Genomic DNA, 53,940 nt, shown 5'->3' with positions numbered 1-53,940 from the left:
TCGCTGCGCCGCGTTTGAGGGCCGAGTTCGCGCGGCTCTCGGCCGATGCCGGCGCGGTTGGTGCTTAGGCATTCTTCCCCTTTCTGCAAAGCTCCTCGTCGCACGTCGACGCTTCTCGCGGCGAGGCCCGGCGCCCAGAATTTCCGGACGGTCCCCACGGGCCGCCGGCGGCAATCACGCCAGCCGGAAGACACCTTCGAGGACATCATGGGCATCGAACAGAAAGTCGCCATCATCACGGGCGCATCCCAAGGCATCGGCGCGGCGCTGGTGAAGGCTTACCGCGACCGCAACTACCGCGTGGTCGCCACCTCGCGCTCGATCCGGCAGGGCGCGGACAGCGACGTGGTCGCGGTGGCCGGCGACATCGGCGAGGCGGCGACCGCCGAGCGCGTCGTGCGCGAAGCCATCGCGCGCTTCGGCCGCATCGACACGCTGGTCAACAACGCCGGCATCTTCACTGCCAAGCCTTTTGTCGAGTTCACGGCCGAGGATTTCCAGGCCAACATCGCGACCAACGTGGCCGGCTTCTTCCACATCACGCAGCGCGCCGCGGCCGAGATGCTCAAGCAGGGCTCGGGCCACATCGTGAGCATCACGACCAGCCTGGTCGACCACGCGGTCGCGGGCGTGCCGACGGTGCTGGCCAACCTCACCAAGGGCGGCATCAACTCGGCCACCAAGGCACTCGCGATCGAGTACGCGGCCCGGGGCATCCGCGTGAACGCGGTCTCGCCCGGCATCATCAAGACGCCGATGCATGCGCCGGCCACGCACGACTTCCTGGCCGGCCTGCATCCGGTCAAGCGCATGGGCGAGATCCAGGACATCGTGGACGGCGTGCTGTTCCTCGAGTCGGCCGGTTTCGCGACCGGCGAGATCCTGCACGTGGACGGCGGCCAGAGCGCCGGGCACTGAGCTCGCGCCATGCCATTCGTCACCATCCAGGTCACGCGCGAGGGCAGCACGCCCGATCGCGACCGCGTCACGGCCGAAGAGAAGGCCCGGCTCATCGCGGGCGTGAGCCAGCTGCTGCTGGACGTGCTGCACAAGCCGCTCGACGCGACCTTCGTCGTGGTCGAGGAAGTCGAACTCGACAACTGGGGCGTGGGCGGGCTGCCCGTGGCCGAGTACCGGCGGCGGCAGGCCAGGCCGCCCGGTTGAGGCCTACGGCGCCTGCTCGCAATGCGCCACGAAGCGCTGCAGGTTGGCCGAGAAGCGCTTCTGCTGGTGATGCACCCGGTAGAAGCGCCGCGTGAGCCGCGGCAGCGTGGTGTGCAGCACCACCAGCCGGCCCAGCGTCACCAGGTCCCGCACCGCGCACAGCGAGAGGCAGGCCAGGCCCAGCCCTTCGGCCGCGGCCTGCTTGATGGCCTCGGTGCTGCCGGGCTGCAGGTCGACCTGCAGGTGGTGCAGGTGCGGCAGCAGCGCCTGCTCGACCGCCTCGCGCGTGCCCGAGCCTTCCTCGCGCAGCAGCCAGCGCGCCTGCCGCAGCGCCTTGAGCGGCACGCGCGCCTGTGCATCGCCTGCCGCCAGCGCATGCGAGGGCGAGGCCACGATCACCAACTCGTCTTCCAGCCAGGGCACGACGCGCAGCTCGCTCTCGTGGCAGGGGCCTTCGATCAGGCCCAGGTCGACCTCGAGCCGTGTCACCGCGGCCGCCACCTCGCGCGTGTTGCCGATCACCACGTCGATCGCGGTGCCGGGCCAGGCCTTGAGGTAGCCGGCCACCAGCGAAGGCAGGAGGTAGTTGCCGATGGTGGTGCTGGCGCCGATGCGCAGGCGCGTCGCCACGCCGGCCGTGGCCTGGCCGAACTGGTCTTCGATCTCCTGCGCGCCGTCGAGCACCGCGCGGGCCTGGGGCAGCAGCGCGCGGCCGTTGTCGTTGAGCAGCAGGCGCTTGCCGATGCGGTCGAACAACTGCGCGCCGAGCAGGTGTTCGAGCTCGTTGAGCGCGCCGCTGGTGGCCGACTGCGACAGCGCGACCCGCAGGCCGGCCGCGGTGGTGCTGCCGGTGTCGGCCACGGCGGTGAAGATCAGCAGCTGGCGCAGCGTCAGCCGCATGGGGTCGTCCTTATTACCGGTTTCATGGGTACGTTATAGCTGAACTATCTGTTTGCCGGATAGATCGCCAGGCGCCAAAGTTCGCTCATGCCATCCGCAAGCGGTGGCCGGAGAACCGAATTGCACCCCGCCACCCATGCCACGACGCTGCCGAACGAAGGCCCGGTCGTGGCACCTTCCTACCTGCGCCGCATGGGCCCGGGCCTGCTGTTGACCGGCGCGATCGCGTTCGCGGCCATCCACCTGGGCGAGTTCGGCTGGCTGCAGGCCCACGGCATCAGCCCGCTCACGCTGGCGATCGTGCTGGGCATGGGGATCGGCAACACGGTCTATCCGCGCATGGCGGCCACGGCCGGCGCGGGCGTCGGTTTTTCCAAGGCCAACCTGCTGCGCCTGGGCATCGTGCTCTACGGCCTGCGCCTGACCTTCCAGGACATCGGCGCCGTCGGCTGGACCGGCGTGGCCATCGACGCCGCGGTGCTGTGCAGCACCTTCGGCCTGGCCTGCTTCCTCGGCACGCGGGTGTTCGGCCTCGACCGCCAGACGGCGATGCTGATCGGCGCCGGCAGCTCGATCTGCGGCGCCGCGGCGGTGATGGCGGCTGCGCCCGTGGTGCGGGGCCGGGCCGAGCAGGTGATGGTGGCCGTGGCCACGGTGGTGGTGTTCGGCACGCTGGCGATCTTCCTCTACCCGGCGCTGTACCGGCTCGATGCGCAATACGGCTTGGTCGGCCTGTCGCCCACGGCCTATGGCGTGTTCGCGGGCTCGACCATCCACGAGGTGGCGCAGGTGGTGGCGGCGGGCCGCGCGGTCGGCGAGCAGGCGGCCGACACGGCGGTGATCGCGAAGATGGTGCGCGTGATGATGCTGGCGCCCTTCCTGATCCTGCTCTCGGCCTGGCTGTCGCGCGCCGACGCGAAGAACGCCGGCGGCGCGGATCCGGGCCGGGGACGGATCGTGGTGCCCTGGTTCGCGCTGGGCTTCGTCGCGGTCGTGGGGCTGCACTCGCTCGCGCTGCTGCCCGCGGCCGTGGTCACGCATGCGATCGCGGTCGACACGGTGCTGCTCGCAATGGCCATGGCCGGCCTGGGCCTGACCACGCACGTCTCGGCCATCCGCAAGGCCGGCTTCAGGCCGCTGGCGCTGGCGGCCGTGCTGTTCGCCTGGCTGGTGGGCGGCGGGCTGGCGATCAACCTGGGGATGGGCGCGCTGCTGGCGCGGCCCTGAACCGATGGCATGGCTCAGGCCGGCGCGGCCTGCTGCGTCGGGCAGCGCTTGAGGCGCTCGATCAGCCAGCGGCCGGCGGGGCCCGGTGGCGCGGCGGTCGGGTAGACCGCGGACATGGGCAGGATCAGCCCGCCGGGCGGCACGTCCTCGATCGACAGTTCCACCAGCCGGCCTTCGGCAATGTCGCGCTGCACCGTGTGCAGCGGCATGCCGCCCCAGCCGAGGCCATTCAGCAGGAAGGCGTGCTTGGCGAACAGGTCGGCCAAACGCCAGGTCGAGGGCGACATCACGCCGAACTCGCGGCCGGCCGAGAGCTCGGACCGGTCGGTGAGCACGAGTTGCACATGCCTGGCGAGTTCCCACTTCGAGACCGTGCCCTGGAACTGCGCCAGCGGATGGTCCCGCGCCGCCACCATGCCGAAGGCGATGCCGTTCAGGCGTTCGCCGCTCAGCGAGGCCGGCATGATCGGCAGCGAGCCGACGATGCCGATGCTCGCGCTTCCGTTCAGCACCGGCTGGTAGGCGCCCCCCAGCGCCTCGACGAACAGCCGCAGCGGCGTGCCAGGGAAGTGCTCGCGAAAGGCCTTCGCGGCTTCGGTGATGGCCTCGATCGGGAAGAACACGTCGACCACCACCGACAACTCGGGCTCCAGGCCCGAAGCCATGCCCTTGGCGCGCGCCTTCATGAAGTCGACGCCCGAGACGATGCCGCGGGCATCGGCCAGCAGCACCACGCCGGCGGGCGTCAGCTTGGGGTAGCGGCCCGAGCGGTCGAACAGCGCCACGCCGATCTGCGCCTCGAGGCCGCTGACCAGATCGCTGACCACCGATTGCGCGCGGCGTACCTTGCGTGCCGCGGCCGAGAAGCTGCCTTCGTCGACCGAGGCGATGAAGGTCCGGAGTTGATCCAGCGAAACACCGTCGAGCACTGCATCTCCAGTCGGTCGGCTCGCAACGAGCCGGGGGGCGAAATATAGCGGCTGGACCGTGTTCCTGCCGAGGCGGCCGTCCGTCGCACCCATCGGCCATGCCGATGGATCGCATCGAAAAATCGCGGCTGTTCAGAGGGCTCCAGGCTTGGAAAACTACGCCATCCCTGTCGATCAACTTTTTTCCGGACCCGCTTCCATGACCCTCCTTCCGCTCCCCACCTGCCTGCCCCAAAGCCTTTCACCGGCCACGGCCTGAGCCGTGCCTCCTTTTCCCCATCGAAACAATCCCATGCCAAATAACGCCAACACGGTCGCCGCAGTCGGCCGCATCCTGATCGCCGTCATCTTCATCCTCAGCGGCATCGGCAAGCTCGGCGCGCCCGCCGCCACCCAGGGCTACATCGCCTCGGTCGGCCTGCCGCTGCCGCTGCTGGGCTATGTGCTGGCGGTGCTGGTGGAGCTCGGCGGCGGCCTGCTGCTGCTGGTCGGCTTCCGGACCCGCGCGGTCGCCGCGGTGCTGGCACTGTTCACGCTGGCCGCTGCGCTGTTCTTCCATTCGCACCTGGCCGATCAGAACCAGTTCATCCACTTCGTGAAGAACATCATGATCGTCGGTGGCCTGCTGCAGCTCGTGGCCTTCGGCGCCACCGCACTGAGCCTGGACGCGCGCCGGCTTCGCCTGCGGACGGCATGAGCTGCGCATGACATCCGCCCACACCCTGGAGATCGGCATCGACAGCTTCGCGGCGATCCTGCCGGACCCGGCCACCGGCCGGACGCTGTCGCCGACCGAACGGCTCGCCCACCTGCTGGAGGAGGTGGCGGTGGCCGACCGGGTCGGGCTCGACGTGTTCGGGATCGGCGAGCACCACCGGCCGGAGTTCCTGGACTCGGCGCCGGCCATCCTCCTGGCGGCCGCCGCGGCGCGCACGCACAGCATCCGCCTGACCAGCGCCGTGACCGTGCTGAGCGCGGCCGACCCGGTGCGGGTGTTCCAGGAATTCGCGACGCTCGACCTGATCGCCCAGGGGCGCGCGGAGCTCGTGGTGGGACGCGGCTCGTTCAACGAGGCCTACCCGCTGTTCGGGCTCCAGCGCGAGGACTACGACGCGCTCTTTGCCGAGAAGCTCGAACTGCTGCTGAAGCTGCGCGAGACGCCCCACGTGCACTGGTCCGGGCGCTACCGGCCCGCGCTCACCGGGCAGGGCATCTACCCGCGTCCTCACCAGCCGGTGCTGCCGGTCTGGCTGGGCGTGGGCGGCACGCCGCAATCCTTCGCGCGGGCCGGCACGCTGGGCCTGCCGCTGATGGTGGCGATCATCGGCGGCGAGTTCCGCCGCTTCCGGCCCTTGGTCGATCTCTACCGCGAAGCCGGCCGGCGCGCCGGGCATGGTCCCGGCCAGCTCCGGGTCGGCGTGCACGCGATCGGCTTCGTCGGCGCCACCGGCGAAGAGGCCAGGGACGCCTTCTTCCCGGGCTGGCAGCACATGTTCACCGAGATCGGCCGCGAGCGCGGCTGGCCGCCGGCGACGCGCGCGCAGTTCGACGCCCAGTGCGGACCCGGCGGCGCCTTCCTGATCGGCGATCCGCAGAGCGTGGCCGGCAAGATGCTCGCGGCCAGCGCGGTGCTCGGCGGCGTCTCGCGCATCACCTTCCAGATGAGCTCGGCCTCGCTGGCGCACGAGGCCATGACGCGCTCGATCGAGCTGCTGGGCACCGAGGTGGCGCCGCTGGTGCGGCGAGCGACGTCGGGCCTAGCCTGAAGCGTCGCCGACGGTCGCTGTCGCCGCGCGCGACATCCAGCCGACGAAGTCGTTCAAGCGCTCGACGAAGGCGTCGGCGGGCGCGGTGGGTTCGCCTGCCTGGTCGAGGAAGAAGCGCATCGGCTGCGCCATCGACGGATGGTGCCGCAGCAGAAGGGCCGCATGCGCCTCGAGCGTTTGCGGCCAGTCGCGGTCCTGCTCGGTGCGCAGCACGCTGGTCGACCGGATCAGCTTGCGCGCGGCCTCGCGTTGCAGGCGCCGTGATTGCACGAGTTCGTCGGCGTCGCCGATGCGGCGCGCATAGGCGGCCAGCGCCGCTTCGAAGTCGCCGTTCACGGCCAGCGCGATGGCACGCGACGGCCGCAGGCGCTCGAACCGCGCCGAGAGGTCCTCGCCCCAGAGCCACCGGCATTCGTGCCGGAGCCAGTAGCCCCAACTCGGACGGCTCTTCGGTGCGAGCACCTCGGCCCGCGTGCCGAGGTCGAAATCGATCTTCGAGACCTCGGGGTGCCGCGCCTGCAGCGCGTGCCGCAGGTCTTCGAGAAGCGCGCTGTCGTCCGCGCTGGGGGGCTCGCGAAGCACGAGGCTCAGGTCCAGGTCCGACAGGCCGGGCCGGGCGCGGCCGTGCGCAACGCTGCCGTAGAGGTAGAGGCCGTCCAGCGCGGCGCAGCGGCCGGACAGCGTCGTGACAAGGTCCTCGACCACGCTTCGGAACTCCGGTTGAAGCGGGCGGTCCGGCACGGTCAGGATGAAGCCCTCGGCATCGACGCCGTCAGGAAGAGGTTTCGCCATCGGGCCATTGTGCGCGGCAGTCTCCCCATCCGCCGCAGGGGCAAGGCGGCGCCGCGTTGCGTTCTTCAACTCATGAAACAAATAATGTTGCATGAAACGAGACAGCAAATTATCCGGCGTGCTGCACGTGCTGCTGCACATGGCCGAGAGCGACACGCCCACCACGTCCGAGGCGCTGGCCGTGGCGATGAACACCAATCCGGTGGTGGTGCGCCGCGTGATGGCGGGCCTGCGCCAGGCCGGCTTCGTGAGTTCGGCCAAGGGGCATGGCGGCGGCTGGGTCATCTCCTGCCCGCTGTCGGAGGTGACGCTGGCCGACATCCATGCGGCGCTGGGCGCGCCCTCGCTGCTGGCCCTGGGCAACCGCACCGAAAGCCCGGGCTGCATCGTCGAGCAGGCGGTGAACGCCGCGCTCGACGACGCCTGCCAGGCGGCCGAGGCGGTGCTGCTCGCGCGCCTGGGCCAGGTCACGCTGGCCGCGCTGTCGAAGGATTTCCATCGCCGGATGCTGGCCGGCCATTTTTCTGCAAAGGACATTTCTCATGCGTCATGACGCGCTGGTCATCGGTGGCAGTTTTGCCGGTCTGTCGGCGGCGATGCAGCTGGCGCGCGCACGCCGCGCGGTCTGCGTGGTCGATGCGGGCGAGCCGCGCAACCGCTTCGCCGCGGCCGCGCACGGCTTCTTCGGGCTCGATGGCGTGCCGCCGCTCGAACTGATGGCGCAGGCCCGCGCCAAGCTGCTGGCCTATCCCAACGTGCATTTCGTGCAAGGCCGCGCCGCGGGTGCCGCCGCCGACGCAGCGGGGGGCTTCACGGTCACGCTCGATGACGGCGCCCGACTGTCGGCGAAGAAGCTGCTGCTCGCCTTCGGCATCGCCGACACCCTGCCGGCGCTGGACGGCCTGCGCGAGCGCTGGGGCCGCAGCGTGCTGCACTGTCCCTATTGCCACGGCTACGAGGTCGGCGGCGGGCCGCTGGGTGTGCTGTACGCCTCGCCGCTGTCGGTGCACCAGGCGATGCTGATCCCCGACTGGGGCCCGACCACCTTCTTCCTCGACGGGCATGACGGCGAACTGGACGACGCGACGCGTGCCAAGCTGCTCGGGCGCGGCGTCACGCTCGAGCCGGCGCGCGTGGTCGGTGTGGCGGGCGAGGCGCCGCACCTGACGGGCGTGCGGCTGGCCGACGGGCGCGTGGTGCCGGTCGATGCGCTGTTCATCGCCACCCGCACGCGCATGGCCAGTCCGCTGGCCGAGCAGTTGGGCTGCGCTTTCGACGAGGGCATGCTGGGCCCGGTGATCCGCACCGATACCTCGAAGCTGACGACCGTGCCGGGTGTCTACGCGGCCGGCGATGCGGGCCAGGTCCCGCAGAACGCCACGCTGGCTTCGGCCGACGGCCTGGTCGCCGGCGTTTCGCTGCACCAGGCGCTGATCCACGGGCTCTGAGGCGCGGCATCCCGCGTCGATGGGGGTGTTGTCCGGCACGCGCGGGCCGATGCGTCGGCTAGCGTGGCGGGACCGCGCCTTCACCGGAGATCCGCCATGCCCATCCCCTTCGTCTCGCGCCGGCTTGCCGTCCTGCTGCCGGCCCTCGCGGCGCTGGCGTTCGCACTGCCGCACGCGCAGGGCGCTTCCGACGACAACCCGCTCGTGGCCGAGCGCTGGAAGACGCGGCCGGTGGTCGTCGTCGTGCCGCGACCGGACGATGCGATGCTCGAGCGCGTCCGGTCCACGCTGCGGCAGACGGCGGCCCGCGAGGCCTTCATCGAACGCGAGATGGTGCTCTACACGGTGGTGGCCGGCAAAGGGCAGCGCAACGAGACGCCACTGAACGCACGGCAGACCCGCGCACTGCTCGGTGCGTTGAAGCTCGACGCCGCGGGCCCGCCGACCTTCGTGCTGGTGGGCAAGGACGGCGGCGTCAAGATGACCGAGGGCGCCGACGTGGACCTGAACGCGGTCTTCGCCGAGATCGACCGCATGCCGATGCGGCGATAGGGGTTCGCCGGCCCGGCCGAAGCCCTCACGCCTCACTACACTCGAAGCTCGCCACAACGAACGTTTCTCACCGTATTTCATGGAATTCCTCACCCTGGTGGTCCTGGTCGCCATCGGCACCTACGTGCTCAAGACCCGGGACCAGACCCGTCGCATCCGCCTGCTCGGCAGCCACCTCGGCCAGTACCAGATCGAGAAGCTCATGGAGACGCTCACCGACGGCTACCTGCGCTGCCTCGGCGAGAAGGACGAGTCGCGGCGCGAGCAGATCTGGGCCTTGCTCGCGCAGAGCGAGCTGGCGCTGAGTTCGCAGTTCGACAAGTTCGCCGCGGGCTTCGCCAAGGTCGACGCCGCGCAGACCCGGGTGAGCAAGCTGCCGATCGCCTTGCCCTTCGCCGACCGGCTGCTGCCCGGCGCGACCTTCGACGTGCGGCAGGTGTTCCTGGTGCACGCGCGCGGCATCGCGGCCGCCGCCGCCAACACGGCGCGGCAGTCGCCCCGCGACAAGGCCTTCATGCTGTCGGCCGAGCTGTTCCTGATGCAGCACACCTGCCACTGGTTCTGCCGGTCGCGCGCCGTGGCTTCGGCCCGGCTGCAGGTTCGCCACCAGACCTCGCACGCGATGGCGCTGGCCTCGGTCTCGCCGGCCACGCGCGAGGCTTATCGCGCACTCACGGGGGTTTGAAACCATGGCGTTGTCCGACAAGCTCCATGTCCCGACGGCCAACGCCGACGGCACTTTCGCCGCCCCCGTGGCCGACGGCGCCGCCGCGGCCGAGGCGCTGCGCGAGGCCACGGCACGCCACGAGGCGATGCGCGAGCAGCTCGACGCCGTCAACGAACTGCTGGCCAAGCCGCTCAACGAGATCCTGGCCGACCGCGATCATTTCAAGGAAGCGGCGGCCGCCTGGGATGCCTTCGGCGCCATGTGGATGCTGTCGCAGCGCGCGATGAAGCGCGTGGCGCTCGACCTGGCCGCGCAGCAGGGCGTGAGCGAGGAAGAGGTGGTGGCGCGCGCCATGGCCCATGCCAACGCGGTGCTCAACGGCGACGGCGAGGACCTGGGCGGCACCGTGGCCGAGGCGCAGCTGGCGCACATCGGGCGCCACAAGGCGATGCTGCGCAAGCAGTTCCGGCAGGGCTGAGCCCTAGAAAGAGGGCATCGCGTCCAGGGTTCTGGCGGACCGCGCCAGCCCGTCCAGGATCCTGCCCGATACCGCGGGAGGAAAGTGTGCCGGGAGGCGTGCGGCGACCCGGTCGATCACGCCCGGCGTTGCCGAAAGGACGCTTTGAATGATGTCTTCAGCGTCTGGTCCATGGTGGCACTTCTGCGCCGTGACATTGAAGTGGCGACGCTGGACGGTCTTGAACTGGTAGTGCTTGCGTTTGCCGAGCAGGGCCATGGCCAGCGTGGCCTCATGCCTGGAGAACTGGTTCGGTCCATTGCCTTCGACAGGCCAGATCGACATTACGTCGTACAGCGGTGCCAGCCTGTAGCGGCCCATGGGCAGCCACGCGATGCTGAAGTTCTTCGCATGCCCGTCGGGCGCACCGAGCATCCAGAAGAGCAGTTGCGCGGTGATGAGCGTGCCCAGGTCTTGCCGAGCATCGACCGAGCCCCGCAGCACGTTCGCCAGGTCGACCACGCCGGGCCCACCCTGGGCTTCGTATTTCAGGTGCGACGGCTTGCCCAGGGCCTGGCAAAAGTCCTCCTGCGGCAGGCGCATCCACCAGTTGCCGGAGGAGTGCAGGCGGCGGTCGAAGCGCTCGACCGCCAGCACCTTCTGCGCGCCGAAACGGAGGATGGCGGTGCGGGGCACCGGGATGCCGTACTCCTGCAGGACGGTCAGGCACAGCCACTCGTTCTCCACGGACGTGCTGAAGTCGGCCTTGCGGTGACCGACCAGGCCCAGCGGCAATTTCAGGATGTGCGTGGTCGGCGTCGAGCCCTGCGGTCGCACCCATTGGCCTTCGTGCCACAGGAGCGCGGTCTTTTCCTGAGCGCCGGCCAAAGAGATGCGCAGCGCGTCTTCAGGTGGGGACGAGGCAGCGAAGCGGCCGGGATCGACGGTCTGCAGCAGCAGTTTTTCCACGTCGGCCTCGTTCATCGCCTGGCCATCGATGCGATCGACCGGCATCGGCGTGTCGTGCTCGCCCAGCAGCTGGATCGCACCCACGCAATCGCGCCCGATGGCCTGCAGCAGGTCGAAGGCGCCGGTCGTTCGCGTTCCGAAGCGGCTGGCGATGCGTTCGCGCAGGGGCTGGCTGTCGGGCAGCAGGTTGTCGAAATAGTTCTGGACGACGGGGCCCTTGTGGACGAAGCCACCGACCAGCGGCAAGGACAACGAGAGCGGGCGCCCCGCTGGCGATCCGATCCATGCATCGTCGTAGCGCAACTCGTCGGCGCCACGCTCGGGCATGCGCCAGATGCCCACGCGTTCTCCGTTGGACCAGATGGAAAGTGCAGGCGTTCGGGACGGGCGTGCCATGCTCACCATTCCGAGGTTGGCGATTCGCTGGCGCTCGACCCGTCGGCCGTGGACGGATCCGCTGGATGTTTTCTTCCGACCAGCAGTTCGAGATCCAGTACGCTGAAAATGGCCAGCAGCTGTTCCAGGTTGACCGTTTCCGGATGGAGCTCCATGTGGGACATGCGGCTCTGGCTGATGCCGATACGCTCGGCCAATTTCGCTTGCGAAATGCCGGCACGCTTGCGGGCCGCCTTGAGCAGCACGCCGAACTGCGAATGAACCGAGAGCACTTGCCGCATGGGTCGATCGGTGGAGTGGGTCGATCACATTTTACCGATGTCGTGGGTAAAAAGTGATTTAGCGGTCAGGTGGGTAAAAACGATGCTCTTTCAGGGCTGGGCGCTGCCCAGCGTCTGCAGGCATTCCACCACCGCATCCGCCGCCTCGTCGAGCCGCGGCCCGGCGCGCATCATGACGTCGAAGCGCGCGGGCGGAAAACTGCAGCTGCGACCGCGTCGTATCGCGCTCATGCCGGCCCAGCCCGGCCGCGCGGCCATCGCGTTCAGGTCGGCGCTGGCCGGCGCCAGCAGCAGGTCGGGGTTGGCCCGCACCACGAACTCAGGGCTGAGGCGCGGGAACGGGCCCATCGCGGCTGGCACGATGTTCGCCAGCCCGAGCCGGGTCAGGGTCTCGCCGATGAACGAGGCCTCGCCGGCGGCGGAGACGCCATGCACTTCGAAGTAGACGCGCCGGCCCTGCCAGCCCGCGGGCACGCGGGCGCGGGCCGCGTCGAGCCGGGCCTCGATGCGGCGCCAGGCCGCTTCGCCCGCGCCGGGATGGCCGGTGAGTTTCGCCACGTTCTCCATCACGCGGCGCATGTCGGCGTGCGTGCGGGCGTCGAAAGCCACCACCTTCACGCCCAGCGCCTCGAGCTGGTTGAGCACGCGGCTGCGCGGGCGCAGCAGCACCACGTCGGGCCGCAGCGCGACGATGCGCTCGAGGTTGGCGTCGTCCATGCCGCCGACCTGCGGCAACTGCCGGACCGAGGCCGGCCAGTTGGCGTGCCGGTCCACGCCCACCAGCCGGTCGCAGGCGCCCAGCGCACAGACGGTTTCGGTGAGCGAGGGCACCAGCGAGACGATGCGCTGCGGCGGGCGCGGCAGCGTCAGCGTGTGGCCGCGGTCGTCGACCACGCTCAGCGCGACCGCCTGCGCCAGGCCGGCAGACGCGAGGAAGAACAGGAGGAGGGCAGTGACGGCGAAACGGCGCATGGGCCCCAACTGTCTCAGATTCGCGCGAGCAACCCCGCGCCAGCGCGCCGCGGGGGCGCGGCTTATGCTCGACGCATGGATGCCGCCACCTCCGCGCTCGCCGATTTCGCCACCCGCCACCGCCGCCTGTTCGTGCTCACGGGCGCGGGCTGCAGCACCGAATCCGGCATTCCCGACTACCGCGACGCCAACGGCGACTGGAAGCGGCCGTCGCCGGTCACCTTCCAGGCCTTCACCGGTGAAGACGCCACGCGCCGCCGCTACTGGGCGCGCAGCCTGGTGGGCTGGCCGACCATGGCGCGGGCCCGCCCGGGCGCGGCGCACCGGGCGCTGGCCAAGCTCGAGGCGGCCGGGCGCGTCGGCCTGCTGCTCACGCAGAACGTCGACGGCCTGCACGAGGCGGCGGGCAGCCGCCGCACCATCGACCTGCACGGCCGCATCGACACCGTGCGCTGCATGGCCTGCGACACGCGCAGCACGCGCGCCGAACTTCAGCAGGCCCTGCGCGAACGCAACCCGCCCTGGGCCGTGCTCGAGGCGCGCGCCGCGCCCGACGGCGATGCCGACCTCGACGGGCTGGATTTCTCGTCCTTCGACGTGCCGGCCTGCACGCACTGCGGCGGCATGCTCAAGCCCGACGTGGTGTTCTTCGGCGAGAGCGTGCCGCGCGAACGCGTGAGCGCGGCCTTCGCCGCCCTGGCCGAAGCCGACGCGGTGCTGGTGGCCGGCTCCTCGCTGATGGTCTATTCGGGCTTCCGCTTCGTGCAGGCCGCGGTGGCCGCGGGCAAGCCGGTGGCGGCGGTCAACCTGGGGCGCACGCGCGCCGACGAACTGCTGGCGCTCAAGGTCGAGCGGCCGGTGGGGGAGACGCTCGAAACGTTGGCAGAGGCGTTGAACTCATGAGCGTGAAAGCCCTGCGCGCGACCTTCGGCCCCCAGTGCCACTGGTGCGGGCTGCCGATGGATTTCGAGCCGCCCGCGGGCCGGCCCGAATCGGCCACCATCGAGCACCTCAACGACGCCACGCTGGGCAGCGTGCGCAAGCAGTCGCACCGGCGGCTCTCGCATGCGGCCTGCAACCGCGCCCGCAACGAGTTCCGGCTGCAGGCCGAACGGCAGTTCGCCGAGTGGATCGCACAGCGCGTGGCGGCGGCGCAGTCGGCCGGGTCCTGAGGCATCACGCGGCGCCGGCTGACGCGTTTTCTGTTTCAACGTGTTAATGTGGGTCGATCCGGCTGCCGTGGGCGCCGGCGTGCGTGAATGCACATCCTCCCCGTGTCCGCCTCAGTTCCTCGCTGGAGGACGAACCCCCATGAAGCACCCTTGCGCCTCTGAACTGCACCGCCTGCGTGCACCGTGGGCGCGCCTTCGCGCCGGCGGAAGAACCGCGGCGCTCCGTGGAAGCGATTGATCCCCTCGGCGCCGCGCCGAAGCCCTCCGACGATCCGGTCGAAGTCCGCCGGCAGGCCGCGGCCCTGCTGCTCAAGGCCGGTGCGCTGCAGGACGCGATCTTCAACAGCGCGAACTTCTCCAGCATCGCCACCGACGCCAGCGGCGTGATCCAGATCTTCAACGTGGGGGCCGAGCGCATGCTGGGCTACACGGCGGCCGAGGTGGTCGACACCATCACGCCGGCCGACATCTCCGATCCGCAGGAGGTGATCGCGCGCGCCGAGGCCCTGAGCCTGGAACTGGGCACCGCCATCACGCCGGGCTTCGAGGCGCTGGTGTTCAAGGCCTCGCGCGGCATCGAGGACATCTACGAGCTGAGCTACATCCGCAAGGACGGCAGCCGCTTCCCGGCCATCGTCTCGGTGACGGCGCTGCGCAACCCGCAGGAGGCGATCATCGGCTACCTGCTGATCGGCACCGACAACACGGTGGGCAAACAGGTCGAGGCCGCCAAGTCGCTGCTCGACCAGCGCCTGCGCGACCAGCAGTTCTACACCCGCTCGCTGATCGAATCGAACATCGACGCGCTGATGATGACCGACCCGCAGGGCATCATCTCCGACGTCAACCAGCAGATGATCGCACTGACCGGCCGCACGCGCGACGAGCTCATCGGTGCACCATGCCGCAACTTCTTCACCGACCCCGACCGCGCCGACGCCGCGATCGGCCGCGTGCTGACCGAGCACCGGGTCAGCGACTACGAGCTCACGGTGCGCGCCGTCAGCGGTGTCGAGACCGTGGTCTCGTACAACGCCGCCACCTTCCACAACCGCGACCGCCAGCTGCAGGGCGTGATCGCCGCGGCACGCGACGTGACCGACCGGCGCCGCATCGAGCGCGCGCTGGAAGAGAAGAACCTGGAGCTCGAGCACGCGAACCGGATGAAGTCGGAGTTCCTGGCGACGATGTCGCACGAGTTGCGCACGCCGCTCAACGCGATCATCGGTTTCTCCGAGGCGCTCAAAGACGGCCTGATGGGCCCGATGAGCGACACCCAGACCGGCTACATCGGCGACATCTTCGCCAGCGGGCTGCACCTGCTGTCCCTGATCAACGACATCCTGGACCTGAGCAAGGTCGAGGCCGGCATGATGACGCTGGAGCGCGAAGCCGTCGACCTGGGCCGGCTGTTCAAGGACAGCCTGTCGATCGTCAAGGACAAGGCCGCCGCGCAGCATGTCGAACTTGCGCTCGACGCCGAAGAGGCGCTGGGCAGCGCGCAGCTCGATGCGCGCAAGACCAAGCAGATCGTCTACAACCTGCTGTCGAACGCGGTGAAGTTCAGCGGAGACGGCGGCCGGGTCACGCTGCAGGCCCGGCGCGTGCCGCGCGCAGGGGTCGGGACGTTGCCCGGCGAGTGGCCGGCCCATGGCTTCGCGCTGGCGCCCAGCGCGCACGACGCCTTCCTCGAGATCCGCGTCACCGACACCGGCATCGGCCTGTCGGCCTTCGACATGACGCGGCTGTTCGAGGCCTTCAGCCAGATCGACAGCAGCCTCGCGCGCCGTTTCGCCGGCACCGGGCTGGGCCTGGCGATGGTCAGGCAGCTGGCCGAACTGCAGGGCGGCACGGTGGCCGTGGCCAGCGCCGAGGGGGAGGGCGCCTGTTTCGCGGTCTGGCTGCCGCTGTTCGATCCGGCGCTGCCGGCGGCCGCCGGGGACGATGGGCAGGAGGCCGCGGCGGCCGAGCCCCAGGGAGCGCCCGCTTGGCCCTGATCCTGATCGTGGAAGACAACGCGGCCAACATGAAGCTGGTCTGCCTGCTGCTGCACCACGCCGGCCACACCACCTTGAGCGCCCTGGACGCCGAGAGCGGGCTGACGCTGGCGCGCACCGGGAAACCCGACCTGATCCTGATGGACGTGCAACTGCCCGGCATGGACGGGCTCACCGCCACCGCGCTGCTCAAGCAGGCGCCCGCGACCGCCGCCATTCCCGTGATCGCGCTGACCGCGATGGCGATGAAGAACGACCGGCAGAAGACCGAGGCGGCCGGCTGCGATGCCTACATTGCCAAGCCGCTGCACTACCTCGCGCTGTATGCGGCCATCGACGCGCTGCTGGCCCGCAAGGCGGCGCCGTCATGACGCCCCGCGCAGCCACCATCCTCATCGTCGACGACCAGCTGGCCAACCGCCGGCTCCTCGAGGCCCTGCTGACGCCCGAGGGCTACACCACCTGGAGCGCGGCCAGCGGCCGTGAAGGGCTGGCGCGCATCGCGCTCGAGGCACCCGACCTGATCCTGCTCGACGTGCGGATGCCGGACATGGACGGCCACGCCATGGCGCGCCTGCTGAAGGCCAATCCCGCCACCTCCAGCATCCCGATCATCATGGTGACGGCCCTGGTCGACCGCCAGTCGCGCCTGAGCAGCCTCGAGGCCGGCGCCGAGGACGTGCTCAGCCTGCCCGTGGACCGCGCCGAGCTGTGGCTGCGGGTGCGCAACCTGCTGCGCCTGAAGGCCCTGAGCGACTTCCAGCGCAACCATGGCGTCATCCTCGAGCAGGAGGTGCGCACGCGCACCGCCGACCTGCAGCGCTTCCGCACCGCGATGGACGCCACCGCCGACGGCATCTTCCTGATCGACCGCGACACGCTGCGCTTCGTGGAGCTCAACGCCACCGCCTGCACCCTGACCGGCTACAGCCGCGAAGAGCTGCTGCGGCGCGGCCCGGCCGACCTCGGCGACGACGAGCCCGGCGCCGTGCGCGCCATCGTGGAAGACGTCATCGCCGGCCACGCGCAGCACCGGCTGGCCGACATCCTGCTGCGCCGCAAGGACGGCGTGATGGTGCCGGTCGAGGTGACGCGGACCGCGCACCGCTTCGGCGACAGCTGGGTGGTGGTGGCGGTGGCGCGCGACATCACCGAACGCAGGAAGGCCGAGCGCCGGCTGCACCAGATGGCGCACTACGACTCGCTCACCGGACTGCCCAACCGGGCCCTGTTCTACGAGGTGCTGCGCAAGGCCATCGCACAGGCGTCCGACGGGCGGGGGCAGGTGGCCGTGCTGTTCATCGACCTGGACCACTTCAAGAAGGTCAACGACACCCTGGGCCACCCGGTCGGCGACCAGCTGCTGGTGCAGTTCAGCGACCGGCTCTGGGGCTGCCTGCAGTTGCGCGACGCGGTCGGGCGCCTGGGCGGCGACGAGTTCGCGGTGATCCTGGTGCGCGACGATCCGCAGGCCGGCGCGGTGGCCGTGGCGCATGCGCTGTACGAGGCCTTGCGCGAGCCCTTCGTGCTGGGCGGGCGCAGCGTGGTGTCGAGCGCCAGCGTCGGCATCAGCATCTATCCGGACGACGCGCCCAACGCCGAGCAGCTGATGCAGTACGCCGACACCGCGATGTACCAGGCCAAGCAGAGCGGTCGCAACACCAGCCGCTTCTTCACGCCGCAGATGAATGCCGATGCGCTGACGCGGCTGGAGCTCGAGATGGCCCTGCGCCATGCGCTCGACCACGAGGAGTTCGCGCTGCACTACCAGCCCAAGGTGGAGGTCGCCAGCGGGCGCGTCGTGGGCGTCGAGGCGCTGCTGCGCTGGAACCGGCCCGGTCACGGCGTGGTCTCGCCGGCGGAATTCGTGCCGGTGCTCGAGGATTGCGGCCTGATCGTGCGCGCTGGTGCCTGGGTCATCGCCGCCGTGTGCCGCCAGATCCGGCTGTGGCGCAACTCCCCGGTCGGCGACCTGCAGGTGGCAGTGAACATCGCCCAGCGCCAGTTCATCGAGGGCGACCTGGAGGCGACGATCGCCGGCCTGCTGGAGACCAACGGCGTGCCGGCCCATCTGCTCGAACTGGAACTCACCGAGAGCTCGCTGATGGCGAACACCGCGCACACGGTGGCGGTGCTGCAGGGCCTGCGCCGGCGCGGCCTGCAGATCTCGGTCGACGACTTCGGCACCGGCTACTCCAGCCTGGCCTACCTGCGGCGTTTTCCGGTCGACAAGCTCAAGATCGACATCGACTTCATCCGCGACATCACGACGCGGCCCGACGATGCCGCAATCACGCTGGCCATCATCGGCCTGGCCCACAGCCTCAAGCTCGAGGTCATCGCCGAAGGCGTGGAGACGGCGGCGCAACTGGCTTTCCTGCGCCAGCACGGCTGTGACCAGGTGCAGGGCTACTACTTCAGCCGGCCGCTGCCGCTGGCGGCGCTGGAGGCCCTGCTGCAGGACGGCCGCCACATCGAACAAGGGGTGGTGGCGTGAGCGCCACACCACGGCGGTGTGGCCGCCCCGCGACGCCTAGAGTGTTTCCCTCATGTTAACGTTCGGGTGTCGGGCGCCGATCTCCGGCGTCCCTTGCCCGCTTCACCACGCATTTCCCAGTCCGCTTCTGCACCGAGTCGGCGGAACATTCTTTTGGCCCTCGTCCTGATCATCGAAGACAACCCGGCGACCATGAAGCTGGCCTCGCTGCTGCTGCACAACGCGGGCCATGCCACGTTGCGTGCCGCGGACGTCGAGCGGGGCCTGAGCCTGGCCTGCGCCGAGCAGCCCGACCTGATCCTCATGGACGTGCAGATGCCGGGCCTCCACGGGTTGACGGCGACCGCGCTGCTCAAGCGGACGCCGGCCGCGGCCGGCATCCCGGTGATCGCGCTGGCGCCGATCAGCGAACAGGAGCACACCGAGGCGGCTGGCTGCGACGCCTGCATCGTCAAGCCGATGCGCTACCCCGATCTGTACGCGACGATCGACGCCTTGCTGGCCAGGAAGCGCGCCGCCCTGTTGAGCGAAGTGTGAGCCGCGATGTCCGGCCGCAGCGTGGCCGGTACGGTGTTGGGAAGCGATGGAAATACTGTCGTTGAACAGGAAATCTATCAAAATAATTCCTGTTTCTGACCCGCTCAGCGGAAGCGCTTGGTGACTTCGCGCACCACCCCGATGATGCGGGCCGAGCCCAGCCGCCGGATCGGGTAGCGCAGGTTGAGCGGCTTGAGGAACAGCTCGCCGCCGTCCTTGATCAGCTGCTTGAAGGTGGTCTCGTTGGCTTCGTTGAGCGCAATGACGTAGTCGCCTGGCAGAGGCGCCATCTCCGGTTCCACGATGATGATCGCTCCCTCCGGGAAGGAGTCGCGCGTCTCGCTGACCATGCTGTCACCGTGCACGCGCAACGCGTAGGTGTGGCGCTGCACCGGCACGCCCACCAGCACCATCTCGAAATTGCTTCGGGGCTTGAAATTGTCGATGACGGTGTAGTTGCCGGCCTCGACTTCCGACACCAGCGGGACCTCGACGCGCACGTCCACACCCTGCCGGATGTTCGAGCCGCCGGACATCAACTCGGCCACGGAAATGCCCAGCAACGCGGCCACCTGCGGCTGGTTGCTGCGTTTGGGCGCGGTGCCGCCCGGCTTCTCCCATTGCTGCACGGCACCGCGGCTGACGCCCACGGCTTCGGCGAATTGTTTCTCGCTCATGCCGAGGCGTCGACGTCCTTCGCGGATCAGTCGATGAATTGTCATGGGTGGAGGCTAGAGCCTCGGGAAGATAGAAATTAACTCCAAGAGAGCCGTTCTATCAAGGGGGCTGGGCCTCGCCCGCCGGGTTCAGGTGTCGAGCGCCACGCAGTAGGCCAGCAAGGCCTCGATCTCGGTGGATTTGTCGAACACGGCGTCGGCGCCCGCGGCCTGGCAGCGCAAGCGCATCTCCGGCGTGGCGTAGTTGCTCACCACGATCAGCCGCTGGGTGGCACGGCGTTCGCGCAACGCCCCCAACACGCTGAGCCCGCTGCCCTCGCGCAGGAAAAGATCGATCACGCCCAGGTCCCAGTCGTCGGGGTGGGCGAGCAGCCAGCGGGTGGCCTGCTGCGCGGTGTCTGCATGGCCGACCACTTCGACCCCGGCCAGTTCCTGCAGCGTCTCCGTGAGGTTGGCCCGGATGACATCGCTGTCTTCGACCAGAAAGGTTTTCACTGACACACGCGGATTCCCTGAACGGATGACTGATATGCACAGGCGCCGTCTTTTCCAGCGCGTCATCGCCAGTATTCACCGCAGCCGGAAAATGACCGTCGGACAAGGGCCCGATCGGTGCTTGATAGGCCACTCTATCGTGTGATAGTTGCAGCCGGGAGACGCGCGGGGGCCTTCACCTTCGTCTACTGCAGGCCCAGCACGTTGCGCTTGTGGTAGTGGTCGGCGAGCGCGGCGCGGAGCTCGGTGGCCTGCTGGACCGCCTCCGCAGAGGCCTCCTTGCCCAGGCCGAAGAAGTACAGGTCGTGGCTGGTGTGGTCCTGGCAGAAGAACCAGACCGAGAACCAGGCGTCGCAGGGGAGGATCGCCTTGAAGTCGTCCTCGACCAGGTTGCGGTAGTGGTTCTGCTGCTTCTGCATCGTCAGCGGCGAATCGGACGGCGAGTACTCGAGCGTGCCGTGCTGCCGCCGCCCGGTGGAGGCGCAGGTCATCACGACCAGGCCCGAAGCCTTGGCCAGCCGGACCATGTTGAGCCAGGTCTTGCGCCAGCCGGGGTTGTGCTCCATGGCTTCGCAGGAGATCACGACGTCGAATGCGCCGGCCTTGCCGCCGAAGTCCTCGCCGTAGCCGACGAGGTCCACCCCCTTGCCTTCGCCCACGTCCAGTCCGATGTACTCGCAGCCTTCGAACAGGCCGCGCACGGAGCCGTTGATGTCCAGGCTGCCGATCTCCAGCACCTTTTTCTGTTGGAAGAAATCGCCGAGGAACTGCTTGACGCCGCCGACGAAGAACAACTGCTGGGGATGTGACACGGGGTGGGCCTCCTGAGTGGAAAACTCTGTAGCGCCGCGACACCGACCGGGTCGGTCACCGGGCACTTTTTTGGGAGGGATCTTACGATTTTTTACAAACTTGTCCAGGCCCCGGGGACCGCGTCGGCGCTAGCGCGCGGCGAGGAAGGCGGTCTGCGCGCCGCGCCCGCCGAGATGCAGCGTGGCGACGGCCGGCGCGGTCTCGGCCAGCAGCACGCCCTTGCGGTAGACCTTGAGCCGCGTCGCGCGCAGCCGGATGGCCTCGACCGGGTCGCGCGCCTGCAGCAGCACGAAGCTCGCGTCGCAGCCTGCTTCGAGGCCGTAGCCCGGCAGGTGGAAGACCTTGGCGGCGTTGGTCGTCACGGCGTCGAAGCAGCGCCGGATGCCGGCCTGGCTGGTCATCTGCGCCACGTGCAGGCCCATGTGCGCCACCTCGAGCATGTCGCCCGAGCCCATGCCGTACCAGGGGTCCATCACGCAGTCGTGGCCGAAGGCGACGTTCACGCCGGCGGCCATGAGTTCGGGCACGCGCGTCATGCCGCGGCGCTTGGGGTAGGTGTCGTGGCGGCCCTGCAGCGTGATGTTGATCAGCGGGTTGGCGATCACGCTCACGCCGCTCTCGGCGATCAGCGGGATCAGCTTGCTCACGTAGTAGTTGTCCATGCTGTGCATGGAGGTGCAGTGCGAGCCGTTGACGCGGCCCTGCAGGCCCAGGCGCTGGGCTTCGAAGGCCAGCGTCTCGATGTGGCGCGACAGCGGGTCGTCGGACTCGTCGCAGTGCATGTCGACCAGCTTGCCGCGTTCGGCCGCGATCTCGCACAGCAGTTTCACGCTGGTGGCGCCGTCGGCCATGGTGCGCTCGAAATGCGGAATGCCGCCGACCACGTCGACGCCCTTGTCGAGCGCGCGCTCGAGGTTGTCGAGCCCGCCCGGGCTGCGCAGCACGCCGTCCTGCGGGAAGGCCACGAGCTGAAGGTCGATGTAGGGCGCGACGCGGCGCTTGACCTCGAGCAGCGCGTCGACCGCCAGCAGGCTCGGGTCGCTGGTGTCGACATGGGTGCGGATCGCGAGCAGGCCCTTGGCCACGGCCCAGTCGCAATACGCCAGCGCGCGCTCGATCAGCGCCTCCTGCGTGAGCAGCGGCTTGAGCTCGCCCCACAGCGCGATGCCTTCGAGCAGCGTGCCGCTCTCGTTGACGCGCGGCAGGCCGTAGCTCAGCGTGGCGTCCATGTGGAAGTGCGGATCGATGAAGTGCGGCGTGAGCAACTGGCCTTGCGCATCGAGCGTCTCATGCGCGGGTGCATCCAGGCCGGCCGTGACCTCGGCGATGCGGCCGTCCTGCACGGCGATCGACATGCCGGTGCGGCCGTCGGGAAGGGTGGCGTTGCGTACGAGCAGGTCGAGCATGGGCGGGGGTCTTCTTGTGGGATGCGGGGGAGGGGTCGATTATCGGACGCGCCTGCTCAGCGCAGCGCCAGCGACCCCAGCCGCGCCACGATCAGGTCGTGCAGGGTCTGCGCCGCCACCGACAGGCTGCCTTCGCGCCGCTGCACGATGTAGACCGTGCGCTTGAGGCCCGGCAGCGGCAGCGGCCGCGTGACCAGCGTGTCGCGCTGGAAGTGGAACAGCGTGAGCGCGGGCACCACGCTGATGCCCAGGCCGGCCTCGACCAGGCCCATCACCGTGGCCAGGTGCTCGACCTCGAAGGCGGTGTGCAGGCGCAGCGGATGCAGGGCCGCATCCAGCGACTGCCGAACGCTGCTGTGGCGCGCCATCTGGATGAAAGGCCAGGGCGCGAGCTTGCGGGCGCCGAGCTTGGGTTCGGTGGCCAGCGGATGGTCGGCGCGGCACACCAGGTGGAAGCCGTCGCTGCAGAGCTTGCGGCTGCGCAGGTCGCTGGCCGCCGCGCTGCCGGCGCCCGAGGCGGCCAGCGCGAAGTCGGCCTCGCCGCTGCGCACGCGCGCGATGCAGGCGTCGGACAACGCATCGTCCAGGCCGACCGTGATGCCGGGCCAGGCCGCCATGAACTCGGCGAACACCGCTGGCAGCCAGCCGGCCGCGAGCGAGGGCAGGGCGGCCACGCGCACCCGGCCGGTGCGGCGCTCCACATGGTCGGCCAGGTCGGTGACCGCGTCGCGCATGTCGTCGAGCAGGCGCTGCGCCGCCGGCTCGAACAGTCGACCCTCGGGCGTGAGCTGCACGCTGCGCGTGTCGCGGTCGAACAGGCGCGCGCCCAGCGCCTCCTCCAGCGTGCGGATCAGCGCGCTGAAGGCCGGCTGCGACAGGTGGCACAGCTGGGCCGCGCGGGTGAAGTTGCGCTGCGCCGCCAGCGCCGTGAAGGCGCGCAACTGGCGCGAGGAGAGCTCGGGTGTCTTCATTTGGGTGATCCGGATTCCAGATGAATCGATCTGAATTTTCTATTTTACGGATGGCTGTCACGGCCCTACATTGAACCCCAAGACGAGACAAGAGAAAGCGCCATGACGGTCCAGGCCCCCATTCCCCCACCTTTGCTGATCGGCTGCGCCGCCGGCTTCTCCGGCGACCGCACCGACGCGGCCGGCCCGGTGGTCGACACGCTGATCGCGCGGCTCGCCGAGGGCCCCGCGGGCCAGCGCGCCTTCCTGATCTTCGAGACCCTGGCCGAGCGCACGCTGGCGCTGGCCCAGCTGCGGCGCCGCGCCGACCCCGAGGCCGGCTACGAACCGCTGCTCGACGCGATGCTGCGGCCGGTGCTGGCGCGCTGCCTCGCGCACGGCATCCGCATCGTTAGCAACTTCGGCGCGGCCAACCCGCGCGCCGCCGCGCGCCACATCGCGCGCATGGCGCGCGAGCTGGGCCAGCCGGCGCCGCGCATCGCGGTGGTGGAGGGCGACGACCTCTCCTCGCCCGCGCACCAGGCGCTGCTACGGGCCGAACTGGGCGCGGCGCTGGACGGGCTGCGCATCGTCAGCGCCAATGCCTACATCGGCGCCGAACCCATCGCCGCCGCGCTCGACGCGGGCGCGCAGATCGTGGTCTGCGGCCGCGTGGCCGACCCCTCGCTGACCGTGGGCCCCGCGATGTCGCACTTCGGCTGGGCCGCCGACGACTGGGAGGTGCTGGGCCGCGCCACCATGGCCGGCCACCTGCTGGAATGCGGCGCACAGGTCTGCGGCGGCTACTTCGCCGACCCGGGCTTCAAGGACGTGCCGGGCCTGGCCGAGGTGGGCTTCCCGATCGCCGAGATCGCGGCCGACGGGCAGTGCACCGTCGGCAAGTCGGCCGGCACCGGCGGCTGCGTGAGCGAAGCGACCGTCAAGGAACAGCTGCTCTACGAAGTGCACGACCCGGCCGCCTACCTCACGCCCGACGTGGTGGCCGACATCACCGAGGCCGAGGTGCAGGCCGTCGGCACCGACCGCGTGCGGCTCAGCGGCGTGCGCGGCCATGCGCGGCCCAGCCGCTACAAGGTCAACGTCTGCCACGAGGGCGGCTGGCTGGCCGAGGGCGAGATCTCCTATGCCGGCCCGCGGGCCGAGGCGCGGGCCCGGCTCGCGGCAGAGGTGCTGCGCCAGCGCCTGCAGGGGCTCACGCTGCGTGTCGACCTGATCGGCGCGATCAGCATCCTGGCCGACGACGCCGGCCGCGCGCTTGCGGCCACGCCTGACGGCGGCGCGCGCGACGTGCGCCTGCGCGTGGCGGCCACGCATGCCGAGCGCGCCCAGGCCGAGCGCCTGGGCCGCGAGGCGATGGCGCTCTACACCTGCGGTCCGGCCGGCGGTGGCGGTGTGCGCTGCACGCTCACGCCGCGGCTCAACACCCTGTCCTGCCTGCTGCCGCGCGACGCGGTGCCGGTGCGTTTCGAACTGCTGGAGTCCGCGGCATGAGCGCGATCACCGTCCCCCTCTACCGCGCCGCCCACGGCCGCACCGGCGACAAGGGCGACCGCTCGAACATCAGCGTGATCGCCTGGCATGCCGAGTTGTGGCCGTTGCTGGTCGAGCAGGTCACGCCCGAGGCCGTGGCCGCGCAGTTCCGCCACCGCGCGCCCAGCCATGTGCAGCGCTTCGTGCTGCCGAAGCTGCAGGCGATGAACTTCGTGCTCGACGCGGTGCTCGACGGCGGCGTGAACGACGCGCTGAACCTCGACACGCACGGCAAATCGCTTTCCTTCCTGCTGCTCGACCTGCCGATCGTGGTGCCGGCCGGACTGCAGCATCGACTCATCGGCCCGACCGAAGGCTGATCCCCTTTCCAAAAACCTCAGGAGACAACACGCATGAACCGCCGCATCCATTCGATCGCCTTCGCCATCGCCGCGCTGGCCCTGGCGCCCGTCGCGAGCCAGGCCCAGGGCGCCTTTCCCGACAAGCCGATCACCTTCGTCGTGCCCTTCGCGGCCGGCACCGCCACCGACCAGATCGCGCGCGCGCTGGGCAACGGCATCACGGCCGAATCGAAGCAGGCCGTGGTGATCGACAACAAGGCCGGCGCCAGCGGCTTCATTGCCTCGCAGTTCGTGGCCAAGGCCGCGCCCGACGGCTACACGGTGCTGATCACCACCAACACCACGCACGCGGCCAACGAGCACCTGTACAAGAAGCTGCCCTACGACCCGGTGAAGGATTTCTCGCCGGTCGCCGCGTTGGGCAAGGGCGGCCAGATCATGGTCGTGAACCCGTCCTTCCCTGCCAAGACCGTGGCCGAGTTCGTCGCGCTGGCGAAGAAGGAGCCGGGCAAGTACAGCTTCGGCAGCGGCAGCTCATCCAGCCGCATGGCCGGCGAACTGCTGCAGCAGATGGCCGACATCCAGCTGCTGCACGTGCCCTACAAGAGCAACACGCTGGCCGTGACCGACCTGCTGGGTGGCCAGATCCACATGATGATCACCGACACCGCCACCGGCCTGCCGCAGATCAAGGCCGGCAAGCTGCGCGCGCTGGGCGCCTCGGGCGCCGCGCGCTCGCCGCTGGCACCGGATGTCCCCACCATTGCCGAAGCGGGCGTGAAGGGCTACGAGATGGGCTACTGGTTCGCGGCCTATGCGCCGGCCAAGACGCCGCCGGCGGTGGTCAAGCGCTTGAACGAACTGCTGGTCAAGGCCGCGAAGAGCGAGGCCGCCAAGGCCGCGTTCTACGACCCGACGGGCACCGAGGTGTTCACGAGCTCGCCGGAGGAGCTGGCGAAGTTCCAGGCCGGTGAATCGCAGAAGTGGGGCCGGATCGTGAAAGCAGCCGGGATCACTGCGGAGTAGTTGATCCACCCCCGAAGCGCCTGACGGCGCTTCCCCAGAATTAGCCCACCCCCGAAGCGCCTTCAGCGCTTCCCCCTCAAGGGGGCGATACCGGCGGCCTGGCAAAGCCAGTTCCGCGGTATCTCTGGCCCACCCCGATGCGCCTGCGGCGCCTCCCCCTCGAGGGGGCGATACCGGCGGCCTGGCAAAGCCAGTTCCGCGGTATCTCTGGGAGGGGAACGGGAGAAGGTGGAGGGAGGCGCGGCTCGCGCGCCCTGGCGCTCAATCGCGCTGCTGCTCGCGCGCGCGGTTCAGGCCCAGCGCGCCCAGCGTGCAGGCGGCGCCGGACAGCAGGTAGACGCTGACGTAGCCCAGGCCGAAGTGGGCCGAGAGGCCGAGGGCCACCAGGGGGGCGAAGGCCGCGCCGACCAGCCAGGCCACGTCGGCCGTCAGGGCGGCGCCCGTGTAGCGGTACTTGGCCGGGAAGTTCGAGGTCACGGTGCCCTGGGCCTGGCCGTAGGACAGACCCAGCAACACGAAGCCGACCAGGATGAAGGTGTCCTGGCCGAAGGCGCCGCCGTCGAGCAGGGTGGGTGCGAAGCCGCTGAACACCGCGATCATCACGGCCAGCGAGCCCAGGGTCATGCGGCGGCCGATGCGGTCGGCGATCTTGCCGGAGGCCACCATCGAGGCCGCGGCCAGGCCCGCGCCGATGATCTGCACCACCAGGAACTGGCTCACCGACTGATCGGAATACAGCGTGATCCACGACAGCGGGAAGATCGTGACGATGTGAAACAGCGCGTAGCTGGCCAGTGCCGCGAAGGCGCCGATCACGATGTTCACGCCCTGCGAGCGGCCCAGTTCGATCACGCCGGTGGGGGCCAGTTCGCGCTCGTCGAGCAGGCGCGAGTACTCGGTGGTCGCCACCAGCCGCAGCCGGGCGAACAGCGCCACCACGTTGATGGCGAAGGCCACGTAGAAGGGATAGCGCCAGCCCCAGGTGAGGAAGTCTTCCGAGGTCAGGCTGGACACCAGGTACGCGAACAGCGCGCCCGCCACGATGAAGCCCACCGGGGCGCCCAATTGGCCCAGCATGGCGTACCAGCCGCGGCGGTTGGCGGGCGCGTTGAGCGCCAGCAGCGAGGGCAGGCCGTCCCAGGAGCCGCCCAATGCGATGCCCTGGGCAATGCGGAACAGCGACAGCAGCACGATGGCGGCCGGGCCGATGCTCGCGTAGCTTGGCAGGAAGGCGATGCCAGCGGTGGCGGTGCCGAGCAGGAACAGGGCCGAGGTCAGCTTGGCCTCGCGGCCGTAGCGGCGCTGGATGGCCATCGACAGCGCGGTGCCGAAGGGGCGTGCGATGAAGGCCAGCGCGAACACCGCAAAGGCGTAAAGTGTGCCCGTCAGGCGGTCCGCGAAGGGGAAGAAGATGGCCGGGAACACCAGCGCCGACGCGATGCCGTAGACGAAGAAGTCGAAATATTCGGAGGCGCGCCCGATCACCACGCCGACAGCGATTTCGCCGGGGTGGACATGCGTATCGGCGCCAACCGCGCGGGCGATCTCGCTGTCGGGCGGGGATTCGCTGTTGTGTGTACCGATGGAGGTCGTCATCATGGGCTGTTCGCGGTTCTGTTCCGGGTGTCGTTGCGGCAACGCAGAGCGTCTCACTCTCCAGCGTTTGATGCCATAGGACAAAACGTCCAATGCCCATTTGCCGCCGATGGCCGTAGATTCGCAGGCTCCACGCGCAAGCACAAGCTCCAATTTCACGGCATGCCCTTTCTCAAGAACCCCCGAGCCTGGCTTTTGCTGCCTGCCTTCCTGTTGGCAGGCTGCAACACGGTGCTGCTCAGCCCGTCCGGCGACATCGCCGCCCAGCAAGGGCAACTGATCGTCATCTCCACCGTCCTGATGCTGCTGATCATCGTGCCGGTGATCGCACTGACCTTCTTCTTCGCCTGGAAATACCGCCAGTCGAACAAGGCGGCCGAGGCCGAGTACGCGCCCGACTGGGACCATTCGACGCAACTCGAACTCGCCATCTGGGCCGCGCCGCTGCTGATCATCATCGCGCTGGGCGCGCTGACCTGGATCAGCACTCACACGCTGGACCCGTACCGCGCGCTGACCCGCATCGACGCCAACCGCCCGGTGCCCGAGGGCACCCAGCCGCTGGTGGTGGAGGTGGTGGCGCTCGACTGGAAGTGGCTGTTCCTCTATCCCGAGCAGGGCATCGCGACCGTGAATGAACTGGCAGCGCCGGTCGACCGGCCGATCCAGTTCAAGATCACCTCGTCGACGGTGATGAACTCCTTCTTCATTCCAGCGCTCGCCGGCCAGATCTACGCCATGGCGGGCATGGAAACCAAGCTGCACGCGGTGATCAACAAGCCCGGCGAGTACGAGGGCTTCTCCGCCAACTACAGCGGCGCGGGCTTCTCGGGCATGCGCTTCAAGTTCCACGGCCTGAGCGACGGCGACTTCGACAGCTGGGTGCAGAAGACCAAGGCCGACGGCAAGGAACTCAGCCGCGCCGCCTACCTGCAGCTCGAGCACCCGAGCGAGCGCGAGCCGGTGCGCCACTACGCGAGCGTGGCGCCGGGCCTCTACGACGCCATCCTCAACCGCTGCGTCGAGGCCAACCGCATGTGCATGAAGGACATGATGGCCATCGACGCCAGCGGCGGCCTCGGCATGCCGGGCGCCTTCAACGTGGCCTCGCTCGATAAGCCGACGCGTGCGCGCCTCGGCCTGGACGCCGGCGCCACGCTGGGCCCCGCGCGCAATTACGTCGGCGCGATGTGCTCGGTCAACGAAGCGCCCGACCTGTTCACCCCTGCGCCCACACCGTCGCTGTAACCCGTTTTCCGGATGTCCATGTTCGACTCACTCGACCTCACGAAGCTCGTCTTCGGCCGCCTGACCTGGGAGGCGATCCCGCTGCACGAGCCCATCCTGCTCGCCACCTTCCTGGGTGTGGTGCTCGGCGGTATCGGCCTGCTGGCCCTCATCACCTACCACAAGGCCTGGGGCTACCTCTGGCGCGAATGGTTCACCAGCATCGACCACAAGAAGATCGGGATCATGTACGTGATCCTGGGCCTGGTGATGCTGCTGCGCGGCTTTGCCGACGCGATCATGATGCGCCTGCACCAGGCCATCTCCTTCGGCGGCAACGAAGGCTTCCTGCCGCCGCACCACTACGACCAGATCTTCACCGCCCATGGCGTGATCATGATCTTCTTCGTGGCCATGCCGCTGGTCACGGGCCTGATGAACTACGTGGTGCCGCTGCAGATCGGCGCGCGCGACGTGGCCTTTCCCTTCCTCAACAACTTCAGCTTCTGGATGACCGCCAGCGGCGCCGTGCTGGTCATGGCCTCGCTGTTCGTGGGCGAGTTCGCGCGCACCGGCTGGCTGGCCTATCCGCCGCTGTCGGGCATCCTGCACAGCCCTGACGTGGGGGTCGACTACTACATCTGGTCGCTGCAGATCGCGGGGGTGGGCACGCTGCTCTCGGGCATCAACCTGCTGGCGACCATCGTGAAGATGCGCGCGCCGGGCATGGCCATGATGAAGATGCCGATCTTCACCTGGACCTCGCTGTGCACCAACGTGCTGATCGTGGCCGCGTTCCCGGTGCTGACCGCGGTGCTCGCGCTGCTGTCGCTCGACCGCTACGTCGGCACCAACTTCTTCACCAACGACTTCGGCGGCAACGCCATGATGTACGTGAACCTGATCTGGATCTGGGGCCATCCCGAGGTCTACATCCTGATCCTGCCGGCCTTCGGCATCTTCTCCGAGGTGGTGTCCACCTTCTCGGGCAAGCGCCTGTTCGGCTACGCCTCGATGGTCTATGCCACGGTGGTGATCACCATCCTGTCGTACCTGGTGTGGCTGCACCACTTCTTCACCATGGGCTCGGGCGCGAGCGTGAACTCCTTCTTCGGCATCACGACGATGATTATCTCGATCCCGACGGGCGCGAAGATCTTCAACTGGCTCTTCACCATGTACCGCGGCCGCATCCGCTTCGACGTGCCGATGCTCTGGACCATGGGCTTCATGGTCACCTTCGTGATCGGCGGCATGACGGGCGTGCTGCTGGCGGTGCCGCCGGCCGACTTCGTGCTGCACAACAGCCTGTTCCTGGTGGCCCACTTCCACAACGTGATCATCGGCGGTGTGCTGTTCGGCCTCATGGCAGGCATCACCTACTGGTTCCCCAAGGCCTTCGGCTACAAGCTCGATCCGTTCTGGGGCAAGTGCTCGTTCTGGTTCTGGCTGGTCGGCTTCTGGCTCGCCTTCATGCCGCTGTACGTGCTGGGCCTGATGGGCGTGACCCGCCGCATGAGCCACTTCCAGGACATGTCGCTGCAGATCTGGTTCCAGGTCGCCGCCTTCGGCGCCTGCCTGATCGCGCTGGGCATCCTGTCCTTCATCATCCAGTTGGTGGTGAGCTTCCGCCGCCGCGAGTCGCTGCGCGACGTGACGGGCGACCCGTGGGATGGCCGCACGCTGGAGTGGTCGACCTCGTCGCCGCCGCCGGCCTACAACTTCGCCTTCACGCCCATCATCCATGACAACGACGCCTGGTCGGACATGAAGCGCCGCGGCTACCAGCGCCCGACCGAGGGCTTCCGCCCGATCCACATGCCCAAGAACACCTGGGCCGGCATCGTGATCGCGGGGCTGAGCACGGTGGTGGGCTTCGCGCTGATCTGGCACATGTGGCCACTGGCCGTGCTGGCGATGCTGACGCTGGTCGGCACCACGATCTTCCATACCTTCAACTACAAGCGCGACTATCACATCGACGCGGACGAAGTCGTCCGTACCGAAGGATTGCGCACCCGTCTCCTGGCCAGCCATGTCTGATACCGCCACCTTGAACGCCGGCGCCAACGCGCCGGACAACCTGCGCTTCTACGTCCCCGGGGACCATCACCCGCAGAACGCCACCGGCCTGGGCTTCTGGCTCTACCTGATGAGCGACTGCCTGATCTTCGCCTGCCTGTTCGCGGTGCATGCGGTGGTGGGGCGCAGCTACGCGGCCGGCCCTTCGGGCGCCGACCTGTTCGACCTGCCGCTGGTGGCACTCAACACCTCGATGCTGCTGCTGTCCTCGATCACCTATGGCTTCGCCATGATCGAGATGCAGAAGAAGCGCGTGAAGCCGGTGCTGGCCTGGTTGGCGGTCACCGGCCTGCTGGGCGCGGCCTTCATCGGGCTCGAGCTCTACGAATTCGCGCACCTGATCCACGAAGGCGCGGTGCCGCAGCGCAGCGCCTTCCTGTCCTCCTTCTTCACGCTGGTCGGCACCCACGGCCTGCACGTCACCTTCGGCCTGATCTGGCTGGTCACGCTGATGGTGCAGGTCTCGCGCCACGGCCTGCTGCCGGAAAACCGCCGCCGCCTGATGTGCCTGTCGATGTTCTGGCACTTCCTGGACGTGATCTGGATCGGCGTCTTCACCTTCGTCTATCTGATGGGAGTCCTTCCATGAGCGCACATGACCTGGACCACCACGGTCACGATTCCCACCACGGCCATGACGATCACCACGACGAGGGCGGTGCCGCGCACAGCACCGTCGGCGGCTACGTCACCGGCTTCATCCTGTCGGTCATCCTGACGGTCATCCCGTTCTGGCTGGTGATGGGCAAGGTATTCGACAGCTCCAGCGTCACGGCCTTCGTGATCCTGGGCTTCGCCGCGGTGCAGATGGTGGTGCACATGGTGTACTTCCTGCACATGAACACCAAGGCCGAGGGCGGCTGGTCGATGCTGGCGCTGATCTTCACGCTGGTGCTGGTGGTCATCACGCTGGCCGGCTCGCTGTGGGTGATGTACCACCTCAACCACAACATGATGCCGTCGATGCACGACATGCAGAACATGCCTTGAACCCGGGGCAGCGCGATCATGGCGATGGCGATGCGGCGCCCGAGCGGGGCCCGCGCTCCGCGGCCGTGCGGGCCGTGCTGGCGCTGTGCGCGCTGGGCCTGTTTATCGGTTTCATGGCGCTGGGCGTCTGGCAGGTCGAACGCCGGGCCTGGAAGCTGGCACTGATCCAGAGCGTCGACGAACGCGTGCACGCGCCGCCCGTCGACGGGCCCGGGCCGGCCGATTGGCCAGGCTTCGACGCCACGGCGCAGGCCTACCGCCATGTGCGGCTCACCGGCACCTTCGACCATCTCCACGAGACCCTGGTCCAGGCCAGCACCGCACGCGGCACCGGCTTCTGGGTGCTCACGCCGCTGCGCCTGGCCGGCGGCGGCACCGTGCTGGTCAACCGCGGCTTCGTGCTGCCCGAACGGCGCGAACCCGCGCGGCGCGATGCAGGGCCGCAGGGCGAGGTCACGGTGGCCGGCCTGCTGCGCGCCAGCGAGCCGGGCGGCATGTTCCCACGCCGCAACGACCCGGCCATCGACCGCTGGTTCTCGCGCGATGTGCCGGCCATCGCGGCCGCGCGCGGCTTGGCCGAGGTGGCGCCGTACTTCGTCGATGCCGAGGCCACGCCGGGCGGCGAGGGCGCGCCGGTCGGTGGCCTCACCGTGATCGCCTTCCCCAACAGCCACCTGGTCTATGCGCTGACCTGGTTTGGCCTGGCGCTGATGGTGGCGCTGGGCGCGGGCTACGTGGCGCGCGAGGAGTTGCGCCTGGGGCGCCGGCGCCGGCATGGCGACAATGGGTCTTCCCGCCCAGGAGACGACCCGGATGCCGACCCCCACCGCTGACACCCCGCCCGTGAGCACGCCCCAGGCGCCGCGCATCCGGGATGCGAGCGGCCTGCAGAACCTGGAGCAGCTGATCCAGCTGCGCTGGATCGCGGTGGTCGGGCAGATCGTGACCATCGAGGTGGCGCACTACGGCCTGCAGATCCCGTTGCCGCTGGGCACCATGCTGGCGATCCTGGGCTGCCTGATCGTCTTCAACATCGCGAGCCTGCTGCGCTGGCGCACCGGCCGCGCCGTGACCAACGGCGAGCTGTTCGTCGCGCTGCTGGTCGACGTGGCGATGCTGAGCGCGCAGCTCTACCTGAGCGGCGGCACCACCAACCCCTTCGTCTTCCTCTACCTGCTGCAGGTGATCCTGGGCGCGGTGCTGCTCGAGGCCTGGTCGAGCCTGATCATGGTGGTGATCACCACGCTGTGCTTCGCCGGCCTGGCGCTGTTCTCGCGCCCGCTCGAACTGCCGCTGGACCACGACCGCGGCCTGGCCAGCCCCTATGTGCAGGGCATGCTGGTGTCCTTCGCGCTCAATGCCGCGCTGCTGCTGATCTTCGTCACCCGCATCAACCGCAACCTGCGCGAGCGCGACGCGCGGCTGGCCGGCCTGCGCCAGCGCGCGGCCGAGGAGGAGCACATCGTGCGCATGGGCCTGCTGGCCTCGGGCGCGGCCCACGAACTGGGCACGCCGCTGGCGACGCTGGCCGTGATCCTGGGCGACTGGCGGCGCATGCCCGAGTTCGCGGCCAACCCCGAACTGCTGCAGGAGATCGGCGAGATGCAGACCCAGCTGCAGCGCTGCAAATCGATCGTGAGCGGCGTGCTGATGTCGGCCGGCGAGGCGCGCGGCGAGTCCTCGGTCGAGACCACGGTCAGCACCTTCCTCGACGAGCTGGCGCAGGCCTGGCGCGAGACGCGGCCCGTGACCTCCTTCGTCTACGACAACCGTTTCGGGCAGGACCTGCCCATGGTCTCGGACTCGGCGCTGCAGCAGATGATCTGCAACGTGCTCGACAATGCGCTCGAAGCCTCGCCCTACTGGGTGCGGCTGGAGGCCGACCGCGAGGGCGACATGCTGCTGCTGACCGTGACCGACAACGGCCCGGGCTTCGCGCCCGCGATGCTGGCCGAGCTGGGCAAGCCCTACCGTTCGAGCAAGGGCCGCCCGGGCGGCGGCCTGGGGCTGTTCCTGGTGGTCAATGTGGCGCGCACGCTGGGCGGCAACGTGAGCGCGCAGAACCGCGAGGAGGGCGGCGCGGTGGTGGAGCTCAAGCTGCCGCTGTCGGCGATCGTGCTGGAAGAGGAGGCCGACGATGGACACTGAACAACAAGAAGACCGCCTGCTGCTGCTGGTCGAGGACGACGCGGCCTTCGCGCGCACACTGGGCCGCTCCTTCGAGCGCCGCGGCTACCGCGTGATCCTGGCCACCAACCTCGACGACGTGGGCCTGCTGCTGCAGCAGCATTCACCCGGCTACGCGGTGGTCGACCTCAAGCTCAGCGGCGAGGCCTCGGGCCTGGCCTGCGTCCAGACGCTGCATGCGCACGACCCCGGCATGCTGATCGTGGTGCTGACCGGTTTCGCCAGCATCGCGACCGCGGTGGAGGCGATCAAGCTGGGCGCCTGCCACTACCTGGCCAAGCCCTCGAACACCGACGACATCGAGGCCGCCTTCGGCCGCGCCGAGGGCACGACCGAGGTCGAACTCACCAACCGCTCGACCTCCATCAAGACGCTCGAATGGGAGCGCATCCACGAGGTGCTGGCCGAGACCGGCTTCAACATCTCCGAGACCGCGCGCCGCCTGGGCATGCACCGCCGCACGCTGGCGCGCAAGCTGGGCAAGCAGCAGGTCAAGTGAGGCTGTCGTCGGTCCAGGCGGGGAAGGGGTCGGGCCAGGCCTGCCACTGCGCCGGGCCGGCCGCCATTTCGGCATCGCCCAGCAGGCAGGCATCGAGCCGCCCGCGCAGCGCGGCCTGGTCCATGCCGATGCCGATCAGCACCAGTTCCTGGCGCGCGTCGCCGACCGTGTCGCTCCATTTGGCCTCGATCGTGGCCAGCGCTTCGGCGTCGGTCGGCCAATGTTCGCGCGGCACCGCGGCCCACCAGTAGCCGGCCGCGCCGTAGCGGCAGGCGCCGCCGGCCTGCGACCAGTTGCCCGCGAAACCGGGCCGGCTCGCGAGCCAGAAGAAGCCCTTGGAGCGCACCACGCCGGGCCATTCGCTCTGTACCCATTGCCAGAAACGCTCGGGATGGAAGGGCCGGCGCGCGCGGTAGACGAAGCTGTCGATGCCGTATTCCAGCGTCTCGGGCTTGTGCTCGCCGCGCATCTCGCGCAGCCAGCCGGGCGCGTCGGCGGCCTGCTCGAAGTCGAACAGGCCGGTGTCGAGCACGCGGTCGAGCGGCACGCGGCCGAAGTGCGCGTACTCGATGCGCGCGCGCGGGTTCAGGTGGGCCAGGATGCCGGCCAGGCGCAGCCGGTCGGCCTCGCTCACCAGGTCGGCCTTGTTGACCACCAGCACGTCGCAGAACTCGACCTGCTCGATCAGCAGGTCGACCACGGTGCGGGTGTCGGCGTCGCCCAGCGACTGGCCGCGCGCGCCCAGGCTGTCGGCCGAGCCGTAGTCGCGCAGGAAGTTGAAGGCATCGACCACCGTCACCATGGTGTCGAGCCGCGCGACCTGCGCCAGGCTCTTGCCGTCCTCGCCCTCGAAGGTGAAGGTCTCGGCCACCGGCAGCGGCTCGGAGATGCCGGTGGATTCGATCACCAACTGGTCGAAGCGCCCGGCCTTGGCCAAGCGCTCGACCTCGATCAACAGGTCTTCACGCAAGGTGCAGCAGATGCAGCCGTTGCTCATCTCGACCAGCTTCTCCTCGGTGCGCGACAGGTCGGCGCCGCCGTCGCGCACCAGCGCGGCGTCGATGTTGACCTCGCTCATGTCGTTGACGATGACCGCCACGCGGCGGCCTTCGCGGTTGTTCAGGATGTGGTTGAGCAGCGTGGTCTTGCCGGCGCCCAGGAAGCCGGAGAGCACGGTCACGGGAAGTCGATGCATCGCAGTCCTAATTGATATCGAATTATCAATTAGAACCGATTCGCCGCGCGCATGCACGCCGGCGCGAGAGAAGGGTCAGCGCTAGGCGGCGGTCTTGCGGGGCGCGGGCGTGCTGCAGTCGGCGCAGGTGCCGTAGAGCGTGAGCTCGTGCGCATCGACGCGGAAGCCCTTGGGCGCGAGCGAGGCGAAATCGCCCGGGCACTGGTGCACGTCGAACACGCGCGCGCACTGGCGGCACTGGAAATGGTGGTGGTGCGCATGGCGCGCGCTCTCGTAGCGCGGCGCCTCGCCCGGCAGCTCGACGATGCGGATCTCCTGCGCATCGGCCAGCAGCTTGAGGTTGCGGTAGACGGTCGCGATGCCCATGGCCTCGACCTCGCGCTGCGCGTCCTCGAGGATCTCGGCGGGCAGCAGGGGGCGTGCCGAACGATCGATCACGGCGCGGATCGCCGAGCGCTGGCGCGTGGCGCGCTGGCCGCCGACCGCAACCTCGGCTGCGGGGGCATCGGCGTGCGCATGGCCGGCATGGGGTGAGGCTTTGTTCAACGGAGGATCTGGCAGTGGGGCAGGGTGGGGTCGTGGCAGTTTAGCGGCCTCGCTCCATCACTGCGGCAAAGCCCCGGCCGGGGAAAGGCAGGAGGACGGTGGCCGCGCATGGATAAAATGAGAGTAATTCTCATTCATCGAATTCACGCCCATGTCCTCTTCCGCCGCGGCCGATCCCGTCCATGCGCTGTACCGCGAGCACCGTGCCTGGCTGCAGACCTGGCTGCGCCGCCGGCTGGGCGACGGCCACACGGCCGCGGACCTGACGCAGGACACCTTTGTGCGCGTGATCACCGGCGGCCAGGCGCAGGCGATCGAGGAGCCGCGCGCCTACCTGACCACGCTGGCCCAGCGCGTGCTCTACAACTTCTGGCGCCGGCGCGAACTGGAGCGGGCCTGGCTCGACGCGCTCGCGGCCCAGCCCGAAGAGCTGGCGCCCTCGCCCGAGACCTATGCGCTGGTGCGCGAAGCCGTCGAGACCCTCGACCGCTGGCTCGACGGCCTGCCGCCCAAGGTGCGCGAGGCCTTCCTGCTGCGCCGGCTCGAGGGCCTGGCCCATGCCGAGATCGCGCAGCGCACGGGCGTCTCGGTGCGCACGGTCGAGCGCCACATCAAGCAGGCCATCGTGCACCTCTACACCTGCCCCGCGCAGCCGGAGGCCGGATGACGGCGCATGGCAGCGCCTTGGCGCTCGACCCGGTGATCGAGCAGGCGATCGACTGGCTGGTGCGGCTGGACTCCGGCCACAGCGACGACAGCGAGCGCCGCGCCTTCGCGCGCTGGCTCGAGGCCGCGCCCGCGCATGCGGCGGCCTGGGCTTCGCTGCAGCAGCGGCTGGACCAGCGCATCGTGCCCGCGCTCACGCAGTTGCAGGCCGGCGGCCATGCGCCCTCGGGCGTGCGTGCGCTGAGCGCCGCGCCCGACCACCGCGCCCGCCGGCGCGCGCTGCTGGGCGGCGCCACGGTCGCGCTGCTCACGGCCGCGGGCGGCGGGCTCTGGGCCGAGCGGCGGGCGCCACTCATGGCCTGGTCCTCCGACCTGCGCACCGGTACCGGCGAACGCCGCCGCTTCGTGCTGGCCGACGGCAGCGACCTGCTGCTCAACGCCCGCTCGGCCGCCGACCTGGACTTCGGCGCCGACCTGCGCCGGGTGCACCTGCGCGCCGGCGCGCTGATCGTCAACGTGGCGACCGACAGGCAGCGGCCCTTCGTCGTGCAGAGCGCCCAGGGCGCGGTGCGCGCGCTGGGCACCCGCTTCATGGTGCAGCAGGAAGAAGGGCGCACGCTGGTGTCGGTGCTCGAACACAGCGTGCGCCTGCATCCGTTGAACGACGCCGCGCCGGTGGCGCTGCCGCAGGGCGCGAGCGCCTGGCTGCACGCCGACGGCGTCGAGCTCTTGGCGGCCGCGACGCGCGTCGATCCCAGCGCCTGGTCCAGCGGCGTGCTCGAGGTGCACGACCAGCCGCTGGCCGAGGTGCTCGAGGCGCTGCGCCCGTACACGCCCGCGGTCCTGCGCGCCAGCCCGGAGGCCGCGCGGGTGCGCGTCTACGGCGTCTATCCGCTGGACCGGCCGATGCAGGCCCTGCAGGCGCTGGTCGACACGCTGCCGCTGCGCGTGCGCCACTGGGGCGACTGGGTGGTCTACGTGGACGTGCGCGCGGCCTGAGATTTTTTTCGCGCATCGCTGTCGGGTTGGCCCGCCTCGCGGGACATACAGGGTTGAACGCTCCGATCCACCCGAACCGACCAGGATGTCCGACGTGACGCTGTCTCCCCTGTCTTCCCTGTCCCGCTCCCGCGCCCCGATGCGCAAGGCCTCGCTGGCGCTGGCCGCCGTGCTCGCCTGTGCCACCACCACGTCGTTTGCACAGACGACGCCCGCCGTGCCGCCCGGCGCCGTCGCCGACGGCGCGATGGACTGGAACCTGCCGGCCGACGAACTTGGCGTGGTGCTCGCGCGCATCGCACGCCAGGGCGGCCGCAGCATCAGCGCCGCGCCGGCACTGGTGGCCGGGCGCCGCGCCCCCGCGGTGCAGGGGCGCCTCACCGTGGCCCAGGCCGCGCAGCAGGCGCTCGCGGGCAGCGGGCTCGCACTGGCGCAGACGCCCGGCGGCACGCTGACCGTGGTGGCGTCGGAGCGCAACGCGCCCGTGGCCGAGGCCGCGCCTGCATCGGGCACCACGCTGGCCGAGGTGCGCGTGACCGCCCAGGCCGAACGCTCGGGCACCACCGAAGGCACCGGCGTCTACACCGCGCGCGGTCCGACGGGCGTTGCCAGCGGCCTCAACCTGAGCCTCAAGGACACGCCGCAATCGGTCAGCGTGATGACCCAGCAGCGCATGGAGGACCAGAACCTGACCAGCATCGGCGAGGTGCTCGCCCGCACGCCGGGCATCTCGACGGCCGTGCTCGGCACCGAGCGCATCAACGCCAACGCGCGCGGCTATCCGATCAGCAACTACCAGCTCGACGGGGTCAACACCCACACCGAGTTCCTGGGCCTGGACGCGCTGCCTTCGCAGAGCATCGCCGACATGGCGCTGTACGACCGCATCGAGGTGCTGCGCGGCGCCTCGGGCCTGAGCACCGGCGCGGGCGACCCGTCGGGCATCGTGAACATGGTGCGCAAGAAGCCCACCTCCACCTTCCAGGGCGCGGCCGAGGCCAGCATCGGTTCCTGGGGCAACAGGCGCGGCATGCTCGACCTCTCGAGCCCGCTCAACGCCTCGGGCAGCGTGCGCGGCCGGCTGGTCGCGGTGCACGAGGAGGGCGACAGCTACATCGACTACTACAGCAAGAAGAAGGACGTGTTCTACGGCGTGATCGAGGCCGACCTCACGAACTCGCGCAAGCTCACGGCCGGCATCGACCACCAGGAGAACCGCTCGCGCGGCTCGCTGTCGTACCTGGGCTTTCCGCTGTTCAACAGCGACGGCGAGCAGACCGACTTCAAGACCTCCTTCAACGCCGCCAGCCGCCACAACCGCTTCAACACCGACTCCACCAGCGCCTTCGTGACGCTGGAGCAGACCTTCGACAACGACTGGAAGCTCAAGCTCTCGGCCAACGACCTGCATTCGAAGCAGCGCGAGGATTCGGTCTACATGGCCGTCAACAGCAGCGTGTTCGACAAGGCCACGGGCGACGGCCTGCTGCTCAATGCCGAACGCCGCGACTACCGGCTGAAGAACCAGACGCTGGACCTGAAGCTGGGCGGGCCCTTCAGCCTGTTCGGCCGCCAGCACGAGGCGCTGGTCGGTGTCGAGTACAACGACTTCCGGAGCCTGACCCACGGCAGCTTCGACATCACCGGGCTGCGCGACCTGCCGGTCAACGTCTACCGCTGGGACAACAGCGGCGCGCCGGTGTATGGCGAACGCTTCGTGACCTTCGACAGCACGCGCCGCCAGACCAGCGTCTACGGCGCGGGCCGCTTCCAGCTGGCCGATGCGCTCAAGCTCATCGTGGGCGCCAAGGTGCTGAACTACGACAGCGACTACGTCACGAAAACGACTGGCGGCTACTTCAGCACCTCGCCCTCGTCCGAGCGCCGCGTGTTCACGCCCTACGGCGGCCTGGTGTACGACCTGAGCGCGCAGCACACGCTGTATGCGAGCTTCGCCACCATCTACAACCCGCAGAGCTCGCTCGACCGCAACGGCCAGCTGCTCGACCCGCAGGAAGGCAACACCTACGAGGCTGGCCTCAAGAGCAGCTTCCTCGACGGCCGCGTGACGACCAGCGCCGCGATCTACCAGATCCGCCAGGACAACGTGGCCGAGGCCGACCCGGGCCAGTTCATTCCAGGCACCACCAACACCGCCTCGCGCGCGGTCAAGGGCGTGAAGACGCAGGGCATCGACCTCGAATTCAACGGCACGCTGGCGCCGGGCTGGAACCTGAGCGCCTCGTACAACTTCAGCAGCTCCGAGGACGCGACCGGCCGCCGCGTCAACATCACTTTCCCGCGCCAGATGGCCCGGGTCTGGACCACCTACCGGCTGCCCGGCGACTGGCGCCGGCTCACCGTGGGCGGCGGCGTGGACTGGAACAGCGGCATCAGCTACACCGGCGAGATCTGGCAGATCGAACGCGCCGTGGTCGCCCGCCAGGGCGCCTATGCGGTGGCCGGGCTGATGGCGCGCTACGACGTCAACGAGCGGCTGTCGGTGTCGCTCAACGTGCAGAACCTGTTCGACCGCAAGTACATCGCCTCGATGTCAGGCTGGTGGTACTCGGGCACCTACGGTGCGCCGCGCAGCGCGCAGCTGACGGCGCGGTACAGGTTCTAGGCCGGCCCCGCTTGCCGTCGACGCCGCAAGCCTGGCGGCCTCGGCTTCCTGTTCCCGAGGGAGCCGTGACCTCGACAGTGCGGGGTGTGGCGCAGCGTGGACTCATCGCCGCGCCGGGTTGCCGCGACGCGAACGGATCGTCCAGATCTGCAGCGCGAAGCCCGCGACGAAGATCACGACCCATGCGAGCAGCGTGGCGCGGACCACTGGAGACGCGGGCCCGTCGGCCAACGGATGCGTTGCCGGCAACCGGGTCAGGGTTTCGACGATGCCGGGGACCAGCAGCAGGAAGAAGCTGAAGGTCCGCCCGAGCGTCGCCAGGTACGGCCGCAAGCGCCCCAGCACGGCAAGGCGCGGCACCAGCAGGCTGCCGAAGGCCGCGAGCAGGGCCAGGATGCCCAGCGCGTGTCCGGGATTGAGGCCACCCGTGCTCGACAGGCCGAAGGCCGTGAGCACCGACAGCGCCAGGCCGACCAGGTAGACCCTGCCGGAACGGGTCGCCGGATCGATCGCGCGGTAGCGCGCGAAGCTGTAGAGGCCGGCAGCGACCGGGACCAGGCTGAGGGCGGTGTGGACCACGCCGATGAGTGAGAGAGCGGTCGTCATGTGAGGTGTCTATCTATTAGTTGGTAGAGGGTCGGGGCAAATGAAGGCGCCAAGGTGCCGGGTGAAAGGGCGATCTGCCGGTCGGTCAGGGCGAAGTGAGCCGGCGCATGAGCGGCTGAACGGTCGCTGCGAAGACTTCCGGGTCGCCATAGGCGCGCGCGGACAGCATCGCGCCGTGCACCGTCGCCATGAAGGCCATGGCCTCGCCTTCGGGACTCGTCTGCAGAAAGAACACCCGCTGGGCCGCCCCCGCGGCCAGCACGGAGGCGAGCCATGCGGCCAGGTCCAGGAAATGGCCGCGGACCTCGTCCGCGACCTCGCGCGGGAGGGTGGGCAGTTCGGCCGCCAGCATGGCGCAGATGCAGAAGGACGAGGTGGCGTCGCGCATGCACGTCGCCCAGTAGCCCGTGTAGGCTTCGAGCTGCGCGAGCGGCTCCGGAACGTGCTGCACCAGGGCTGCCAGGCCGGTGCGCGCCTCTTCGCGGTACCGCAGCAGCACCGTGCGCACCAGTTCGGCCTTGCTCGGGAAGTGGTGGTGGATGCTGGCCTTGCTGATCTGCACCGACGCCGAAATGTCGGCGTAGCTGAAGCTGTTGTAGCCACCACCGACCAGAAGCGCACGTGCGCAGGCCGCGATCTCGAGGGCTCTGGGGGTGAGTTCGTTGTCCATGCGACTAGTCTATCAACTAGTAGATAGATGTCAATGGAGCGCTTTCGCTCCAGGCGTGCGCCCTCTGGGGCAGGGTGACCCGCTCGCCCGGCCACGCCGCGCCCTCAGTCGTCACAGCCCGCTCCGCTTTCCCGTGCCCGGGCTTTCATGGCCCGTGTCGACAGCTGCTAATGCGCCGGAAAGGCCAGCAGGTATTCGTAGCTGAGGCTGGTGGTGCGCGGGTCGCCCTGCACCGGCAGGCGGCGGATGGCCAGCAGCTGGTTCGGGCCGGCGGCTGGAATCACGGTGGCCGTGCCGTCGGCGGCCGTGGTCACGGGCGCGCCGCTCTCGCCCAGCGACAGGCGGATGCCGCCGATCGGCCGGCCATCGAACAGCACCTGCACCTTCATCGGCTCGCCCGCATGCGGCGTGTCGGCCGCGAGCGCGACGATCTCGAAGGGCTGGCCCAGCGCCTTCTTCGCGATCGCGCCCCACTGGATGATGGTCTTGTGGTACTTCATCGCATGCACGCCGCTGGTGGCGCCGGGGTTCTCGGTCATGGGCTTCTCGACCATCGGACCGCTGTCGGTCTTGCTGAAGAAGCCGTTGTCGAAATGCGCGGCCAGCAGCGCCGCCTGCCGCTCGGGCCGCACGCGCATGCCGTCGGCCTGGGGCGTGAGCGTGACCTCGATGCGGCGGCCGCGGCGGTCGAAGGCTTCGACGCGCTTGAGCTTGTCCGCGGGATAGCGCTCGAGCCGGCCTTCGTGGCCGCCGAACTGCACCAGGTAGCCGCCGCCCGCATCGGGTTCGAGCCAGACGTTGTGGGCCTGGGCCGTGCCCAGCGCCAGGGTGGCGAAGACGGCCAGGGCCGCGTTGCGAAGAAGATGTGGCATGGGTGTCGTTGGCTGTGAATCAGAACTGCAGTTGCGCGCCGACCTTGAGGCTGCGCGGCGCGCCGGGCGCGAAGACCTGCGTGCCGCCGATCACCGCGGCCGAGGTGGCGTAGGCCTTGTTGCCGACATTCGCCACCGTGGCGTAGAGGCGGTAGCGGCGGGCCGCGGGCGGCACATGGCTCACACCGAGGTCCATGGTGGCGTAGCCGGCGTAATTCACGCTGTTGTCGGCGGTCACGGCGTAGGCGCCCACGCGGCGCCAGGTCAGCGTGCCGGTCCAGGCCGCGACCGGTGTCCACGTGATGGCGGCCGTGGCGGTGTAGCGCGGCACGCCCGCCACCGACTTGCCGAGCAGCGCGGCGCTCGCGTTCTCGGTGATGCGCGAGCGTGCGCTGCCGTAGACCAGCGAGACGTCGAGGTCGGGGCGGATGGCCCACAGGGCGCTGGCCTCGACACCGCGGCGCAAGGTCGCGCCGTAGTTCTCGTACACGCCCGGCGCCACGGTGCGGATCTCGTCGGACGAACTCAGCCGGTAGGCCGCGATGTCGAGCAAGAGGCCCTGGGCCGGCTTGAACTGCGCGCCGACCTCGGTCTGGCGGAACACGTTGGGATCGAGCTGCGAGGCGCCGAGCGCGTACTTGGCAAAGCTGTTGGGCAGCGCGAAACCCTCGGCCCAGCTGGCGCGCAGGCGCACGCCCGGCGCGACATCGGAGCGCACGCCGAGCTTGGGGCTCGCATGGCGCAGGCGGGCCAGCGGGCCGCAGGGGTCGCTGCCCGACTCCGCGCCGTCGAGGCTGCAGCCGCCGCTGAAGCGGTCCCAGCGCAGGCCCAGCGAGGGCTGGAACAGCGCATGGATGGGCGCATCGACTTCGGCGAAGGCCGAGAGGCTGTCGAGCCTGGAAGTGCGGTCGTCGATGGCCGGCGAAAGCCGCATGCGCTGGTCCAGCCCGTCGAAGTACCGGTAGGCCGTCGATTCGCGGAAGGTCTCCACGCCCGCCACCCAGTTCAGCGCGCTCCAGCGCGTCTGCGTGCGGCCGTTGAGGCTGGTGCCGGCGCCGAAGACGGTGCGGTCGTAGGTCTCCTCGCGCTGCCGCCAGGTCGTGGGGTTGACGGGCCGGCTGAACCAGCGCGTGAAGTCCTGCCGCGTGCCGTAGGCGAAGCTCAGCAGGCGAACGTCGGGCGTGAGCGCGTAGTTGAGGTCGGCGCGCAGCGTGGCGAAGCGCTTGGTGGCGCCGTCGTTCATCGCGCGCGGGTCCTTGCCGTAGGGGTCGGCCGCGAACTGCGCGGCCGTGAGGTAGGAGGGCGAGTCGCCCTCGGCCTCGTGCAGCCGGCCCGACAGCGCGATCTCCAGGTCCGGCGTCAGGGCCCGGCTCCAGCGGCCCGCCACCGTGCTGCGCTCGGCCCTGGACTGCGCGCGGAACCCGTCGCTGCGGTCGTGCTGGGCCGCAAGGTTGAGCTGGCCGCCGTCCTGCAGCGGCAGGCCCAGCGCCGCCTGCGCATCGAGGCTGCGGTGCGAGCCCAGGCTCACATCGAGCTCTCGGTAGGCATCGCGCTTGCGGGTCTCGACCGCGACCAGGCCGGCGCGATTGAAGTTGCCGTACAGCGCCGACACCGGCCCCTTGAACACCGTGAGCCGATCGATCTCCAGCGGCACGATCACGTTGAAGTCGACATAGCCGTCGGCATGCGACATCGCCTCGTTGAGCGGAATGCCGTCGAGCACCACGCCCAGGTCGCCACCGTGCCCGCCGCCGCCGAAACCGCGCAGCACGAGGGTGTCGGCCACGCCGGAGAGCTGGTAGTTCTGCACGTTCATGCCGGGCACGTGGCGGAACAGCGCCTGCGCCTGGTTCACATGCAGCGACTGGATGTCCTGGCTGTCGAAGACGGTGGTCGAGTAGGAGGCCGCGGCACCGCGCAGGGTCTGGCCCTTGACCTCGACGGTGGGGAGCTCCCGCTCGGCGGTGTCCGGGGCGGGTTCGGCCAGTGCGATGCCGGTGTTCAGCAGCAGGCAGCCGAGGGCCAGGCTCAGAGGGCGCGGGGGCCGCGGGATCGGGAGGTTCATCGGGGTCGGGAAGAAGAAAGAAGGGCGCGCGCGTGCCCGGACGCAGGGCGTCGGACAAGGCCCCGCGGGGTCAGTGCGTGTGCGCTGCGGCGGCCGAGGCCATCACCAGGTTGAGCTGGCCGTGGTGCACGCCGCGCTCGGCCATGAGCTTGTCGGCGAAGCGGCGCACCGCCTCGGCCGGGCCCCGGAGCAGCACGGTCTCGATGCAGTGCTCGGCATCGAGGTGCGCATGCGTGGAGGCGATGGTCAGGTCGTGCTGCGCATGCTGGTGGTGGGCCAGCCGCTCCGACAGTTCGCGCTCGTGGTGGTTGTAGACATAGGACAGGTTGGCCACGCAGGGGCCGTGGCGGTCATGGGTCTCGCGCTGCCGGGCCAGATGGCCGCGCAGGATGTCGCGCACGGCCTCGGAGCGGTTGCCGTAGCCGCGCTCGGCGATCAGGTGGTCGAAGTCGTGGGCCAGTTCGTCGTCGAGGGAGATCGTGAAGCGTTCCAAGGCGGTGGTCCGGCAAATGAAGGAAGTGTCGCCAGTATGAAAAAACGAAGAATCTTCTTAAATACGCCGTGTGGCGTACACGGGTCGCCGGATCAGCCCACCGGGCGCCAGCGGCCGGAAGCCGGGCAGACCTCGGCCGGCGCGCCGCGGCTGTGCACCTGCTCCTCGTCGAGCCGCGCCGCGGTGGCCGGATCGGTGTCGAAGACGATGCCGAGTGCGCGCGCGACATCGGGATGCGCGATGGGCAGTTCCCAGGTCAGGAAGACCTGGGTCAGGTCGCGCGCCGGCGCGAAGTCGGCCGCATCGAAGCCGGCGGCGCCGCGCCGGATCACCGCATGGGGCTGGGCCGTGTCGAACAGCAGCACGGTGCCCCGGACCAGCGGGATGCGCTGGCCGGTGCCGGGGAAATGCACGTCCAGGTCACGGTCCTCGCTGAGGAAGAGGTTGCAGAAGGCGGCGCTGCCGTACTGGAGGGCATCGTGGTGGTAGCGCGCGCCGCGGCAGGCCATCAATGCCACGTCGCTGCTGCCCGTCAGGTCCGGCAGTCCGCGTTCGCGCATCCAGTCGGCCACCGCCTGCACGCAGCGCCGGTAGTCGGGCCAGCGCATGCGCGCGCGCGCCAGGGGCAGGGTGTCGACGTCGCCAGGCGCAAGCGAGGACGTGGTCTCGCGCGCCCAGTCGGCAGCGAGCCGGGCCGGCGGCGCGGGCACCTCGACCACGCCCGACAGCAGCCGCGTGGCCACGCCGCGGCTGCGGAGGGTCTCGCCGCTGAAGAAGTAGGCGCTGAGGGCATCGTCCTGCGGGGACGGCGGTGACAGGGGCGGAGGCATGCAAGCCAGTGTAGGCCGTACGCTCCGGCGACAATCCGCCCATGGCCCAAGGCAAACGAATCTCTGCAGACATCGGCGGCGACGCCCTTCAATCCATCAAGGACCTCGGCGCGGCCGCCAAGCGCGCCCGCCTCGAGGCCGGCGAGGGCCAGGCGGTCGCCGCCGCGCGGCTGGGTGTGCATGTGCAGACCATCGCGCGCATCGAATCCGGCGAGCCGGGCGTGGCCATCGGCCACATGGCCGGGCTGCTCGCGCTCTACGGGATCGGCCTGGGGCTGGTCGCCAAGAACGACTGAGGCCGGCCCGGCGCTCTGCGCCTCAGCGCAGCACCAGCACCGGCAGGTTCGAGTGCGTGAGCACATGCTGGGTCTCGCTGCCCAGCAGCAGGCGCTTGACGCCCTTGCGGCCGTGCGAGGCCATCACGATCAGGTCGCATGACTGCTTCTGGGCGGCGGCGATGATGGCCTCGGCCACGCGGTCCGAGCGCACCGTCACGGTCTTGACCTTGACGCCGCTGCGCTGGGCGCGCGCATCGACGGCGGCCAGCATCTCCTGGGCGGCGTCCGTCCACTGCTTCTCGATGCGCGCGATGTCCTCGGGCGTGAACACCATCGCGCCCTCGAAGTAATTCATCGGATAGCGCGGCACCACCGTCAGCGCGACCAGTTCCGCGCCGTGCGTGGCGGCCAGCGAGATGCCGCTGGCCACGGCCTTGCGCGAGAGGGCGGAGCCGTCGGTGGCGATCAGGATGCGTTTGAACATGGATTTCCTTCGGAATGAAGGCTGAAGGCTAGGGCAGCGCGGCGGCCCCGGTTTGATCCAGATCAAGGGCCTGTCTCGCATCGGCCCCTAGGCTCGGGGCATGGACGCTGTGCTCTCTCTTCCACCCTCCGCGGCCCTGCCCGACGACGGCGTGGCGCTGGACGATCCGGCCGAATGGCTGGCCTTCGGCCATGCGCTCGACGGCGGCCGCTGGGAGTCGCAGGTGGTGGTCGAGGGCATGCATTGCGCGGCCTGCGCCTTCACCGTCGAGGCCGCGCTGTGTGCCGTGCCCGGCGTGCTGCGGGCCGATGTGAACGCCGCGAGCCGGCGCGCGCGCGTGCTGTGGTCGGCCGAAGCGGTGCGGCCTTCGCGCTGGTTCGCGGCCTCGGCCGCCGCGGGCTATCGGTTGGTGCCGGCCGGCGACCTGCAGGCGCGGGCCCGCCGCGCGCGCGAGGGCCGGGCCGCGCTGTGGCGCTGGCTGGTGGCGGGCTTCTGCATGATGCAGGTGATGATGTACGCCTACCCCGCGTACATCGCGCAGCCCGGCGAGATGACGGCCGATGCGGTGCAGCTCATGCGCTGGGCCTCGTGGGTGCTCACGCTGCCGGTGGTGCTGTTCTCCTGCGGCCCCTTCTTCCGCAGCGCCTGGCGCGACCTGCGGCAGCGGCGCATCGGCATGGACCTGCCGGTGGCGCTGGGCATGGCGATCGTGTTCGTGGTCAGCACGGCCGGCACCTTCGACCCCGAGGGGCCGCTGGGCCACGAGGTCTACTTCGACTCGCTCACCATGTTTGTCTTCTTCCTGCTCACGGGGCGCTGGCTTGAGACACGGCTGCGGGGCCGCACGGCCGGCGCGCTCGAAGCGCTGATGAACCGGGTGCCCGACAGCATCGAGCGCCTGGCCGCCGACGGCAGCTTCCAGCGCGTCGCGGTGCGGCGCCTGGCCGTGGGCGACGTGATCCGCGTGCGGCCGGGCGAGGCCTTTCCCGCCGACGGCCTGGTGATCGACGGCCACACCACCGCCGACGAGGCATTGCTCACCGGCGAGTCGCGGCCCGTGCCGCGCGGCCGCGGCGAGCGCGTGCTGGCCGGCAGCCACAACCTCTCGGCCGTGGTGCAGCTGCGCATCGAATCGGTGGGGCAGGGCACGCGCTTCGCGCAGATCGTCGCGCTGATGGAAAGCGCTTCGACGGGCAAGCCGCGGCTGGCCCGGCTGGCCGACCGGGTGGCCAAGCCCTTCCTGATCGGCGTGCTGGCCGCGGCCGCGCTGGCCGCCGTGCTGTGGTGGCCTGCCGGCCCGGGCCAGGCGCTGATGGTGGCGGTCGCGGTGCTGATCGTGACCTGTCCCTGCGCACTCTCGCTGGCCACGCCGGCCGCGATGCTCGCGAGCGCGGGCGCATTGGCGCGTGGCGGGGTGCTGGTGCACGACCTGCAGGCGCTCGAGGCGCTGGCCACGGTCGACACCGTGGTCTTCGACAAGACTGGCACGCTCACGCGCGACACGCCGCGGCTCGACCGCGTGTACTGCCGCGCGGGCCTGCGGCCGGGCGATGCGGTGGAACTGGCCGCCGCGCTCGGCGCGCAGTCGCTGCATCCCGTGGCCAAGGCGCTGGTGCGTGCCTGGGAAGAAGAACACCGCACGCCGCCCGACTGGCTGGCGCTGGACCTGCGCGAGCAGGCGGGGCAGGGGTTGGAAGGGCAGCTGCAGCGCCGCGGATCGAAGGCGATGCCGCTGCGCGTGCGCCTGGGTTCGGCCGCGCATTGCGAGGTCGAGGCCCTGCCCATCGATGCGCCGCAGTTGCACCTGTCGGATGCCCATGGCTGGGTCGCGAGCTTCGTGCTGGCCGAGGAACTGCGCCCGGACGCCGTGGCCGCGGTCGCGGCATTGAAGGCGCAGGGCATCGCGGTGCAGCTGCTGTCGGGCGACCGCAGCGCGGCTGCGCAGGAAGTGGCGGCGCGCGTGGGCATCGCGCAGGTGCAGGGCGACTGCACGCCCGAGGACAAGCTGCGCGCGCTGCAGCACTTGCAGGCCGAAGGCCGGCGCGTCGCGATGGTCGGCGACGGCCTCAACGACGGGCCGGTGCTGGCCGCGGCCCATGCGTCCTTCGCGCTGGGCAACGCGGTGCCGCTGGCGCAGGCCCGCGCCGACTTCATCGTGATGGGCAATGCGCTGTCGGCGGTGCCGGACGCGATCGCGCAGGCGCGCCGCACGCTGAAGATCGTGCGCCAGAACCTGGCCTGGGCCGCGGGCTACAACGCGCTGTGCGTGCCGCTGGCGCTGGCCGGCTGGCTGCCCGCCTGGCTGGCCGGCATCGGCATGGCGGCGAGTTCGCTGTGGGTGGTGCTCAATGCGGCGCGGCTCGCGCGCGCTGCCGGGGCGGCCGCCTGATGGACATCCTGTTCCTGCTTGTGCCCTTCTCGGTGGTGCTGGTGCTGGTGATCCTCGGCGGCCTGTGGTGGGCCGTCGACCGCGGCCAGTTCGAGGATGTGGATCGCGAAGGCGAACGCATTCTGAACAACGATTGATCTAGCGCAAGGCGCCCAGCGCAGCGCAGCCAGACACTGGCCGGGTCCATTGAAAAAGGCCCGACGATGCAAGCTTCCCACCCTCCCGCGGCGGTCTACGCCGACACCGCCGTCCGGCAGTTCGCCCTCATGTCCGTCGTCTGGGGCGTGGTGGGCATGCTGGTCGGCGTGATCATCGCGTCGCAACTGGCCTGGCCCGAGCTCAACCTCGGCATCTCCTGGCTCAGCTACGGCCGGCTGCGTCCGCTGCACACCAACGCCGTGATCTTCGCCTTCGGCGGCTGCGCGCTGATGGCCACCAGCTTCCACGTGGTGCAGCGCACCTGCCAGGTCCGCCTGTTCGCACCGGCACTGGCCTCGTTCGTGTTCTGGGGCTGGCAGCTCGTCATCGTCGCCGCGGCCATCAGCCTGCCCATGGGCTACACCAGCGGCAAGGAATACGCCGAGCTCGAGTGGCCGATCGACATCCTGATCACGCTGGTCTGGGTGGCCTATGCGATCGTGTTCTTCGGCACCATCGCGATGCGCAAGGTGCGCCACATCTACGTGGCCAACTGGTTCTACGGCGCCTTCATCATCGCGGTGGCGCTGCTGCACATCGTCAACAGCGCGGCCATTCCCGCGGGCTGGATGAAGAGCTACTCGGCCTATGCGGGCGTGCAGGACGCGATGGTCCAGTGGTGGTACGGCCACAACGCGGTGGGCTTCTTCCTCACCGCGGGCTTCCTCGGGATGATGTACTACTACATCCCCAAGCAGGCGGGGCGCCCGGTGTATTCGTACCGGCTGTCGATCGTCCACTTCTGGGCGCTGATCTTCACCTACATGTGGGCGGGCCCGCACCACCTGCACTACACCGCGCTGCCCGACTGGACGCAGTCCATCGGCATGGTGTTCTCGCTGATCCTGCTGGCGCCCAGCTGGGGCGGGATGATCAACGGCGTGATGACGCTGTCGGGCGCCTGGCACAAGCTGCGCACCGACCCGATCCTGCGCTTCCTGATCGTCGCGCTGTCCTTCTACGGCATGGCGACTTTCGAGGGTCCGATGATGTCGATCAAGACCGTCAACGCGCTCTCGCACTACACCGACTGGACCGTGGGCCACGTGCACGCCGGCGCGCTGGGCTGGGTCGGGCTGATCACCATGGGCTCGCTGTACTACCTGATCCCGCGCCTGTGGGGCCGCACCGAGATGCACAGCACCCAGGCCATCGAGCTGCACTTCTGGATGTCGACCGTGGGCATCGTGCTCTACATCGCCGCCATGTGGATCGCCGGCGTGATGCAGGGCCTGATGTGGCGCGCGGTCAATGCCGACGGCACGCTGACCTACACCTTCGTCGAGAGCGTGAAGGCCACCTACCCCTACTACGTGGTGCGCCTGCTCGGCGGCCTCTTGTACCTGGGCGGCATGCTGGTCATGGCCTGGAATGTCTGCATGACGGTGATCGCGGGCCGCTCGGTGCGCGCCGCCATTCCGCCGGTGGCCGCCGTCGCCCACGCCTGAAGAGAACGACACCATGAGTTCCAACGCCCCCAAGACCGGCTTCTCGCACGAGAAGATCGAGACCAACAACTTCCTGATGATCGTGCTGATCCTGCTGGTGATCGCCGTCGGCGGCCTGGTGGAGATCGTGCCGCTGTTCTTCCAGAAGTCCACCACCGAGGCCGTGACCGGCGTCCGGCCGCTCGAGCCGCTGCAGCTGGTGGGCCGCGACATCTACGTGCGCGAGGGTTGCTACAACTGCCACTCGCAGATGATCCGCCCCTTCCGCGCCGAGACGCTGCGCTACGGCCACTACTCGGTGGCGGGCGAGTTCGTCTACGACCACCCCTTCCAGTGGGGCAGCAAGCGCACCGGGCCCGACCTGCACCGCGTGGGCGGCAAGTACAGCGACGAGTGGCATCGCATCCACCTGAACAACCCGCGCGACCTGGTGCCCGAGTCGAACATGCCGGCCTACGCCTGGCTCGAGAAGACGCCGGCCGACGCCGCCAGCATCGGCACCCACATGACGGCGCTGCGCCGCGTGGGCGTGCCCTACACCGACGAACAGATCGCGGGTGCGAAGGAGGCCGTGAGCGGCAGGACCGAGATGGACGCCATCGTGGCCTACCTGCAGTCGCTGGGCCTCGCGCTCAAGTGAGCCAGGACAAGAGGAGAGAAGAGATGGACATCACCACCCTGCGCATCGCGGCCACGCTGGCCTCCTTCGTGACCTTCATCGGCATCCTGGCCTGGGCCTTCTCGCGCCGTCGCCGCCAGGGCTTCGACGAAGCCGCGAACCTGCCTTTCGAGCAGGACTGAGGAAACGAACACCATGAGCGATTTCATCGGCGGCTTCTGGTCGCACTACGTCACCTACCTCTCGCTGGCCAGCATCGCGGCCTGCGCCCTGCTGCTGTGGATCACCAACCGGGCCCGCGTGCCCGGCGGCGGCGACAACACCACCGGCCACGTCTGGGACGAGGACCTGCGCGAGATGAACAACCCGCTGCCGCGCTGGTGGGTGGGCCTGTTCATCCTGACCATCGTCTTCGCGCTGGGCTACCTGGTGGCCTACCCGGGCCTGGGCAGCCTGCAGGGCCAGCTGGGCTGGAGCACGCAGGGCGAGTACGCAAAAGAGATCGCCAAGGCCAATGCCGAGCTGGCGCCCGTCTATGCCAAGTACACGGCCATGCCGCACGAGGCGGTGGCCGGCGACCCGCAGGCCATGGCCATCGGCGAACGGCTGTTCCTCAACAACTGCGCGCAGTGCCACGGCTCCGACGCGCGCGGCAGCAAGGGCTTCCCGAACCTGACCGACAAGGACTGGCTCTACGGCGGCGCGCCCGAGCGCATCCAGGAGACCATCACCCAGGGCCGCACCGGCGTGATGCCGCCCATGGCCGCGGCCGTGGGCTCGCCCGAGGACGTGAAGAACGTGGCGAACTACGTGCTGAGCCTGTCGGGCAGCCCGCACGACTCGGTGCGCGCCGGCCTGGGCAAGGGCAAGTTCAGCGCCTGCGCGGCCTGCCACGGCGTGGGCGGCACGGGCAACCCCGCGCTGGGCGCGCCCAACCTGGCGGACCGCGTCTGGCTGCACGGCTACGGGCAGGACGCGATCGTCTCGATCATCAACACCGGCAAGACCAACGTCATGCCGGCCCAGCAGGGCCGGCTGACCGAGGCCCAGATCCATGTGCTGGCCTCCTACGTCTGGGGTCTGTCGAACCGCGCCGCCGCGCCCTGAGTTTCGTTCGCCGATGTCCGCTTCCCCCCGACCCGCGCCGCGCAAGCCGATCCCCATCGTCCCGGTGGAGAGCGCGTCCGTGGGCCTCTACGAGGCGCACAGGAAGATCTATGCGCGCAGCATCCAGGGCGTGTTCGCGCGCTGGCGCTGGGCCATGGTCTTCCTCACGCAGATCGTGTTCTACGGCCTGCCGTGGCTCGAGTGGGGCCAGCGCCAGATGGTGCTGTTCGACCTGGCCGCGCGGCGCTTCTACCTGTTCGGGCTGGTGCTCTACCCGCAGGACCTGATCTACCTCACGGGCCTGCTGGTGGTCTCGGCGCTGCTGCTGTTCCTGTTCACCGCGGTGGCAGGGCGGCTGTGGTGCGGCTATGCCTGCCCGCAGACCGTCTACACCCAGATGTTCATGTGGGTGGAAGAGAAGATCGAAGGCCCGCGCAGCGCGCGCATGCGCCTGGACAAGGGCGCGCTCTCGATGGAGAAGGGCGTCAAGAAGAGCTTCAAGCACCTGGTGTGGCTGGGCATCGCGCTGTGGACCGGCTTCACCTTCGTGGGCTACTTCACACCCATCCGCGAGCTCGGGATGGCCTTCCTGCAGACGCGCATGGGCTCGTGGGAAGTGTTCTGGGCCTTCTTCTACGGCTTCGCGACCTATGGCAATGCCGGCTTTATGCGCGAGCAGGTCTGCAAGTACATGTGCCCCTACGCGCGCTTCCAGGGCGCGATGTTCGACCGCGACACGCTGATCGTGAGCTACGACGCGGCCCGCGGCGAGGCCCGGGGTGCGCGCGGCAAGCAGCACGACCGCGCCGGCCTGGGCGACTGCATCGACTGCACCCTGTGCGTGCAGGTGTGCCCGACCGGCATCGACATCCGCGAGGGACTGCAGTACGAGTGCATCGGCTGCGGCCTGTGCGTCGACGCCTGCAACACGGTGATGGCCAAGATGGCCTACCCGCCCGGCCTGATCCGCTACGCCACGCAGAACGGCATGGCCGGCCGCTGGTCGGCGCGCCAGGTGCTGCGCCGCGTGCTGCGGCCGCGGGTGCTGGTCTACAGCGCCTTGCTGGGCGTGCTGTGCCTGGGCCTGCTGGCCAGCCTGGTGGTGCGCACGCCGCTCAAGGTCGACGTGGTGCGCGACCGCGCCTCGCTGGCGCGCATCGCCGAGGGCGGCATGCTGGAGAACGTGTACCGGCTGCAGCTGATGAACGCCACCGAGCGCCCGCAGCGCTATGCCATCGCCGTGCGCGGCCTCGAGGGCCTGAGCGTGGCCTCGGGTGCCTCGCTCGAAGTGCAGCCGGCCGAATCGCGCTGGGTCGCGGTGCGGC

At 69.6% G+C, this 53,940-nt stretch carries 59 protein-coding genes (2 of these 59 only partly in view); 38 read left to right on the top strand and 21 right to left on the bottom strand.

Annotated features, from left to right (window positions below; all coding sequences use genetic code 11):
- From A9977_RS26925 to A9977_RS26915, 3 genes are all read left to right on the top strand, one after another.
- On the top strand, positions 1–68 hold the end of the coding sequence (locus A9977_RS26925) for a LysR family transcriptional regulator (RefSeq protein ID WP_183027854.1). Its footprint begins 868 nt before the window's first position; 68 of the gene's 936 nt are visible here — the last part of the coding sequence; the start codon falls outside the window, past its left edge; the stop codon is at positions 66–68.
- A 139-nt stretch (positions 69–207) separates the two neighbouring features.
- On the top strand, positions 208–918 hold the full coding sequence (locus tag A9977_RS26920) for an SDR family NAD(P)-dependent oxidoreductase (RefSeq protein WP_183027853.1): 711 nt from the start codon (positions 208–210) through the stop codon (positions 916–918).
- 9 nt (positions 919–927) lie between these two features.
- The gene (locus tag A9977_RS26915) at positions 928–1,164 is read left to right on the top strand and encodes a 4-oxalocrotonate tautomerase family protein (protein ID WP_183027852.1); all 237 of its coding nucleotides are present in this window, start codon (positions 928–930) and stop codon (positions 1,162–1,164) included.
- Positions 1,165–1,167: 3 nt separating this feature from the next.
- Here the strand turns inward: A9977_RS26915 and A9977_RS26910 are convergent, their stop codons facing one another.
- A complete protein-coding gene (locus A9977_RS26910) occupies positions 1,168–2,064 on the bottom strand; it encodes a LysR family transcriptional regulator (RefSeq protein ID WP_183027851.1) in 897 nt (298 codons plus the stop codon).
- A gap of 192 nt (positions 2,065–2,256) precedes the next feature.
- Here A9977_RS26910 and A9977_RS26905 point away from each other — a divergent pair, with 192 nt between their 5' ends.
- Positions 2,257–3,291 carry a YeiH family protein gene (locus A9977_RS26905; protein WP_220812122.1) on the top strand — a complete coding sequence of 345 codons (1,035 nt, stop codon included), beginning with the start codon at positions 2,257–2,259 and terminating at the stop codon, positions 3,289–3,291.
- Between the two features lie 14 nt (positions 3,292–3,305).
- Here the strand turns inward: A9977_RS26905 and A9977_RS26900 are convergent, their stop codons facing one another.
- On the bottom strand, positions 3,306–4,220 hold the full coding sequence (locus A9977_RS26900; RefSeq protein ID WP_183027849.1) for a LysR family transcriptional regulator: 915 nt from the start codon (positions 4,218–4,220) through the stop codon (positions 3,306–3,308).
- Positions 4,221–4,512: 292 nt separating this feature from the next.
- On the opposite strand from A9977_RS26900, the gene A9977_RS26895 reads away from it, so the two are divergent.
- Positions 4,513–4,917, top strand: a complete 405-nt coding sequence (locus tag A9977_RS26895) for a DoxX family protein (protein ID WP_183027848.1) — start codon at positions 4,513–4,515, stop codon at positions 4,915–4,917.
- Positions 4,918–4,924: 7 nt separating this feature from the next.
- Positions 4,925–5,986 (top strand): Atu2307/SP_0267 family LLM class monooxygenase, encoded by a 1,062-nt coding sequence (locus A9977_RS26890; RefSeq protein WP_220812096.1) that lies wholly within the window; start codon positions 4,925–4,927, stop codon positions 5,984–5,986.
- Here the strand turns inward: A9977_RS26890 and A9977_RS26885 are convergent.
- Positions 5,978–6,778 (bottom strand): nucleotidyltransferase domain-containing protein, encoded by an 801-nt coding sequence (locus tag A9977_RS26885; protein ID WP_183027847.1) that lies wholly within the window; start codon positions 6,776–6,778, stop codon positions 5,978–5,980. The two genes, A9977_RS26890 and A9977_RS26885, sit on opposite strands and share 9 nt — an antisense overlap.
- Positions 6,779–6,869: 91 nt before the next feature.
- Between A9977_RS26885 and A9977_RS26880 the strand changes: the two genes are divergently transcribed.
- The 5 genes from A9977_RS26880 to A9977_RS26860 all read left to right on the top strand — a co-directional run bounded on the left by A9977_RS26880 (position 6,870) and on the right by A9977_RS26860 (position 9,923).
- Entirely contained in the window at positions 6,870–7,331 is a 462-nt protein-coding gene (locus A9977_RS26880) for an Rrf2 family transcriptional regulator (protein WP_183027846.1), read from the top strand.
- Positions 7,321–8,226, top strand: coding sequence for an NAD(P)/FAD-dependent oxidoreductase (locus tag A9977_RS26875; protein WP_183027845.1), 906 nt, complete (start codon positions 7,321–7,323; stop codon positions 8,224–8,226). Before A9977_RS26880 ends, A9977_RS26875 begins: the two co-directional genes overlap by 11 nt.
- 96 nt (positions 8,227–8,322) lie before the next feature.
- Positions 8,323–8,778, top strand: a complete 456-nt coding sequence (locus A9977_RS26870; protein ID WP_183027844.1) for a DUF4174 domain-containing protein — start codon at positions 8,323–8,325, stop codon at positions 8,776–8,778.
- Between the two features lie 79 nt (positions 8,779–8,857).
- Positions 8,858–9,463 (top strand): hypothetical protein, encoded by a 606-nt coding sequence (locus A9977_RS26865; protein ID WP_183027843.1) that lies wholly within the window; start codon positions 8,858–8,860, stop codon positions 9,461–9,463.
- 4 nt (positions 9,464–9,467) lie between these two features.
- On the top strand, positions 9,468–9,923 hold the full coding sequence (locus tag A9977_RS26860) for a hypothetical protein (RefSeq protein WP_183027842.1): 456 nt from the start codon (positions 9,468–9,470) through the stop codon (positions 9,921–9,923).
- Positions 9,924–9,926: 3 nt separating this feature from the next.
- Here A9977_RS26860 and A9977_RS26855 read toward each other — a convergent pair whose 3' ends face one another.
- From A9977_RS26855 to A9977_RS26845, 3 genes are all read right to left on the bottom strand, one after another.
- The gene (locus A9977_RS26855) at positions 9,927–11,267 is read right to left on the bottom strand and encodes a type II toxin-antitoxin system HipA family toxin (RefSeq protein WP_183027841.1); all 1,341 of its coding nucleotides are present in this window, start codon (positions 11,265–11,267) and stop codon (positions 9,927–9,929) included.
- A 2-nt stretch (positions 11,268–11,269) separates the two neighbouring features.
- Entirely contained in the window at positions 11,270–11,548 is a 279-nt protein-coding gene (locus A9977_RS26850) for a helix-turn-helix domain-containing protein (RefSeq protein WP_183027840.1), read from the bottom strand.
- Between the two features lie 90 nt (positions 11,549–11,638).
- Positions 11,639–12,520, bottom strand: coding sequence for an ABC transporter substrate-binding protein (locus tag A9977_RS26845; RefSeq protein WP_183027839.1), 882 nt, complete (start codon positions 12,518–12,520; stop codon positions 11,639–11,641).
- A 75-nt stretch (positions 12,521–12,595) separates the two neighbouring features.
- On the opposite strand from A9977_RS26845, the gene A9977_RS26840 reads away from it, so the two are divergent.
- The 6 genes from A9977_RS26840 (at position 12,596) to A9977_RS26815 (ending at position 18,723) form a co-directional block, all read left to right on the top strand.
- Positions 12,596–13,423 (top strand): NAD-dependent protein deacetylase, encoded by an 828-nt coding sequence (locus A9977_RS26840; RefSeq protein WP_183027838.1) that lies wholly within the window; start codon positions 12,596–12,598, stop codon positions 13,421–13,423.
- A complete protein-coding gene (locus A9977_RS26835) occupies positions 13,420–13,692 on the top strand; it encodes a hypothetical protein (RefSeq protein WP_183027837.1) in 273 nt (90 codons plus the stop codon). The genes A9977_RS26840 and A9977_RS26835 overlap by 4 nt, the downstream gene beginning before the upstream one ends.
- A 224-nt stretch (positions 13,693–13,916) precedes the next feature.
- Positions 13,917–15,689: a PAS domain-containing hybrid sensor histidine kinase/response regulator gene (locus A9977_RS26830; protein ID WP_183027836.1), complete on the top strand. Its 1,773-nt coding sequence runs from the start codon at positions 13,917–13,919 to the stop codon at positions 15,687–15,689.
- Positions 15,680–16,060 (top strand): response regulator, encoded by a 381-nt coding sequence (locus A9977_RS26825; RefSeq protein WP_183027835.1) that lies wholly within the window; start codon positions 15,680–15,682, stop codon positions 16,058–16,060. Before A9977_RS26830 ends, A9977_RS26825 begins: the two co-directional genes overlap by 10 nt.
- On the top strand, positions 16,057–18,186 hold the full coding sequence (locus A9977_RS26820; protein WP_183027834.1) for an EAL domain-containing protein: 2,130 nt from the start codon (positions 16,057–16,059) through the stop codon (positions 18,184–18,186). Before A9977_RS26825 ends, A9977_RS26820 begins: the two co-directional genes overlap by 4 nt.
- Positions 18,187–18,339: 153 nt before the next feature.
- The gene (locus A9977_RS26815; protein WP_183027833.1) at positions 18,340–18,723 is read left to right on the top strand and encodes a response regulator; all 384 of its coding nucleotides are present in this window, start codon (positions 18,340–18,342) and stop codon (positions 18,721–18,723) included.
- 104 nt (positions 18,724–18,827) lie between these two features.
- Here the strand turns inward: A9977_RS26815 and A9977_RS26810 are convergent, their stop codons facing one another.
- From A9977_RS26810 to A9977_RS26790, 5 genes are all read right to left on the bottom strand, one after another.
- On the bottom strand, positions 18,828–19,445 hold the full coding sequence (locus A9977_RS26810) for a LexA family transcriptional regulator (protein ID WP_259652159.1): 618 nt from the start codon (positions 19,443–19,445) through the stop codon (positions 18,828–18,830).
- Between the two features lie 84 nt (positions 19,446–19,529).
- Positions 19,530–19,901 (bottom strand): response regulator, encoded by a 372-nt coding sequence (locus A9977_RS26805; RefSeq protein ID WP_183027831.1) that lies wholly within the window; start codon positions 19,899–19,901, stop codon positions 19,530–19,532.
- Between the two features lie 179 nt (positions 19,902–20,080).
- Entirely contained in the window at positions 20,081–20,707 is a 627-nt protein-coding gene (locus A9977_RS26800; protein WP_183027830.1) for a class I SAM-dependent methyltransferase, read from the bottom strand.
- A gap of 129 nt (positions 20,708–20,836) precedes the next feature.
- Positions 20,837–22,114 (bottom strand): amidohydrolase family protein, encoded by a 1,278-nt coding sequence (locus A9977_RS26795; protein ID WP_183027829.1) that lies wholly within the window; start codon positions 22,112–22,114, stop codon positions 20,837–20,839.
- 56 nt (positions 22,115–22,170) lie between these two features.
- Positions 22,171–23,085: a LysR family transcriptional regulator gene (locus A9977_RS26790; protein WP_183027828.1), complete on the bottom strand. Its 915-nt coding sequence runs from the start codon at positions 23,083–23,085 to the stop codon at positions 22,171–22,173.
- Between the two features lie 102 nt (positions 23,086–23,187).
- Between A9977_RS26790 and A9977_RS26785 the strand changes: the two genes are divergently transcribed.
- Genes A9977_RS26785 through A9977_RS26775 form a run of 3 tightly spaced genes read left to right on the top strand, consistent with a single transcriptional unit; the run spans position 23,188 to position 25,943 of the window.
- Positions 23,188–24,576: an acyclic terpene utilization AtuA family protein gene (locus tag A9977_RS26785; protein WP_183027827.1), complete on the top strand. Its 1,389-nt coding sequence runs from the start codon at positions 23,188–23,190 to the stop codon at positions 24,574–24,576.
- On the top strand, positions 24,573–24,935 hold the full coding sequence (locus A9977_RS26780) for a hypothetical protein (RefSeq protein WP_183027826.1): 363 nt from the start codon (positions 24,573–24,575) through the stop codon (positions 24,933–24,935). Before A9977_RS26785 ends, A9977_RS26780 begins: the two co-directional genes overlap by 4 nt.
- A 33-nt stretch (positions 24,936–24,968) precedes the next feature.
- Positions 24,969–25,943, top strand: coding sequence for a tripartite tricarboxylate transporter substrate binding protein (locus A9977_RS26775; protein ID WP_183027825.1), 975 nt, complete (start codon positions 24,969–24,971; stop codon positions 25,941–25,943).
- A gap of 261 nt (positions 25,944–26,204) precedes the next feature.
- On the opposite strand, the gene A9977_RS26770 is transcribed toward A9977_RS26775, so the two are convergent.
- On the bottom strand, positions 26,205–27,539 hold the full coding sequence (locus A9977_RS26770) for an MFS transporter (protein WP_405054707.1): 1,335 nt from the start codon (positions 27,537–27,539) through the stop codon (positions 26,205–26,207).
- A gap of 162 nt (positions 27,540–27,701) precedes the next feature.
- Between A9977_RS26770 and cyoA the strand changes: the two genes are divergently transcribed.
- The 7 genes from cyoA to A9977_RS26735 are packed head-to-tail and all read left to right on the top strand — an operon-like array spanning position 27,702 to position 34,524.
- Positions 27,702–28,787 (top strand): ubiquinol oxidase subunit II, encoded by a 1,086-nt coding sequence (gene cyoA / locus A9977_RS26765; RefSeq protein ID WP_183027823.1) that lies wholly within the window; start codon positions 27,702–27,704, stop codon positions 28,785–28,787.
- Between the two features lie 18 nt (positions 28,788–28,805).
- The gene (cyoB, locus tag A9977_RS26760) at positions 28,806–30,809 is read left to right on the top strand and encodes a cytochrome o ubiquinol oxidase subunit I (RefSeq protein WP_183027822.1); all 2,004 of its coding nucleotides are present in this window, start codon (positions 28,806–28,808) and stop codon (positions 30,807–30,809) included.
- Positions 30,802–31,437 (top strand): cytochrome o ubiquinol oxidase subunit III, encoded by a 636-nt coding sequence (cyoC, locus tag A9977_RS26755; RefSeq protein WP_183027821.1) that lies wholly within the window; start codon positions 30,802–30,804, stop codon positions 31,435–31,437. Before cyoB ends, cyoC begins: the two co-directional genes overlap by 8 nt.
- Positions 31,434–31,838 carry a cytochrome o ubiquinol oxidase subunit IV gene (gene cyoD / locus A9977_RS26750; RefSeq protein ID WP_183027820.1) on the top strand — a complete coding sequence of 135 codons (405 nt, stop codon included), beginning with the start codon at positions 31,434–31,436 and terminating at the stop codon, positions 31,836–31,838. Before cyoC ends, cyoD begins: the two co-directional genes overlap by 4 nt.
- Positions 31,835–32,671: an SURF1 family protein gene (locus A9977_RS26745; RefSeq protein WP_259652158.1), complete on the top strand. Its 837-nt coding sequence runs from the start codon at positions 31,835–31,837 to the stop codon at positions 32,669–32,671. Before cyoD ends, A9977_RS26745 begins: the two co-directional genes overlap by 4 nt.
- Positions 32,652–33,986, top strand: coding sequence for an ATP-binding protein (locus A9977_RS26740; RefSeq protein ID WP_259652157.1), 1,335 nt, complete (start codon positions 32,652–32,654; stop codon positions 33,984–33,986). The genes A9977_RS26745 and A9977_RS26740 overlap by 20 nt, the downstream gene beginning before the upstream one ends.
- Positions 33,976–34,524 carry a response regulator transcription factor gene (locus A9977_RS26735; RefSeq protein WP_183027818.1) on the top strand — a complete coding sequence of 183 codons (549 nt, stop codon included), beginning with the start codon at positions 33,976–33,978 and terminating at the stop codon, positions 34,522–34,524. The genes A9977_RS26740 and A9977_RS26735 overlap by 11 nt, the downstream gene beginning before the upstream one ends.
- Here A9977_RS26735 and zigA read toward each other — a convergent pair.
- Both zigA and A9977_RS26725 read right to left on the bottom strand, forming a co-directional pair.
- Entirely contained in the window at positions 34,517–35,719 is a 1,203-nt protein-coding gene (gene zigA, locus A9977_RS26730) for a zinc metallochaperone GTPase ZigA (RefSeq protein ID WP_183027817.1), read from the bottom strand. The two genes, A9977_RS26735 and zigA, sit on opposite strands and share 8 nt — an antisense overlap.
- Before the next feature lie 81 nt (positions 35,720–35,800).
- Entirely contained in the window at positions 35,801–36,265 is a 465-nt protein-coding gene (locus tag A9977_RS26725; protein WP_183027816.1) for a Fur family transcriptional regulator, read from the bottom strand.
- A 151-nt stretch (positions 36,266–36,416) separates the two neighbouring features.
- Between A9977_RS26725 and A9977_RS26720 the strand changes: the two genes are divergently transcribed.
- The 3 genes from A9977_RS26720 (at position 36,417) to A9977_RS26710 (ending at position 40,556) form a co-directional block, all read left to right on the top strand.
- Positions 36,417–36,932 (top strand): sigma-70 family RNA polymerase sigma factor, encoded by a 516-nt coding sequence (locus A9977_RS26720; RefSeq protein WP_183027815.1) that lies wholly within the window; start codon positions 36,417–36,419, stop codon positions 36,930–36,932.
- Positions 36,929–37,930, top strand: coding sequence for a FecR domain-containing protein (locus tag A9977_RS26715; protein ID WP_183027814.1), 1,002 nt, complete (start codon positions 36,929–36,931; stop codon positions 37,928–37,930). Before A9977_RS26720 ends, A9977_RS26715 begins: the two co-directional genes overlap by 4 nt.
- A gap of 94 nt (positions 37,931–38,024) precedes the next feature.
- Positions 38,025–40,556 (top strand): TonB-dependent siderophore receptor, encoded by a 2,532-nt coding sequence (locus A9977_RS26710; RefSeq protein WP_310936198.1) that lies wholly within the window; start codon positions 38,025–38,027, stop codon positions 40,554–40,556.
- Positions 40,557–40,658: 102 nt separating this feature from the next.
- Here A9977_RS26710 and A9977_RS26705 read toward each other — a convergent pair whose 3' ends face one another.
- The 6 genes from A9977_RS26705 to A9977_RS26680 form a co-directional block, all read right to left on the bottom strand.
- Entirely contained in the window at positions 40,659–41,162 is a 504-nt protein-coding gene (locus A9977_RS26705; RefSeq protein WP_183027812.1) for a hypothetical protein, read from the bottom strand.
- 85 nt (positions 41,163–41,247) lie between these two features.
- Positions 41,248–41,832, bottom strand: coding sequence for a TetR/AcrR family transcriptional regulator (locus A9977_RS26700; protein WP_183027811.1), 585 nt, complete (start codon positions 41,830–41,832; stop codon positions 41,248–41,250).
- A 167-nt stretch (positions 41,833–41,999) separates the two neighbouring features.
- Entirely contained in the window at positions 42,000–42,704 is a 705-nt protein-coding gene (locus A9977_RS26695; protein WP_183027810.1) for a DUF4198 domain-containing protein, read from the bottom strand.
- Positions 42,705–42,723: 19 nt separating this feature from the next.
- On the bottom strand, positions 42,724–44,769 hold the full coding sequence (locus tag A9977_RS26690; protein WP_183027809.1) for a TonB-dependent receptor: 2,046 nt from the start codon (positions 44,767–44,769) through the stop codon (positions 42,724–42,726).
- A gap of 70 nt (positions 44,770–44,839) precedes the next feature.
- Positions 44,840–45,262, bottom strand: coding sequence for a nickel-responsive transcriptional regulator NikR (gene nikR / locus A9977_RS26685; RefSeq protein WP_183027808.1), 423 nt, complete (start codon positions 45,260–45,262; stop codon positions 44,840–44,842).
- A gap of 92 nt (positions 45,263–45,354) precedes the next feature.
- Positions 45,355–46,092: a hypothetical protein gene (locus tag A9977_RS26680; protein ID WP_183027807.1), complete on the bottom strand. Its 738-nt coding sequence runs from the start codon at positions 46,090–46,092 to the stop codon at positions 45,355–45,357.
- A 41-nt stretch (positions 46,093–46,133) separates the two neighbouring features.
- Here A9977_RS26680 and A9977_RS26675 point away from each other — a divergent pair, with 41 nt between their 5' ends.
- A complete protein-coding gene (locus A9977_RS26675; protein WP_183027806.1) occupies positions 46,134–46,388 on the top strand; it encodes a helix-turn-helix domain-containing protein in 255 nt (84 codons plus the stop codon).
- Positions 46,389–46,410: 22 nt separating this feature from the next.
- Here the strand turns inward: A9977_RS26675 and A9977_RS26670 are convergent, their stop codons facing one another.
- On the bottom strand, positions 46,411–46,854 hold the full coding sequence (locus tag A9977_RS26670) for a universal stress protein (RefSeq protein WP_183027805.1): 444 nt from the start codon (positions 46,852–46,854) through the stop codon (positions 46,411–46,413).
- A gap of 100 nt (positions 46,855–46,954) precedes the next feature.
- Here A9977_RS26670 and A9977_RS26665 point away from each other — a divergent pair, with 100 nt between their 5' ends.
- From A9977_RS26665 to ccoG, 7 genes are all read left to right on the top strand, one after another.
- Entirely contained in the window at positions 46,955–49,243 is a 2,289-nt protein-coding gene (locus tag A9977_RS26665) for a cation-translocating P-type ATPase (RefSeq protein ID WP_183027804.1), read from the top strand.
- A complete protein-coding gene (ccoS, locus tag A9977_RS26660; protein ID WP_183027803.1) occupies positions 49,243–49,380 on the top strand; it encodes a cbb3-type cytochrome oxidase assembly protein CcoS in 138 nt (45 codons plus the stop codon). The genes A9977_RS26665 and ccoS overlap by 1 nt, the downstream gene beginning before the upstream one ends.
- Positions 49,381–49,446: 66 nt before the next feature.
- Entirely contained in the window at positions 49,447–50,889 is a 1,443-nt protein-coding gene (gene ccoN, locus A9977_RS26655) for a cytochrome-c oxidase, cbb3-type subunit I (RefSeq protein ID WP_183027802.1), read from the top strand.
- 13 nt (positions 50,890–50,902) lie between these two features.
- Positions 50,903–51,529, top strand: coding sequence for a cytochrome-c oxidase, cbb3-type subunit II (ccoO, locus tag A9977_RS26650; protein ID WP_183027801.1), 627 nt, complete (start codon positions 50,903–50,905; stop codon positions 51,527–51,529).
- A 23-nt stretch (positions 51,530–51,552) separates the two neighbouring features.
- Entirely contained in the window at positions 51,553–51,690 is a 138-nt protein-coding gene (locus tag A9977_RS26645) for a cbb3-type cytochrome c oxidase subunit 3 (RefSeq protein WP_183027800.1), read from the top strand.
- A 13-nt stretch (positions 51,691–51,703) separates the two neighbouring features.
- A complete protein-coding gene (gene ccoP / locus A9977_RS26640) occupies positions 51,704–52,615 on the top strand; it encodes a cytochrome-c oxidase, cbb3-type subunit III (RefSeq protein WP_183027799.1) in 912 nt (303 codons plus the stop codon).
- 13 nt (positions 52,616–52,628) lie between these two features.
- Positions 52,629–53,940: the 5' portion of a cytochrome c oxidase accessory protein CcoG gene (gene ccoG / locus A9977_RS26635; RefSeq protein WP_183027798.1), read on the top strand. 116 nt of this gene lie beyond the right edge of the window; 1,312 of the gene's 1,428 nt are visible here — the first part of the coding sequence; its start codon is at positions 52,629–52,631; the stop codon falls past the right edge of the window.

Origin of the sequence: Variovorax sp. UMC13 (genome assembly GCF_014170375.1) — a bacterium.
Taxonomy (GTDB): domain Bacteria; phylum Pseudomonadota; class Gammaproteobacteria; order Burkholderiales; family Burkholderiaceae_C; genus Variovorax.
This window is presented reverse-complemented; position numbering and strand designations above follow the sequence as displayed.

What these genes read in the sequence shown, in the direction of transcription:
- A9977_RS26740 (WP_259652157.1), top strand. Translation starts at nt 32,652, where the DNA reads ATGCCGACCCCCACCGCTGACACCCCGCCCGTGAGCACGCCCCAGGCG.
- cyoA (WP_183027823.1), top strand. Translation starts at nt 27,702, where the DNA reads ATGCCCTTTCTCAAGAACCCCCGAGCCTGGCTTTTGCTGCCTGCCTTC.
- A9977_RS26775 (WP_183027825.1), top strand. Translation starts at nt 24,969, where the DNA reads ATGAACCGCCGCATCCATTCGATCGCCTTCGCCATCGCCGCGCTGGCC.
- A9977_RS26885 (WP_183027847.1), bottom strand. Translation starts at nt 6,778, where the DNA reads ATGGCGAAACCTCTTCCTGACGGCGTCGATGCCGAGGGCTTCATCCTG.
- ccoS (WP_183027803.1), top strand. Translation starts at nt 49,243, where the DNA reads ATGGACATCCTGTTCCTGCTTGTGCCCTTCTCGGTGGTGCTGGTGCTG.
- A9977_RS26780 (WP_183027826.1), top strand. Translation starts at nt 24,573, where the DNA reads ATGAGCGCGATCACCGTCCCCCTCTACCGCGCCGCCCACGGCCGCACC.
- A9977_RS26680 (WP_183027807.1), bottom strand. Translation starts at nt 46,092, where the DNA reads ATGCCTCCGCCCCTGTCACCGCCGTCCCCGCAGGACGATGCCCTCAGC.
- A9977_RS26705 (WP_183027812.1), bottom strand. Translation starts at nt 41,162, where the DNA reads ATGACGACCGCTCTCTCACTCATCGGCGTGGTCCACACCGCCCTCAGC.
- A9977_RS26785 (WP_183027827.1), top strand. Translation starts at nt 23,188, where the DNA reads ATGACGGTCCAGGCCCCCATTCCCCCACCTTTGCTGATCGGCTGCGCC.
- A9977_RS26820 (WP_183027834.1), top strand. Translation starts at nt 16,057, where the DNA reads ATGACGCCCCGCGCAGCCACCATCCTCATCGTCGACGACCAGCTGGCC.
- A9977_RS26720 (WP_183027815.1), top strand. Translation starts at nt 36,417, where the DNA reads ATGTCCTCTTCCGCCGCGGCCGATCCCGTCCATGCGCTGTACCGCGAG.
- A9977_RS26840 (WP_183027838.1), top strand. Translation starts at nt 12,596, where the DNA reads ATGGATGCCGCCACCTCCGCGCTCGCCGATTTCGCCACCCGCCACCGC.
- A9977_RS26700 (WP_183027811.1), bottom strand. Translation starts at nt 41,832, where the DNA reads ATGGACAACGAACTCACCCCCAGAGCCCTCGAGATCGCGGCCTGCGCA.
- A9977_RS26665 (WP_183027804.1), top strand. Translation starts at nt 46,955, where the DNA reads ATGGACGCTGTGCTCTCTCTTCCACCCTCCGCGGCCCTGCCCGACGAC.
- cyoB (WP_183027822.1), top strand. Translation starts at nt 28,806, where the DNA reads ATGTTCGACTCACTCGACCTCACGAAGCTCGTCTTCGGCCGCCTGACC.
- A9977_RS26910 (WP_183027851.1), bottom strand. Translation starts at nt 2,064, where the DNA reads ATGCGGCTGACGCTGCGCCAGCTGCTGATCTTCACCGCCGTGGCCGAC.
- ccoO (WP_183027801.1), top strand. Translation starts at nt 50,903, where the DNA reads ATGAGTTCCAACGCCCCCAAGACCGGCTTCTCGCACGAGAAGATCGAG.
- A9977_RS26895 (WP_183027848.1), top strand. Translation starts at nt 4,513, where the DNA reads ATGCCAAATAACGCCAACACGGTCGCCGCAGTCGGCCGCATCCTGATC.
- A9977_RS26870 (WP_183027844.1), top strand. Translation starts at nt 8,323, where the DNA reads ATGCCCATCCCCTTCGTCTCGCGCCGGCTTGCCGTCCTGCTGCCGGCC.
- A9977_RS26770 (WP_405054707.1), bottom strand. Translation starts at nt 27,539, where the DNA reads ATGACGACCTCCATCGGTACACACAACAGCGAATCCCCGCCCGACAGC.
- A9977_RS26860 (WP_183027842.1), top strand. Translation starts at nt 9,468, where the DNA reads ATGGCGTTGTCCGACAAGCTCCATGTCCCGACGGCCAACGCCGACGGC.
- A9977_RS26850 (WP_183027840.1), bottom strand. Translation starts at nt 11,548, where the DNA reads ATGCGGCAAGTGCTCTCGGTTCATTCGCAGTTCGGCGTGCTGCTCAAG.
- A9977_RS26645 (WP_183027800.1), top strand. Translation starts at nt 51,553, where the DNA reads ATGGACATCACCACCCTGCGCATCGCGGCCACGCTGGCCTCCTTCGTG.
- A9977_RS26735 (WP_183027818.1), top strand. Translation starts at nt 33,976, where the DNA reads ATGGACACTGAACAACAAGAAGACCGCCTGCTGCTGCTGGTCGAGGAC.
- A9977_RS26865 (WP_183027843.1), top strand. Translation starts at nt 8,858, where the DNA reads ATGGAATTCCTCACCCTGGTGGTCCTGGTCGCCATCGGCACCTACGTG.
- A9977_RS26855 (WP_183027841.1), bottom strand. Translation starts at nt 11,267, where the DNA reads ATGGCACGCCCGTCCCGAACGCCTGCACTTTCCATCTGGTCCAACGGA.
- A9977_RS26690 (WP_183027809.1), bottom strand. Translation starts at nt 44,769, where the DNA reads ATGAACCTCCCGATCCCGCGGCCCCCGCGCCCTCTGAGCCTGGCCCTC.
- A9977_RS26715 (WP_183027814.1), top strand. Translation starts at nt 36,929, where the DNA reads ATGACGGCGCATGGCAGCGCCTTGGCGCTCGACCCGGTGATCGAGCAG.
- cyoC (WP_183027821.1), top strand. Translation starts at nt 30,802, where the DNA reads ATGTCTGATACCGCCACCTTGAACGCCGGCGCCAACGCGCCGGACAAC.
- A9977_RS26675 (WP_183027806.1), top strand. Translation starts at nt 46,134, where the DNA reads ATGGCCCAAGGCAAACGAATCTCTGCAGACATCGGCGGCGACGCCCTT.
- A9977_RS26670 (WP_183027805.1), bottom strand. Translation starts at nt 46,854, where the DNA reads ATGTTCAAACGCATCCTGATCGCCACCGACGGCTCCGCCCTCTCGCGC.
- A9977_RS26790 (WP_183027828.1), bottom strand. Translation starts at nt 23,085, where the DNA reads ATGAAGACACCCGAGCTCTCCTCGCGCCAGTTGCGCGCCTTCACGGCG.
- A9977_RS26920 (WP_183027853.1), top strand. Translation starts at nt 208, where the DNA reads ATGGGCATCGAACAGAAAGTCGCCATCATCACGGGCGCATCCCAAGGC.
- A9977_RS26915 (WP_183027852.1), top strand. Translation starts at nt 928, where the DNA reads ATGCCATTCGTCACCATCCAGGTCACGCGCGAGGGCAGCACGCCCGAT.
- cyoD (WP_183027820.1), top strand. Translation starts at nt 31,434, where the DNA reads ATGAGCGCACATGACCTGGACCACCACGGTCACGATTCCCACCACGGC.
- A9977_RS26880 (WP_183027846.1), top strand. Translation starts at nt 6,870, where the DNA reads ATGAAACGAGACAGCAAATTATCCGGCGTGCTGCACGTGCTGCTGCAC.
- A9977_RS26810 (WP_259652159.1), bottom strand. Translation starts at nt 19,445, where the DNA reads ATGACAATTCATCGACTGATCCGCGAAGGACGTCGACGCCTCGGCATG.
- A9977_RS26795 (WP_183027829.1), bottom strand. Translation starts at nt 22,114, where the DNA reads ATGCTCGACCTGCTCGTACGCAACGCCACCCTTCCCGACGGCCGCACC.
- A9977_RS26905 (WP_220812122.1), top strand. Translation starts at nt 2,257, where the DNA reads ATGGGCCCGGGCCTGCTGTTGACCGGCGCGATCGCGTTCGCGGCCATC.
- A9977_RS26695 (WP_183027810.1), bottom strand. Translation starts at nt 42,704, where the DNA reads ATGCCACATCTTCTTCGCAACGCGGCCCTGGCCGTCTTCGCCACCCTG.
- A9977_RS26875 (WP_183027845.1), top strand. Translation starts at nt 7,321, where the DNA reads ATGCGTCATGACGCGCTGGTCATCGGTGGCAGTTTTGCCGGTCTGTCG.
- A9977_RS26890 (WP_220812096.1), top strand. Translation starts at nt 4,925, where the DNA reads ATGACATCCGCCCACACCCTGGAGATCGGCATCGACAGCTTCGCGGCG.
- zigA (WP_183027817.1), bottom strand. Translation starts at nt 35,719, where the DNA reads ATGCATCGACTTCCCGTGACCGTGCTCTCCGGCTTCCTGGGCGCCGGC.
- ccoN (WP_183027802.1), top strand. Translation starts at nt 49,447, where the DNA reads ATGCAAGCTTCCCACCCTCCCGCGGCGGTCTACGCCGACACCGCCGTC.
- A9977_RS26845 (WP_183027839.1), bottom strand. Translation starts at nt 12,520, where the DNA reads ATGCGCCGTTTCGCCGTCACTGCCCTCCTCCTGTTCTTCCTCGCGTCT.
- A9977_RS26835 (WP_183027837.1), top strand. Translation starts at nt 13,420, where the DNA reads ATGAGCGTGAAAGCCCTGCGCGCGACCTTCGGCCCCCAGTGCCACTGG.
- ccoP (WP_183027799.1), top strand. Translation starts at nt 51,704, where the DNA reads ATGAGCGATTTCATCGGCGGCTTCTGGTCGCACTACGTCACCTACCTC.